This is a genomic window from Halobellus ordinarius (assembly GCF_031823395.1).
Classification (GTDB): domain Archaea; phylum Halobacteriota; class Halobacteria; order Halobacteriales; family Haloferacaceae; genus Haloquadratum; species Haloquadratum ordinarius.
The window spans coordinates 114,993-171,771 of the sequence record NZ_JAVQKJ010000010.1; the positions used below are offsets into that span (position 1 = coordinate 114,993).

Genomic DNA, 56,779 nt, shown 5'->3' on the forward strand with positions numbered 1-56,779 from the left:
GGCTATGCCCCTCTGTGGGGTAACTAATGACGGGCGACACTGAGAGACCTTCTGGACCTAACCTTCCGGCACACGTTCGAGACGCGGTAGACGAATTATCGGTCGAGGAGCTGGAGGATTTGGCTGACTACGCACAAGCTCTCGCCGATTGGAAGCGGGAGCAACCACCTGCGTCTCCAGATACCGCTCCCGAGGATGCCGTCGACGATGATGTCGTCGAAGATCTCGAGGAGCAGGGTGTCTCGATGGATCCCGACGACTACGATGATGTCCCCGCTACAGGGGCCTACATCACGGTGAAGGAGCCGAAACAGGGATACAGGTATTATTATTGGCAATGGCGGGACGGTGACACTTGGAAGAACGAGTATATCGCGCCTGTCAATCCGAAGGGGGACTGATCCTGGTGGTTAGATGACGGTGACGTTTCCGAAGACACCATCGAACTCTTTGCGACCGAGGGTCGGCGATCCGCGGAGCCAAGTGTGGTGGGCGCCGCGCTGGACTTTGAGATAGGGGTGGCCGCCGTCGTTTCGGAGCATTTTGAGCTGCTTACACCATTTTCCCTTTTCGTTTGTACCGATCTCCGCGAGAAGTCCTTCTCCACCCTCCTGGTCGTCAGCCCAGTCGACGAGAACATCGAAGTTCGCGGGTGAGAATGGATCAATAGGGAGCGTATTCCGGACTTCCGTAATGATGTCGCGGAGTTCGTTGGGGTAGAAGATGACGGGAGTCGGATCGGGGTGGTCGTTGACGGTTGGATCGTATGTGGAGTCGAATTCGTAGCCGATTTCAGCGGTTTGATAGCCCGTTGCGGCCCGGCCGTACTCCGAGGGCCGATCGAGGCCTGTTGGCGTGACGATTGCGAGCGACGTGGTGCCGTCGTCGTCTCCCCAGTTCGCTTCTGCTAATGCGAAACGCATAGCCCACTCGTCGCATATCCGATATTAAAAAATACCGGTAGAATAGGTGTGAACAGCGGGATGGCTTGGGTGAGATCGGGACGGCCGTTAGTAGAGGCTAGTGAGACCGAGACTGGCGAAGAGGATAGCGTTATAGCTACCGTGAATGAGGATCGGGACGAAGAGTGAGTCGGTACGCTCGTAGGCGAAGCCCAGGATGAGTGATAGCGCAAAGAGTGAGAGGAGGACGTTTCGGATGCCGCTCAAAGAACCCTGCAGGGCGAAGAGATGTACACTCGCAAAAAAGAGGCTGGCGAGAAGTATTGCTCCGATGGCAGAGAAGTACCTGCGGAGATACCCTTGAATGAGGCCGCGAAACAGGATTTCTTCGCAGGGTCCAGTGATGAGAAGGGATACGACGATGAGCCCGCCGAACATCGAAAGGGAGGCGTGTTTGGTGGCCTCGATCACAGTCGCGTTCTGTGCGGTTGGAGCGTTGAAAAACGTGAAGAGGGATGTGAGTACGTATTCTGTGACAATCATCACGAGAATGCTGCCGAGTATCCAGCGGGCGTCGCGGCGGGTCGGACGACGGAAGCGGAGGCCCGCGGGGAGGAGGTCCGTTTTCCAGTAGAGGAGACCACCGACAAAGATCGCGTATCCGAGTTCACTAAACGCGGCGGAAGCGAGGAAGCGTGCCGTCTCTGACTGCTGGGCAACTGGGTAGGCCTGATCGAGAACGACGATGCCCACATAGCCGACGATGAGACTGGTAATGATCGCGCCGAAGATGAAGACAAGTACGAGGACGACAGAGCGGAGCGTTCGCCAGAGGTAGATGACGTCCTCCTCGAATGTACTATCTGTGGCCATCGCTGTTCGCGTCGTGTGTATCGGTTGCAGGCTCGCTGGTATTAACGGTCGGTGATTCAGGCAGTTGTGTGATCGTTGGGTGCGCTCTGTTGAGAGGAAATGTCAGGATACGTGTCGGTATAGGTTGGGCCAGTCTGATCGACAATTGCGGTGAATGCGTCTCGGTTGAGGTTCCAGTCGAGAGCGCGGTCGTAGTCCGGCGTGGGCGAGCTCGTTCCGCCGACGAGCTCCTGAAACTCGACGGTCATCTTCGCTTGACTTCCTGGTGCGTCGCGCCATCGAATGACTGTTCCCCCAGTGCGGTCGTTGGTGTCGACGGTGACGGTACCGAAGCGGTCGTCGGGATCGTCGTGATCGAGCTTTGGGTTGCAGAACGCGGCGACTTCAGAGGCTGAGTAAAAGCCGTCGTCGCGACCACGGTTCGTCTCGACGGGAAACTTGAAATCGTCCTGCTCGGTACAGCGGAAGACTCCTGAGAGTTCATACTCGTCGACGGTTTCACTCGTCGTGTATCCCGATCCGAGCACGGGAGAGTCCACTGTGCCCGTCGAAATGAGGAGGGCTGCGGTATCCGGTTCCGGGAAGGGTCGAACGTACCGATAGATGTGTTGGCAGTCGGTGTTCGTACACTGTCGGAGTTCGACAGTCTTGCCGGCCTGCTGTTCGATACGTATCGGTTCGCCACTGCGTTCTTCACACGCTGGACAGACGCGATGGTCGCTATCGGGCGTCCAGGCGTGGAGACAGTCGAGGCGGTCTTCCTCGAGGCGGTAGACCCGGTCGAACCGCGCAAGCAAGTCACTCGGCTGCGGGGCGCACTCGTCGTCTCCGGGGAGGTCGTGTATCCATGCGATGCCGGCTATCGACGACTGCTGGTTGATGGTGCCTCCGATGAGCCGCCCTTGTGTGCCGTCTTCGGCGACGACTGAGAGCGGTCTGTGGAAGATCCCGAAGTTTCGCTTGACAACCGCGTATTCGGTGCCATCGATCCAGAGAAGGTCGCCTTCGTCTGTCGCGTAGAGGTCTTCGGCTGTCTCTACGGAAGCCGTTACTCGTTCCGTATGAGGTTGTTCGAGGACGTGTCCCTTGTAGTCGAGCTCGGTGAGCTGCGCTTGAGGAGTTCTGGTCGAGTCGGTCATAAGAGGCGCTCGCTGTCTATCGGCGACGAAGAAATCTACTTCTGGTGGTGCGACACACTTCCGCGTATATGCCTTGAGCTACTTTTTGTCCAAGCTGAGGCGTGATCTCTTTGGTTGACGTGGGGCATTTCATAGGATTTCTATTCCGTAATTGGACAGACGAAAACTGGGAGTTCTGAGCTTTTAGAGCGAGAACATCTCTATGACTAGTCCATTGGCTTGCCAAGAGAGATGGAATTGGTGAATATGATAGACAGGGGTAATATTATCATACCGGGTATGCTACCAATCGACTATTGATGTCTGGATCTTCACGTCCTGTTCTCAGTCCGGGGGATATTGGCCTCTTTATTGGGTTTGAACAGTGCCCTCGCTACCTCCAACAAAGTCTCGGCAAAATCACCGGGAATGAGGACGAATTGGGCGTGTTCCTTAGTGAAATTGGCAACCGGTTCGAGGATGATATTACCGAAAATATCAAACAAGACTCAGTCGGCCTTTACGATGGTTCTGACTGGGACGTAAGCGATAAACCAGACATAGGAAAACAGGAAGTACGTACAGAATTAGACAGTCTTGTTGACAAGGCGACTGTCCAGAACCCTGTTGTTATTGAGCAACCACCTGCCCGCGGTTACATCGACGTATGGGGAATCAAGGGACGCGGGGATATGCTGGCTCTCTGGGAATCGCCCGATAGCGGTATAATCGCGCATATCTTCGAAATCAAGGCTTCTAGTGATGTACAGCCATATCACCAGATTCAGGCGGGTATCTACGCACTAATTTTTGAAGACATCCTACAGCCGCTCGTAGAGGAGTTAGAGGTTCGAATCAGCATAGTCCATCGGGAAAGCGATTCATTAGACTTCACTGACCCAGAATCAATTCAAACTATTGCCGAACCCGAAGTCGTCAGAGAAGACGTGCGAAGGCTTCTGCGTGAGGATGGCACGATAGACTCTGTTTACAAACAGGCCGAAGTTAACTTCTCTCTGACTGGTAAGTGCAACACCTGTCTGTATAATGAGGATTGTTTCAAATATGCGCTGGACAATCTGGACTTGGCGCTACTCGGTCTCACGGAGGGTGAACAGCGAATCCTCAACAAACATGATATCGAGGATATTGAGGACCTCGCGGGTCTGAAAGAGAAAATTGAAGACCCGAAACCCTACGTCTACGACGAACTTCCTTCACGCGACGAGAATACCGTCAAGCAGCTTTTGAGTGAACCTACAATTGGCGGGAAAGTCGACCGGATGGTTCAGAGGGCACAGGTTATGTTGGGTGGGATACAAACCAGACAAGCAGCACAGAACGACTCTCAGGCACGAACTGGGCCGTTATACGCCACGCCGATTCAGGGGTCAGGTGACAGTACCCTTCCATCAACCAGCGCGTCACCAAATGCCCGAGAGAAGATGGACTACGATCCCGACGAACTCATCAGAGTGTATCTCTATGTACGGGAGGACTTCATGCGCGACTCCTTGGCTATGCTTGCTGGGCGAGTTGTCAGAAACAATTCAGCCATTGGAGCACTTTCATTTAGTTCCGTAGTAGACCGATTACCAGATAACGACCAGCGAGAAGAGGTTCTAGAGGTTGAAGGCGACTTGCTCGAGGACTTCTTCTCCAAACTATTCCCGGCCATAGAACACGTGGCTGAAGGAGATACACGGTCAGCGTTGCATGTATATTTCTTCAGCCGGATGGAGCGGGATGCTCTGGTAGATGGCATTCTCCGTCAGATGCCTCGATATGACAAGGACTCGTTCGATGCGGTTCGGGACCTCCTAGGGTATCGAAAGGCGATCGACCAACCGATGGTCAGTATAGTACAGGACGAACTTCAGGATCGATTCGCTCTCCGGTATCCCGGAAGTGGTATTCTACCGATTCTTGACCAAGCGACTTCGCAGTATTGTGACTGCGGCTGTGACGGTCTATTCAAGAAGTCAAACTGGGAGGTGACACGGTCCGGTGGGGGATTGACCTTCAACTGCTATGATGCATTCAAGTACAACCTGTTCAATTTCAAACTGCCAGTAGAAGCCGACAGCAATGGTAGACTACACAGTAAATCGGATATCCAGAATCCAGACGATTTCTACCCGCTCAAAGCACGTTTCGACAATCAAATCCCTCTGGAGTATATCTGGGCCGCAAAAGGGAAGCTAAACCTAGACTGGGCAGATTCAGGGCGTGATAGGTGGGAAATTCAGAAGTACAGATACCACGATGCTGACAAGCAAGACGAGAGAATCACACCGGAAGATGTGGGTCTCTTGGGAGAAAAAATGTCCCACGCACTTCACCATCTGGAGTCGTGTACTGCGTCCCATCAGAATCCCTTCCTCGGCAAAGAACAAATCGACCTCCCAGAACTTCCTGAGTTTAATTTGGGAGACATCGACTTGGCTCGGTCTCTCAACGACTATCTCGACCTAGAGCACTACGCTGACCGTCAAGAAAAGTATCGAGAATACGCAAAAGCACCACGTGAGCGTGTACAGAAGGGCCATGCGGCAATCGTGGAAGTGGAAGAGACTGAAATAGATGGCGACGACCTTGTTGTAACAGGACGACTTGTGTACGAACCTGATGAATTCAGTGACCCCTCAAAAGTTGCGTATACTTGCCGTTTGAAGGGGGCTGAAAACGAATCTTCGGGGTCTCATCGTGTTGCAAATCCTGTCACGTGGGACGTCTCTCAACAAGTCCATAAGGATGATAAGAAGAAGCCAGCGGATATCGAGTCGGGGCTCCCCGTTGAAGTCCAGAGCGTGAATACGGGTGACCGCAGCATCACACTCCGCTGTAGTGAATTCAACACAGATGGCAATTTCATACCAAACACGAATCCAGACACGTTTGAGTACGTTCACAGGCACGACGTGTGGGTACAAAACGAAGCAGATGCGGGCTATAGCTATGGCGTCCGCTGTGTTCACCTCAAACCCGGAGATAGGTACATTTTGGATAGACAGACCGACGACTGGACCTCAACACACGCCCACGACGTGCTAGAAGAACTGCAATCAAATCGCCCCAGTCAAAATCCGAGATACCATTATTATCACCTCTTGGACGGCCTCATTCGGGGTGATGATGTATGAGCAATGACGGAGAGCCAAACCGTGGATACCTCGACTTTGTCGAGAGTAGTTCTTCACTTGATTATCCAAACGACCGCCAAGAAAGATTCATCACTCGCCAAGAGGATGACTTTGCTATCCTTCAGGGTCCCCCGGGAACAGGAAAATCCTTGGCGCTTGCCCATGGGCTCCTGCGTGCCTCATATGACCAGATGAACGATGGAGGAAGCATTCGCGCGTTAGTTGTAGCCCCCTCACATCGAGCAGTTAACGCGATATTGAAGAAGGTTGATGATTTCAAGTATACGCTTATGGCTGAAGAGGGGTGTGACGAGCTAGACTCGCTCCGCCTGATTCGCGCTTTATCGCGTGACCGTGGCTACTCTGTCCCCACTAAAACTGATGTTGAACGGGTCAACTACAATACGGAGAAGTCGAAGGTTGAGGACCTGAAAAGGGACTTAGAGGGGCAACAACAACTGAGCAACTGGGGGGCAGGGTCAGACAGCTTCGTCATTTTTGGAACTCCGAGCGGTGGAAATCGAATAATCAAGAAAGCATTTGACGAGACGATACGACCCACCTTCGACCTATTTGCGGTTGATGAAGCCAGTATGATGACCGTCACTGACTTCTTGATGTCAGGGTCATCTACCAAAGACGGAGCAAGGACTCTAGTCGTAGGCGATCACAGACAACTATCGCCCATCCAGAAGCACGATTGGGAACGAGAAGACCGCCGAACCATTCGAGAGTTGGTTCCGTATCTTTCGGTAATGGACCTATTTCGGCTGCTGAGTGGGGAGAACCAGTTTGGCGATGATGAGCAGTTCGACGAGGTTGAGGTGCCGACTTCGGTAGAGTATCCGATAGATCGGCTGGAGATCACCTACCGATGTGATGAGGAAGTAGCTCGCATTTTGCGAAAGCTGGTGTACGAACGTGATGAGGTGAGATATCGTTCCTTCACCGAGGATGATCCTCATCTTCGAGCCCACCGGGACCCTCTTGCGGTCAACAAGACGGGAAATGAGGCGATCGACACAGTACTCAATCCAGATTGTCCAATTTCGATTGTCGTCCATCAAGACAGCGAGAGTCAGCAATCTAACGCACTTGAGGCGGGTATTGTAAATAGCCTAATCACCCCGATTGACCGTTCAAAGGAAAATATCGGGATAATCACTCCTCACAACGCCCAACGGGGTCGTCTGATTGACTCGTTGGGAAGCAAAGTTAGCGAAGGTGTGGTTGATACAGTCGATAGATTTCAGGGGAGTGAACGCGACGTGATCATCTTATCGAGTACAGTAAGCGACCCTGACTACATCCGAAGAGAAGCGGAGTTCATTCTCAGTCCGAACCGACTCAATGTCGCGTTGAGCCGAATGAAAAAGAAGCTCATCGTTATCGTGAGCGAACGACTGATTGAGTTTATCCCATCGCACTCTGACGACTACGACAATGCGCGTCTTTGGAAGATGTTGTTCTCTGAAGTGAGTAATTCCAGCGACGGGGAAGCAACACTACGAGGGGACGTGACCGACTTACTCCAGATCCCGGTAAGCCCGATGCCCCTCGATACCGGGATGGAGATCTTCACGGTCCGCTGAACTGTCTTCAACTTGTTTCGAGGATATTCTGTGGCTCTCCATCCATTTTATAGACCATAAAGAAAGAGTGGTTCTTGCGTGCGTGAACTTGATTGTGCATTCCGGAAACAGAGGGTTTGTTGTGACGTTCTACGACGAACAAATCCTTCGTGTAGAACCTCAGCTCTCTCTCGTAAAAGTTTGTTATCTGGATGTGTGTCAAGTATTGAGTGTTTGAGCTCACCTCATCTCCAACTTTCACCACAAAAACACCGTCATCATTAAGTACTCGTTTGGCTTCCTTCCCCGCTTCAAAGTAGAGGTCTAAGACTGCTTGGTGATACTTCGACCCCCCGGTATGCACATCACCTGTAGAGTAATTCGATCGGAAATTGGAATGTGAGCCATTCCCTGCAAGGTGGTCTTTATTTCGCCGGAAGAATCCTTCTGCATAGGGAGGGTCTAGCACTACACAGTCGATTTCACCATCTTCGTAGGGGAGGTCACGGCAATCGACTCCCTCTTCACTATCTGGTGATTTTTCAGGGTCGATATCTGTCTTGTATACTTTGTACTTCTCGTCCGGCACGTCGGTCCAGAAGTTCCCGCGTCCATAAGTCACGTCAGCAATAGTTGCCCCGTCCTCAACGTGGAGGTCAACTATTTTTGGAAAGACCTTCCGATTATACGCAACATACGAGGAGAGTACGATATCCTCTGAGTCTGCGGATGACTCTTCCGCTGACTCATTTTCAAGATTGTTCGGCATTTACTTGTCGAAACATCGCGACGAGTTATAGTCGTTGGTGGTCTCCTTCGTTGGTCCCAGCGCAAACACGGAATCGGGACAGACGTTGGTAACCCCAACTAGGTGATGGTCACCCCCCCCTGGATAAGTGACTGGGACCTCTGTAACGCCTCAGAGTGTACCCTAAACGCGTCTCGAGCGGAAGTGGGGAGTACCAGCCCAACGGGGGTTTCATCGGCATCCGTAACGGTGAGGCACACTTAGCCGTCCGGATGGGGGTGTCGGCTTTCCCTCGTAGTATGTGCGAGCCTCGTCGCGGCCGGCGCAAGCGTCGAACCGCTGTGGAAGGTGGCCGCGGGCCCGTCGCTTGAGGGCGTCTTGATAGCGGCGCTGCTGGGCTGGGTCAAGCAGCGGGAGTACGGCCGTGATGTTCCCACATGGATGGACGAGTTCTGGATTCATACGTCTGCACGGTCCTGGGACGGGAGAAAGCCACCCAGGGGTTACTTGTCGTCGACGTTGTCGAGTTGTGTATCGTACCACCAAAGTTCGCCGTAGCGACCCTTCCGTTTCCGGTGGAATCCGGTGGATTCGACGAGCCTGATGCCAGCTTGATTATCCTTGTGAACGCGGCAGCGGAGGCACCAATACACGTCTTGGAGGCGGTCGAAGATTGCGGTCGCGACGCTCATCCGTCGCGCGTTCGGTGTGATGATGATTCGACTCAGGAACGACGTTCCGACGGTACCGACGACTGCCGTTCCGATGCGGTCGCCGTCGAGAAGGGCCTCCCACGCCTCTCCCTGTTCTTCGGCGGCGGTCAGATTCGGGACATCGTCGATCTCGTCGAAGAAGCACCACACGGCGTTTGGCGAGAGCCGTGAGTATCCGACGGTAATATCGGGATCGGTGTCGATGGATGCCATCGGTCAAGTGGTCAGATTTTGGTATGGGACGTGCGAGAGGTACGTCCGGCACTCGGGGCAGATAACCGAGAGGACGGGACCGTTCGCGTCGCCAGTCTCGACGAACTCGAACTCGCCGTGACTCGAGTTGTAAATGTCTTCGCTGACCGTCATAGCGCTCAGGGCTTCGGTCCCACAGACGGGACAGGGCTCTCCGAATCCCCAGTCCGGTTCATGAATTGATTGCCGGATTTTGAGTGCGTCGGACGGAAGCTGTCGGAGGAGTTTCTGGACGTATTCGGAACCGACAGTATCATCGTCCGGCGATTTGGTGGGGATGAGGAGTGACTCAAGAACGTCTGAGGGAGATTGATCTTCGGAGTCGATTCGCTCTTCTTTGATGTTGATGACGATGACTGTCATGGAAGGCTTGAGAAGGGAGCTGCTGGGTTTGACACCCCGCGGGGCTACTAGCGGATTAGGACGTGGTGGGTTAGTCCACGTCGATAGGCGTGTCGAGACGGGCGGCGGCGACGCGATAAGCGGCGACAATCTCGTCGACGGTGACGTCGTCGTCTGCCTCGCGCTCGATGGTGATCTCGATCTCGCGGCGGACGGTGTCTGCGTCGTGGCTGTATCGCCAGATACCTTGTTCGACACGGGGGTGGGTTAGAATGTTGTTCGGGACTCCGAGGTCGTCGACGGCACGGAGGACTTCGGCCGTTGCGTGAACCCGGTCCCCGTAGCCATCGATCCCTTCTCGGAGCGCCTCGATGGCGTCTTGGAAGGTGAGGTCACTGGCCTCTTCACTAGCGGCGATGTGTGCGGAGACGGCGTCGGACGTTTCGGTGGGAAGCTGGCGCTGGGGTTCTGAGGTCATATTCTCCTTTGGTTAGTGCGAGAGTGGGTTCTTTTGATCGAACGGAATACTCTTGACCTCGACGAGTTCGAGGTGGCTGTCCGCCCGTGCCTGCTTGGCCGCCTTCTCACGGTTCGTTGTGAGTGTCGGGCCGAACTGACCAAGCTTGAGGAGGACGTCTCGTTCCGTGTTGAGCACACCGTATTGCTTGATCTCGCCTCCTGCTGCGGGCTCGTCGGTGCGGTCGACGACGTCGATGTTGAGTGACTGCCACGGCTTCCCGGTGTACTCGACGTGGACGTCCTCGCCGTGTTGGCGGGCGATGTAGTCCCACGCTTGGATGAGTCCCTTCAGGGCATCGTGGCGTTCGCCTTGATCACGACCGAGTATGTCGACCGTGAGGGCTGTCGTCGCAAACGCCATATGGACTCCCTGTCGGTTTTTGAGTTGCTGTTCGACATCGAGCCTCTCGGGGAGATCCGAGAGATCGAATTCTGACGGTGGAAGGAACGATCGCATTTTGTGCACCTCACTTCTGATGGGGGCGAAAAACAACAGGTGGTGCGACTACTCGTGCCAGATTCGAGCATCGAGGAACGGGCCTTCGCGATAGATCTCTGCGTCGTCGAAGACGCGGTCGAGCTGGCGCTTGACCCGGCGGAGGCTCGGTGCGCGCTCCGGGGGACGGAATTGGAACGCGGAGTACCAGGTTGCTTGGTCTTCTTCGATACCTTTCGGGAGGAGGACGGTTGTGAGTGCATCCGACCAGAGATTCCGATCATCAAGGATGGCTTCGAGTGCATTGTGGGAGAGGGATTCACCGGAGGCATCCTCGGCGTAAACGAAGACAGTCTTTGGATATGAGCTACCGACCTTGTAGTCGCGGTTGTACTGATGATTGAGGCCACCGAGAGCGCGATATTCAGCCCCAGTCTCGGGGTCTACCGGACCGAATTCGCCGGGCTTGCCGACAGCCTCGAAGTTGCCCGAGGGCATATAGCGTTCGTGGAGTGGGGCGTGCGTTACGTGGGCGTACGCAAGCCGGCTGAGAGTGGCGAACGGTGCGGCCGAATCGGTGTCGTCGGATGGCGTGGTGGATGCGTTGGACATAGTATCAGATCAGGTTACGACGGAAGTCCGGGGGTGTTGGTGAGTCAGGACTACTCCGGCGACGGGATGAAAGGGATAATCACGCGCTCTCTTGGTTGATGGCGGTCACCTCGTCGTCCGGAACGAGCTCGTCGCGATCGCGGCGCTCATCGCAGTTCGTACAGTAGACGCCCTCATTTTCAACGTCACTTCCGACAACCTCACCGCGCTTCATACCGACCTCTTCGAAAGTACCGTCCTCGTACTTCTGGATGTCGCCGAACTGGACTTCTTCGATGATCCAAGAGAACGACCGGCCGCCGCACTCCGGGCAGGTCATCGGAACCGGCGTGTTCTTTTCAGACGTCATACGTCGACCTCCACGTTCTCTAGGGCCCGTTCGTACAGGGCATCAGTGATCTGCGTCTCGGTTTCAGAGATTGCCGACTCGAGTGAGCGTTCATCTAGATCGTCGATGTCTGGATCTGCGCGCTCGCCGTCGATGAGGTGTTGCGTTGCGACTGCCGTATGGGCTGCGAGAACGGCGATAGCGGCTTCAAAGGCTGGGCCACTGAGGATGCCTGTTTGCATCTCTCGATAGGCCGCGTCGTAGTCTTCGGGCGAGCCGGGAGACGGAACAATATCGTTGAGCGAGCTGGTCTTGGTGAGGTCGTACGCGATGGCGTCTTGGGAGTCGTAGCCATCGCGGAGGGCGATACCAAAGCCGGCACGTTCCAGCGTGTCGAAAAGTTCGATGAGTGCGGCTTGTGAGGTGTCGTCAGGGACGAGGAGTGAGGCAACGGAGTCCTCGTCTCGAGTGCTGTCTGTCATTTGTTATTGAAACCTCTTCGCGCCTGTAACGGAGAAGAAAAATTGGGCTCGAAATAGTAGTTACTTGGGGCGGTAAGCGGGGCCCGATTCGTGCCTCGTGACTTCGGTTACCGTGATGGCGTCGACGTCGACCTCGAGAACACCGGGATGGTCAGGGGTGGCAGAGAGATCGGAAAGTCCCTCATTGAGGCGTTCTTGAAGCCAGTCGGCGTAGATGTCGGCTGGAATTGATTCGTCGAGGTCCTCTGTTGCACCAAGGGGAATCTGTATGTCGATGGTTACTGTTCGATCGTGGTGAGTGGACGAATTCATAGCGTGTGGAGCTGTAAGTTATTTATCGCTGGTCACGAATCGCGTCGAGACTAAAGTCCTCGCCAGGGTTGCGGATGGCATCGAGCGTGTCGGTGACGAATTCGAGTGCCTCAATCTCTGACTGAAGCCGGGCGATTTCTTCCTCGCGGTCTTGGATGGCGTCGATGATAGCGGCTTCTGCCTGCTGATAGTCAGCGTCCTCACGGACGTCGTTGTCGTCGTCCTCTTGGATTGATGTGGTGAGTGCCGATGTCGGGAGTTTCCCGTCGGGGCGGGGGACCGTCTCTTCGTTGACTTCGATAGCGACGCGTCGGACGTGCTTACAGCCGCCCTCTGGATCGCGGTCTTGGTAATCCGGACAAGTACACGTTTCGTCGATGAGGTCGACAGTGTAGGTCTCCCCGGACTCGCCAGTGACTGAGTAGATGCCGCCCTGCTTGAGGAGCGCGACATCCATCGTTTCGTTACGAGCGCGTTCGTCACGTCGGTCAGAACTCTGGGGCAGCGTTGGGAACGAGTCGGATGCGTCTCCGGTCGCTGCGGTGGAGTGTGAACTCACGATCTGATTCCTCCACCCGCTGGCAGGGGAGTGAAAAACGCCCGCGTCACTGATCGCTAATCTATGCTTGTGCTGGCTGACGATGCTCTTGAGGGCGTTCTGTAAGTCGAAATCGCTATTCGGTTGTTTCGGAGCAAAATTCTGCAGACCGAGCTCACTTATGCGGTTAAAATAGCATCCTGGACAGGTTACAAAATTTGTTTTGAACGGGTTTTTATATACTGTGGGCGACCTGTATTCGATAATGAGTGACTCGTCGGACGACTATACGCTTGAGGACGCAAAAGACGAAGTCGGAATTCTTCGCCGTGTAACCGACGATGTCGTCGAAGCGATTCGTAATGCCGAGAACGAAGACGTACTGGAGTTCCTGATCGAGGACGAGAAACTCGACGTACTCCACGACGGGAAGCGTGGACTCGGACGGGTGCGACGTGCCGTGCTTGAGTCGGCACTCGCGTCGGATCGGCTCAAGCGTATCGTGAGTCTCCGCGGTGACGAAACGCCCGAAGAGATACTCGTCCCAAACGATGTGGAGCGCAACGCCAAGGTCGCACTCGAAACTGGGAAGCCCGTCGTCCTGTACGGACCGACCGGAACAGGGAAGACGACCTTCGCCAAGCAGCTCGCTCGTGAGACCGGCATCGGGTACGCGCTCAACACTGCGACACCCTCGTGGACGCCGTCGGACATCATCGGCGGGATCAGTCCGGATTACACCGGCGACTCGCTAAGCTACCGGACGAAACTCGGCTGCGTGTCCGAAGCCGTTCAGCGTGCCCGCCGATTCGACGTCGAGTACGGCGTCATCCTCGACGAGATCACGCGAGCCGACATCTCGAAGATCTTCGGCCCACTATACACCGCCATCGAGAACCCCCACCAGACTATCTTCGAGACCGACGAGGGGGAGACCATCGAACTGGACGAGCGGGTGAACATCATCTGTACGATGAACATGTCCGACCGGACGGTGAACGAACTCGACAACGCGATCACCCGCCGGTTCGCCATGATTGAGCTGGACGAGTACGAGGAGGATAAGCGCCGACAGCTGTTCAAAGACTGGATCACCACGCACGTCACCGACCACACGGACCTCGGAGAAAGCGAGATCCTCCGCCTGTTCGAGCGGGACTACCAAGGGATCAACCACGGCCACGAATCGACGTCGCAAGGGTCGATCATGCGCTTCGGCCCGATGCATTATCGCGACGTCGCCGTCTTCCTTGGCGTCGGCTGTCGAGAAGGCGGAGAGTACGAGTATGATCAGAAAGATGCGGTCGGACAGGCGTTCCGGACGTACATCGTTCCGCGACTCCTGAACGCCGCCGCATTTCCGCAGATCGAGCGAATCGCAGAACACTACCGCGCGATGAATGGTGAATTCGAGGAGTTCGATCTCGCCCCTGCTGCAGAGCTCGCCGAACGGGAACTCGAACAGGAACGTCGCCAGATGGGCTCCTACGAGTAATGAGCACCGTCGACGAAGTCTACGAATACGGGCAGGACACTTTCAACGTCCCCGAACGCGGGGAGATCCGGATAGAGGGCTGTCCGTCGTCCATCGGTGACCAGCTTCGTCGCGCATCTTTTACACAGCAGAGTCCCGGCGTCTTCACGAAAAGTCAAGCAGCACTCGACGGCGAGCAGGAGTACGAAGTCGTCACAGTCACCGTAGACGGCGACGAGAACGAGGTACTCCACGTCGAAGCGACGGACATCATCGGCGTTGTGAGCCTCACACCGTCGTCGAAGGTTCAGGTCGATCCGAAGATCGACTGGGAGCACATCTTCGATATGTTGCTGGCGGTCTACGACCAGAACCGCTCCATCGAATACCACGGGATCCCGCTGCAGGACTTCCTCTCCGATGACATCCATCTCGACGATGTCTTCGTCGTGCTGGCGATCAACTACCTCGATGGGTTAGAGACGATCCACCGACAGGGGTACATCCGCGACTTGGTTATCCGACGGCTCGACAGTCTGGACGGGAGGGGAGAGATCGACGTCGAACAGACGCTCATGAACCACGCGCGGGGGACGCTGGAGCCACATTGGATCCGCAACGAGACCGAATACGACAACGCCGCGAACTCGCTACTCCACTACGCGGGGAAGACGCTGCTTCGGCTCTTTCGACAGAACTCTCACGAGAACGACCACCCTGCATACGACCGTATCTTCTCAGAGGTTCACCGAGAGGTGGAGCGCCTGGAGAGTATGGGTGTTAGCAGCGGGTTAGACCGGATGGACGCGTATCGACGCCTCTCGCTTAGCGACCTCCCGAAGCAGCGCCGGTACTACCAAAAGGCGTTCGATGTCGCCAAGGCGGTGATGTCGTCGTCACTCGGCCAGCAACTCAGAGACGGCCCGCGGGAACTGGTCGTGGACTACGTTCTGAATATGGAGTCGCTGTTCGAGCAGTACTCACAGGTCGTCATCGAGCGGGAGCTCTCGTATATCAAGTCTTACGACCACCTCGGCGGCCTCGACGACGTGACGCCCGTCCGGTCACCCTCCGTGAATCCGTTCGAGGGTGAGGGCCAGATCTACCACGAACCGGACCACGCACTACAGGAGGGCGACCAGACACTAGCTGTACTGGACTCGAAGTATTACGCGGAAGGCCACGATCCGGTGAAAGAGTCGCCGTCCCGGTCGCGTCTGTTTAGCTACGCCTACCTCCTCCATGCTAACCGACTCGCATTCCTATGTCCGCTACTCGAACCGAAGCGTCGCCGAGTCGCCCAGACCGGAGCTGAACTGCAGATCGTCTCACCCGAGCAGTCGTTCACTCTAGACGGATACGGCGACGTCGTCCACAGCTACCTACACGACGTCCTCGTAGAGAAATCTGCTGAACTCGAAGCCTTCCGCGCCGTCGCAGAGAATCGCCTGTGTCTCGACGGCGTCGAAGAGACTGCCCTGAGCGAAGCGACATCGATGAGCGGTCCGTTCACATTCAAAGATACTCGAGATTTCTCGCTCCGCGTCCTCAAGGCCGCTGCCGACGAACACTCGTGGGAAGTTCGCAATCGGTACGACCTAGAGCAAGACGGTGACTGGACGCGAGAACAGATCGAGACGCGCTGTGAACAGCGCTACGAGCATACGACGACGTGTATACCGGTGTTCTGCCGCGAGCACGGGCAGGAGTGGATCGACCTCTATTTCCTCCAGAATGGTTCCGATGAAGTGGAGAAAGAGGGACCGCTGAAACTGCTCTGAACAGTAGTTTCGTCCGACAGTCTCTTTATACCTGGTTTCACACTAATCAGATAGTTGAATGAGTAACGAGATGACATCACATGACCCCCTTTCGAATGATGACGGGTTCTGGGGTCTACTGCTCGGGAAGAAATATGATAAAATCCCGGAGTCAGAACGGACGCTTGAAAATCTCGTATCGGATTTCTACGTTGGGCGAACGAAACGGATTGACTCCCGGTTTGAGTCAGTCGACGACTTACTCGCAGAATTAAAGGACCAATCACCAGATCGTGCACAACAGCTTCTACTCACCATCTGGGCAGAAGAAAAATGGGCGCAAAAGAGCAGCGGTGGCAACGGTTTCCAGGTGGAAACTAATTTCGAGGACGAACTTCGCCGACTCGAAGATGAGGGACTCTTCGTCGAAGAGTTGATTGACGGTTTTACACTGGTGTGGCCGAGCAAAGAGGTTCGTGTGACCACTCGGGAAGACGACCGTGTCCGAAGTCGCTTGTTCGAGCGTGCACACCCACTATTCGTTCGGAAAGATGGTGGTGGTGAGATAGAGGTACGTGGTGCAAAGAGTCGAATCAAGAAGTTCTCAAAGACATTTACAGATAGTGATGGAGTTGACAGAATAGAGCGATCACAAACGGCTCAGCACGTCATCGATGGACTTGCGTCAATCTTCAACGATGAGATTGAAGCGCTCACACTCACCGAGGTAGAGTTCCAACGAACCTATCTCCCCGATGGATCATCCCTCTCCCTCAGCAACCCTACGGGAGTTCGAAATGATCTCAACTCAGAAGCCGTCTTTCAGGAACTAGTCGATCTTCAGAGCTTATCCGAACTGTCCCATCTCGGCTTCAACCACAACAAGACGGGGAAGAAAGTCGAGTTGAAAGTAGAGCGTGAAGAAACAGGATTTTACTTTGAGATCCAGGATCGGTACCTTCCCGAGTCAGAAAAGGAGGCAATTCGATTACTGATCGAGGACAAATTGGGTATCTCATTCGATAGCGTCTATCCATATGACGTCCAGTTACGAGATTCATACATTTTCCACCAGATTCTCACGGGGGCAGTTGAGACGTATAACCGATATTTCGAGGATTTACCGGAAGAAGAACAGTCACTTCTGAACGAATTCATCGACGTAGCCGAGATTGACACATATGAGTGTTATCGCTGTCACGAGGTATATGAGGAAGAAAAGCCGGACGAATGCGACGAATGTGAAGGTGATAGTTTCAGGGACGACATCCGGCGGGAGGTCAGTGTTGACGATGAGGCGATCCATGAAGCAGCATTTGAGTCGCTAAAAGAGATCCGTGATACGCTTTCAGATAATGGCATCAACTTCTTGGACGTCTCAATCGATAGGTATGAGACGAAACACAACGACTACATCCGAGCCACATTCCAAGAAGTGGCGAGTGCAGGAAAAGAAGCCAACACACACCGATATGAGTACATCAACTATTGTCTCGGAAATGGCCGCCTTCCTCGACGAATTAATCAATACCTGCTAAACTCGGTTCTCGTCGTTTACGGGAAAGCGTATCTCAACGGGCGAGAGCACTTCGGGACGATTGACTTACACGATCTGTTGATGAGTGATTCTCCAGAGGATCTTCTTACCTCAGCGATTCGTGACAGCAAGTCCCAGTTCAGAAACCGAATTATTGGTCGGGCGGACGAAGCGTTCGAACGCCTTCAGGACCTACATCAGCGCGGTGCAGCAGGCGAATTCGACGATCTCTCACAGGAGGAGCGGAAGGAACTGAAGGAGGATTACGACTACAACGAGTTTGAACGGGACGTGTTCTATCTCCTGAAATTTATGTTCCTCTTCACCGAGCGGTGGGGGCGAGAAGGAGAGACGGAAACAGATGGCTGTCTCGTAATTCCTGAAGACGACGGTTACTTCATCGCAAGTTACGACCCGAAACTCACCTACACAAAGAAGGGATACGATCTCGATGCCGGTGAGAAGAACAAAGCTGCTTGGTACATGGTTACGGAAAATCTCGGTGGTGCTCTCTCAGTTTCGCTCTCAGATGACGAAAACCTGGACGCCCACCTCTTCGTCTCGAATAACTTTCGAGAAGGTCAATTCCCCTATGTCGCCTCTCGTGTACAGGAGTGGTTCGAGCAGAGTGAGGATGTGGAGAAGGAAGAGATTCCAGTTGCATTCCTCCCTCTCGAATCATTGTTGTCGCTGTACGATACCTTCGACCGACACTACGATCCGATAATCGAATACCCCTCAGTGAAAGCTGCATTCAGAAGGGCATTCATAGAGAAGATCAGGAGCGGAGAGGACGGATACTCTGTTGTGGACACCGACGCCTGCGACGCCGTCGAAGAGCGAGTACTGCAGGCCTTGAAAGGGACTACCCGGAGTAGAACTCTAAAAGACCATACTGAATAGGGTGCGGTCGATTCTGCGCCCCTTTTCGAAATAGTACAACACTACATACGAGGTTATGACCAGTACTGAGGATTAAAACGGCGCGACGAGCCACTCCCCACCTTCTTTCCGTTCGAGTTGTGGACCAAAGACCTGCTGAAGCGAGTAGAGTTCGTCATCGTACCGAAGGTCGTAGGCCTTCCCGCTTCGGTGAAACGACCCTTCGATGACGAACTGTATCGTGGGACTTTGATATTCCAGATCGTTCGCACGCTGATCCATCTCACGGGCGAGTTCGTTCGCCAGATCCTCGTCACTCAGGGCATCCGAGAGTCCGACGACACTCACTTTCTCGGGAACATCATCTTCCTTGAGCCGCTGGAGGAACTCCTTCACGGGGATCTGGTGTTCGAAGGTCTCGTAGGCACCTTCAATGACGAGATTGTACTGTCCGGGTATTTGTCCGGGGGCTGCCATTACCTATAGCACGTCGCCGAGGGGTCAAAAAGGGGTGCGGTACCTCAATCGTCCCGTCGGAGGTCTTGCAGGGAGTTAACGCGTCGAAGTGCATTATACCGATCGCGGTAGTTGGGCGTTAGGTCGGGAGATCAATGCCAAGCGCCTCGTCGGTGGGCGACCAGGTATGCTTGTTCTGCTCAGCGAGGCCAACGTTCTGGAGACGGCTCAGAATCGAACCGACCTCATTTCGTTCTGTACCGTTCGAATTCGGTTCATCGAATGGTGAGTCCGGAAGCTCGGTCGCGTCTCCGTGAATAACACGACGAACCGCGCCACCTGTGTTCTGGCGGAGTGCCTTGAGAACGAACTGTTCCTCCTTCGTAAGCCGGTCAATCGCGTCCGCCGGCTCTTCGACGTCTCCAAGACGTGTCTCGGGCGTCGCCCATTCGTCGAGGACAAAGTCGATTATCGTCTCCTCGCGGTCCTCGATGTTTTCCACGGACCACTCATCGTAGTCGTTCTGGATATCCCATTGCACCCAGAGCTTCGATTCCACGTATCCCTCGTTACACTTGGTCTCGAATGTAGCGTTCCCCCACTTCGAGTTCCACGGTCGGCTCGCAAGCGTGAGATTCCCGAGTCGATCAATGTATGCGTCGTACCGTGCTTCAGGACTGGGGTACTCGTCGGAATCCTCGAGAGGTAGTTCGTCGGGACTCTGTGGCCAAATGTGTTCGACCGTGTATTCGTTGCTCATTGCTTCCGTGAGCGATGGGCCACCGCGTTCACCCTTCTCGTCAGCTCGGTGTTCGTTGTAGAAGTAGAAGAGATAACGGAGGTCCTGCGAACTCGCTTTCGAGTACAGATCCGCGGCTGAAAGGGATCGTCGGAACTGCGAGTCGTCCTCGTATCGGTTCATTAGGGAGACGACTTTGCTCACCCAGATATCGGCTGGACTGTCTTCGCTGATGTTTCGCGTGCGGACGTAGAGGCTGGACTCACCCGTGTGACTTCGATGGTTACCAATCGAGTAGACGCGGAAGATGTACGTCTCAATTGCGTTCAGGAGCTCCCGCCTGCCATCGTCATCAAGATTCGGCCACGCTTTGAGGAGCAACGGGTAGAACTTCGTCGCGTGACGGAGGCGGTGTATTCGCTGAACGAGGGTCGAAATTTCGTCATCACCGGTACAGTCTAACACCTTCGATAACGCGTTGAATCCGCGTTCCAAACTGTTGGTGTAGTCCTTGATATATTCCAAGCACGCTCGTGGATCTTCCTGTCGAAGCTTGCGGATGTGCTCTTTCAGCTCGCTAAGGAAGGCGGGATCACTGTATTCGTCGGAGTTCGACCAGTCAAAATACGAAATGAAGTGGTAGCGCTGGACTGCGTCATCGCTAATATCGGTGACATACGGTGATTCCAGCATCGTCTGGTGGTCGTTGTACATCTCCCCGAACGATTGTCGGATTCGGCGGATGATCGCTTGGGCCTCGCTCTCAGTATCCGCAGCGAGGTATGCCATCCGCATCAGGAACGACTTCGTCTTGTCGAACGTAGAGAGCGACCGACCTCGGTCGTTGACGCTATCGAAGATGAGCGTCGCCTTCTCGGGATTGGCTGCGTCAACAACGTACACCATCAGTTCAAGTTCGAGGATGGTCTCCCAGAGTAGCTTGAGTTCCGTAGCGACGTCCACGGGATCGACATCGGGGGATGCGGTGAGGTCGTCGAGTTGGTCGTCGAAGTATTCCTTCGCCTCGATCATCTTCCGCTGAGACGGGCGGTCCGGTTCGTGAACGTCGTGGCCCGTGAGTAGCCATTCGAGGTACTTGTTGTCCTCCTCGTCGAGAAGCTGAAGCTGATAGATGTTGTCCTCAACGAGAAGTGTCTCGCGCATCTCTTCGACGTCGGCGAGTATCTCGGCCTCGTGATCCGTTTCCGGTGCGATTTCCTCCAGACACTCCGTCATCGAGCGAACCAGCAGCGCAAGCGAGGTGAGACGTTGTTGGCCGTCGATAAGGAGGTTAATGGGCTTTTCTCTCGAAGAGCCGTAGCCACCGGTACTCCCACCGCTTTCCGTTTCGTCCGTCTTCTGGATGATGATCGTCCCGAAGTAGTGCTGTTTGTCCGGCGGAAGCGTGTAGAGATCAGTCCAGAGGTCATCCCACTCCGGTTCAGTCCACGAGTAGTAGCGCTGATACTCCGGAACGTGGAACACCCCTGCTGTCGTCAGTTCCTCTAACGACTTCTTTCCCGATTCCATATGGTCGTGTGTTCGGAGGAGGTAGAAAGTTCCCGGGGTGGTATTCGCTCCAACAGCGTACCTCGGTCACCCATCCAAAGCTCTATTTCACGGCGTGGCTAATCAACTATCGAGCGCAACGGTGCTGCGTAGAGCCTGTGTGACCATGTCCCAGAAGCCTTGGGGTGCAAGCCAATAGGCGTCGAAGACGGACGTGGGCGCAGGAAACGCACCGATTTGTCGATTCTACGGTACGGAGAGCTGTTACCGGGGTCAGTAGCTCGTGATATCTCGGTCTCCGAGCACCCGCGTGTACGTGTCGTCGCCGGTCACGTCGGCGAGACGACCGGCGAGTTCGCGCAGGTCGTCATCGACGTCCCACTTTTCGACGTAGTTCTGGACTGCCTGGCCCTTCTCGTAGCGGTACCGCAGGAACTGGAGCTTGTCGAGGTCCGAGAGATGGTCGCCACCGTCGCCGTTGACGCGCTCCTCAATGTACGCCCTTCGTTTCTCGTTATCCCAAGTTCCGAGTTCAAAGCCGTCATCTTGGTTGTACAGGCAGGTATCCTTGAGATCATCCGGGGTGGCGTTCGTCCCGCGACAGAGCTTATTGACGTCGTCGAACGAGGGGTTCGATGTGTCGAGCAGGTCGATGAACACGTCCTCAACACCGATGTCGCTGGCCTCCTGAATGATGCCGTAGATCTCCTGGACGACCTCTTTCGCAGTCATGATCTCGCCGTCGCGCTGCACCTTTCCGTGGTGCTTGGAGTACTCGCGGAAACACGCACCCATCTCCATTACGCCGATATCGCCACGGGAGAGGTCGCGGTTCTCTTCAAGTTGCTTCCGGGTGCGGCGGGCTGTACGGTAGATGTCGCGGCGGAGGGAGTTCCATGACGCCGATTCGGTTTCATCGATAGGCCGAGCAACGACAACGATATCGAAGGAGACCGCTTCACCCCCGATGAACTTGTTAATGTCTGCGGTGATTGGATACGTCGCTGTCACCTCAAACCCGACATTACAGAGCGATTCGAGGAGTTCACCCCACGATTCTGAGTCGCTGTGGTGGTAAGTGAACGTGAGCGACCCATCGTCCTTGAGTGCCCGTTTGATTACCGAGAATGCTTGACCAAGTTCTGACTCAAAGTCTTCCGCAGTCTTGTCTAAGTAAGGATTCGTGACTATGGACTCTGCGCGCGGTGTTTTGTCTTGGTCGAATCCTGGGTATTTGTCTTCAAGCAGGATTTTCTGCCAGACATAGAAGTAGTCAGAGACCTCGGAGTAGATGATATTGTCGTAGTATGGTGGGTCGGTGATGACCGCATCAAACTCGTCTTCAAAATCAAGACGACGCATGTCGCCCTGGTGGAGAGTTACATTCTCGCCAATCGGCTTAGAGAATTCTGCAGTCTCGACTGTTTCACCGTCCTGAACATAACGCTCAGTAGGTTCCCTCGCATATTCGATACCGGATTTCACTAGATCGATGATAGATTCAAAAGTCCCTCTTCCGAACTCAGCACCCCAAACATTACCTTCACAAGGTGTTTGTGGGGGATCAAAGGAATTATTTTTGAATATGTTGATAACCTTATTATAGCCCTGGTCATATCCGACCATCATCGTGTTTGTTCGGAGCATCCCAGTAAATGCGAGCAGAAGGTATTCCTGGACATTTTGGTCGCCAACATTACTGATCGATGACAACAATTTAGAGTGGCAAACCAGCTGGCGCTCGTTAAACATATCTGTCCAGTCTTCGTATTTATGTTGGAATACGTCGTTACCACTTACAGACGAAGCTGCGGTTATTGCGCCTTCTGGGATTTTCTCGTCAGGAACGTAATCATGTAGTTCTTTGTTCTCTCTCCACTCGCGCTGGGCTTCTTCAAACAGTTCTATGTCGCCTTTCTCAGCCTGCTTATACCCCTTATGTGAACTCTTCTTTTCTCCCGCTTCGTCACAATGACCACAATAATACTCCACAGCATATAGGCGGGTGTCGTACCCACCTTGTTCCTGAATCGCATCTGTAATCGCGTACTTCTGCCCGCAGTCGGGGCAGTTGTACTTCCCTCCCCGCGAGACGTTTCCTTCCTTCGGGACAAATCCATGTCCGCAGTCGTCACACACACTCTCTGACTGCCAATCGTCTACTAGCGTCACCGCTCCACAATCCGGACAATGAACATTGTACTTGTCGTCGTTCTCGTAACGGCCTGCAGCAACACGGTAATCTCTGAACAGCGGAACCGTATGGCCACACGAGACGCAGTCCAATTCCTTCACCCAGAAGTTGTACATCACGTCGGCGTCGTGGTCTCCGTTCGGACAGGGCGTCTTGTAGTACTGCGTGATCTCGTCGGCGACGTCCTCTTTTACCTGCTCGAAGGCTTCTTCGAGGTCTTCGACGTCGGTCTGACCGGCTTCGAGTTCTTTCTTCGTGACGAACCACGCGACCGGGTTTAGGTCGTTGCCGACGACCTCAGCGCCGAACCGTGACGCCTCGACGAGCGATGTGCCGCCACCCATGAACGGGTCGAGAATCTTCTTGTCCTCGACCCGGACGTCCTTCGGGTAGAGCTCCCAGAGGCTCTCCGGGTCAGTCATGTCCACGCGTTCGAGCAGCGACGCGACATCGAGGTCGGACTCGCCGTCGTCGTCGTCGCCATACGACGCCAGTGTGCTACCCTCGTGGCCGGGCTCGAACACCGAGACCTTCTCGGGGTCGTCCAGCAGCGTGTAGAGAGAGATCGCGCGGAAAACACAACCCAGGCGTCGCGCCCACCATTTGTGCATCGTGTAGATGGGGCGGTAGTACATCTTTGCCCGGCCCTCCTTCTCGGCAATCTCGTTCACGCGCTCGATGGGGAACCCGCGCTCGATTGGGAGTTCCGTGCGCTCCTGCCGACCCTGTGAAGATCCAGATTGCTCAGACATTATTCAGTATACCACAGAGGAGAGGGACGAGTCATATAAGTGTACAGTCTGAGCCTGATTTCTGATTAGTTCCAAGGAGGTGAGTTTTATGTGAAAGTAGTGACGGTTACGCATATGGAAATTGAACAGGAGTTTGATGATGGAGAAACATACCATATTGAAGTAAATCACGGAGATAGTGGTCCATTTACGCACATTGCACATTATCCCATCAAGAGCGGGCCCAGAACATACAAATCACTCAATGTGTTTTCTATTGATGGCAAAGACGATTCAGATCCTGAACGATATATAATATCATTTTGGAAAGCTCGTCCGGGGAGGCCACGGTATCTTGAAAAGGAGGAAGAGACCCGGTTTGATTGCGAAAAAGAGGAGGTGATTAGACTTCTTGGCTTTTTGGATAATCTTTATGATCTTGAAGGTCTCGAATCGGGAGAACACGTCATCATCCGCAAAGACTCGCCCTCTGCGGAAGCGGCGGCATCTGCAGTACAAGCAATCAAAAATTGTGAGTCTGGTGTAGAAAATGTACTGATGAATCTTATTGGTAGTATCAATGAGATGAACGTAGAGCCTTCCGATCTTGATCTCTCAGACGATACCGTCGAAAAAGAAGCTGTGAAAGCTGAATACGCTATCAAACACGCTAGAACAAAAAGTAAACTCGGGCAATATCGTGAATTAATAGAGGGGCAAGAGTCGGAGCAAAAGTATCAGGAATTCTTTGAGGAAAACCCTTGGTTATTTGGCCACGAGTATACCCAGAGACTGGATATAAGAGAGCTAACTAAAGGTGATGAGGTCGATTTCTGTATGGAGTCCGTTGACGGATATTACGATATAATTGAGATCAAGACACCTGAGAAGAGAGTTCTTGTGGAAGACTCGTCTCATGATACATACAAGGCTAGTTCAGAACTTTCTGGAGCAATAGCACAGGTCGAAGATTATATTCACTCAATCGAATCAAATGAGGCTCAGATCCATCATGAAGATGGAATACACGTATTAAAGCCGAGAGGTATGATTGTTATTGGAGATTGCTTAACTGAAGAAAAACGCGAATCGCTGCGGGTTCTTAACAGCCATCTTAACAGAATAACGGTCTACACGTTCTCTGACGTTGCAGAGTTAGGAGCCAGAATGGTCAACAGATATGAAGGCGATACAGACCTACCAACGAAATCAATTGATACGGATTCTGAGTGAGCGCATACGAACTAATTCCTTTTACGCGAGGGTGCGCATCTACTTCTGGAAGCTGATCTCGATCTTCAGGCTCGACGCCTCTTCCGGCATCCGCTCGAAGAGGTCCTGCACCTTCGTGTAGTCCTGTTCGGACCGCAACGTCAAGCTGACCTGCGTCCGCTCGACGTCGGCGGTCCCCTGAAGAGCACCGGGAACACCCTCCCTGTCGGGCAGCATGAAGGTGACGTCGCCGTACTCAACGCTCCCCGTCTGGTGGTTGTTCCGCCACTTGCTCCGCATCGCAGCGACGTCGTCGCCGTTGTACTCGAAGCGCCACGTATCAGCCTCCGTGTCAGCCTTCCGGAACGGATAGCCGGGCACCCAGTCGGTGGCCTTGTCCGACCCGGTTGTGTTGACCACGTACTCCGGTTCCTCGTCCTTCCCGATGTTCTCCAGCAGGAACGTCCGCACCATGTACTCGGTGACGCTGTCATCGAAGCGGTCGGTGACCTTGTTGACGGTGAACTGGTCACCCGGTTCCAAGTCCTCGATGTACGCCAGAATCTGGTCACCGATTCGGTCGGATACCGTCGGGACAATCTTGACTGTCGTCGGCTCCCGGTCGCCGAGCGATCCGAGATACCGACCGCCGGCCTCCAGCACGTAGTCGTCGACGAGGAACTCGTTGACCGCCTCACGAGCAACCGATTCGGTCTCGTCCGGCGGCAGGAACACCGCTTCGTCCGACCGAACCTCTCCGATAATTGTGTCGAGATTCGCATACCCGTCGTCGTTGATATGCTCCTCGATACGGTCCACGAGGGACGACGCACCGACGACCTCTGCACCGCCGACGTCACGGAGCGTCGCGTCGGATTGTGGCTTGTCGAGGATCTCGTTCCCTTTTACGATAACGTACTGGTCCTCACGGGCGAGCCGGCCGATAGCCCGCATCACAACGTCGTGACTGTCGCCGTCGATCCAGATCTCGCCGTCCTCAACGAGTTCCAGTTCGAAGTCTCCGATGTCGAGCGCAGTCGTCCCGCTCCCGAAGCGCTGGCGGAGCTCCTGCTCGGCGTCATCGACGCCCCACACGTCCACATCATCCTGCTGAACGAGCACAGTGTCCAGCGAGCTTCCGGAAAGGTCGTCACGGAACCCACCAGTATCACGGGCGAGTACCGGCTTGCCGTCGAGCGCTTCGACAGTTGCGTTCAACACGTCGTTGGCACTGCCAGGAATCGGGAGCTCCGGGTCACGGAGGAACTGCTCGTAGATGTCCTCAACCGAGATTTCTCCACGTCGCTCTAGAAGGTCCTCGGCGATGTCCCAGACGTGCGACTGGAGGTCGAACGGGTCAGCTGCCGCAGAGTCCGCAATGTTCGAGGCGTCGAGTTCCGCCTCGTCAAGGACGAAGACATCGAGGTCCATCGGCTCCACCTTCGCCCACTCGTCGTCGTCCATCAGATTGTCCCCGTCGATCACATCGCCGTACAGGAGTTGAAGCTCTTCACGGAGCTCGTTCTCCTCCTGCTCCATCATACCGCGAATCGATGTACGGATTTCGTCGTCGAGAGACTCATCGGCGAGTACCTGTCGCGCGCCCTCGATATACCGTGCCTTGTCGATGTACCGTGTTCCGGACTCGATGGCCTTGTCCCCCGAGGGCTGGACGAACACGAGTGTGTTGCGCCACTCGCGTCCGCGACCGTCGTTCGTGATGACCTTCTTCACCTCGTCCTGGGTCCACTGGCCGTCCTTCACGACGACCTTCACCTCACGGTCGTCCGGAATGTCCCGCATATCGTTCGTCCGGAACCCGACTGGGTGCGCGTTCGAACCAAAGATATCCGTGATGAAGTCCGCGATCTCGGCCTTCGCCGACGTCTCCGACACATCCACAGCTGCGTTCCGGATGAGTGCGTTGGGGTTCTGCCGGTCACGGATGGCGTACTTCCCGTTCAGCTTGTGGAGATGCCATGCAACGCCGTGCAATCGTTCGAGGTTGAGGACGACGTCGGAAACGAGGTCACCTGTCTGGTAGGCACCCATCACGATCTCCGACACCTCCGCACCCTCGCCTTCGCTCGGCTTCAACGAGTAGAGGAGAATCGTGTTCAGGATGCGACGACCGTGGGGCACTTCATCCGTGTCAACACGACTTTTGATGTCACCGGTAGCGGCGTTCAGTCGTTCGTAGTTGATCTTCGCCAGTTCGTCCTCGAACTCGATGGCGTCGATGTCTCCGTGTGTGATCAGGTCCGTCTGATCCTGCATCTGCAAGAGGACCTTCGAGAAGAGGTAGATCATCCCGCGCGTGTTCTGGTTGCCCTCATCGGCGTAGTAACGTGTCTCAAGGGCGTCCAGAAGCACAGGGTGGAACGGATAGAGATCGTGCATCTCCGACAGCAAGTCGTCGGGGAGATCGACGTGCCCGTCTGCTTGGTCATACGCGTCGAAGTACCCGTTGACGATCTCGCGGGCCGCACTCTCGTTTACGGAGTCGATCAGGCGGTGGCGCAGGACCTCGCGCTTGTCCACCTGGTTGTTCATGTTGACCTCGACCGCCTGTTCCCGATTCAGAATGTCGTGAACCTCAGATCCTTCGCGGAGCACAGAGACGATGGTGTAGAGTTCGAGTTCCGAGAGCGCGGTCGATTCGAGCAGTGACTGGAGGAATGCCTTGTTTGCGCTCTTTCGATCACCCTGAAGCGTATCAAACCAGTCCTCCAATTCGTCCACGAAGAATGCGACAGTGGTGTCGCCGACGGCCTCCTGAATCGTCTGCATATCGGGATAGCCACCCGACTCGAACGTCCCAGGATCGTAATCAAGCGCCTCGAAGAACGGTTCCCAGAGGTACTCGTACTGTTCGTTCTGCATCGCAACCGTGATCGGCGTCGCCGATTCCGGAAGCGCAGCGTCGAACCCCTCAACCGAATCACTTGCCCACGCACCCGCGGCGTCGGGATCGTCGAAACAGTGGTACAGTGCCACCATCTGGTGAGACTTCCCACTGCCGTACGGGCCATAGAGGATGTGCGTGCCTCGCGGGTCGTCCCCAGTCAAGGAATCACGAAGAATCGAGAGGGCCTCTCGAAGGCCCTGAGTCATCAGCGTCCGTTCGAAAAAGAGTGCTGCGTCAGACTCGAACTCGTCGTCGTCGTCAACATTGTAGAGTTTTACCTGCCCATCGATCTGTCCTTCTTCCCGAAGCTCGCGGCTGAGGGTCACCGTGTCTTCGAGCGTATTTGGTAAGGATCCCGTCTGTGCCATCTTGATACTTAAACAAACCTCAGTGGCACCCAATAAACACTATGGTCCCGCGAATTCAGCGGCTTTGTGAGTCGTCTTCAGCCATATCGGGAGGAATCGGAGTGTGGGTGCAATTCGGCCGACTAGGGATTGTTACGGGCGTGTCGTAGTTCTCGTTATCATACCGTTCTTTCAATCGGTCAAGTAGCGGGTCAATTTCCCACGTGTCGCCAGCTAGTTTCCTGGTACACTCTGACCCTCTGTTTTCGTGTGGCGAATGTGGAATATAACATTCTGAGTACCCGAGTTCCTTCAGTTGTAGAAATGCCCCGTGGTTGTAGAAGCGAACAGCTTGCATTCGAATCAAGGCCTCATTCCAATCGCTGCTAAACGTATTATTATCGTGTGAATGCGGCGATTCGCGCCGTGGAAGCTCCTGTAGAACACGTTCGTATGCCTCTTGATATTCAATTTCGCAGTCAAAGAAGTCGATGAGAATATCTCGTGCATTTTGTTCTCGGTCGCCACCTTCTACCCTCTTTCCATAGATTGGGCGACCAGGAATGATGTCGGCGATCTGCGTTTGAAGGGCATCGTTACTTCGGATTGCTTCGGGGATTTCTAAGTAGTGACTGGCCCACTGGGTCATCTTTGATTACCTACCCTAATGTTATTTCACATCCACTTAGTGATTCGGTGGGAGTTCAGCTGCATATTTTCACTTCCTAAATGGAGACACAGCTGCCTGGTTGCTGATTTGTAGTCACAAAACGTATTTCACGCACACCTGCTTCTACGAACATATGAGCGGGTACGACCTCGTCGATATCGAGGTCACACACGAATCTGCTGACGATCTTCTGGATTCGCTGTCTGAGGGCGGTACTGATGGGAGTCATCTGCAGAGTATCCAGGCAGTCCGTCTGCAAGCAGGCCAGCCGGATTCAGAACTCCGATCACTGAAAGAGTTAGACGAGAACGCCGTCAAACTTCTCGAACACCAAGTGGATGCAGCCTACCGGGCTCTCTTCGAGATGGACGGAAAAGCACTCCTGGCTGACGAAGTCGGCCTCGGGAAGACCATCGAGGTCGGGATGATTCTCAAAGAGATGCATTTCCGTGAAACAGACGAATCCGTCCTTATCCTCACTCCTGCACAGTTGGCCAAACAGTGGCAGGCTGAACTCCGAGAGAAATTCGGTCTTGACTTCGTCTGCAACTACGACGACGAATTCGAAGATTTCGACGTCCACGATTACATCATTGCAAGCATCGATACTGCGAAGAGCGAGCGACATCGTCAGACGGTTCTTGACCGCAACTGGGACGTTCTGGTACTCGACGAGGCCCACTATGTCAAAAACGAAGAGACGGACCGTTACGACCTCATTGACCAGCTTTCCTACAACTACGCGTTCTTCCTGACGGCGACGCCGATTCAGAACGAACTGACTGACCTGTATAACGTCGTCTCGCTACTCCGCCCTGGGCTGTTCGGCACACGCGACGTCTTCCACCACTACTTCGTGAACAGTAATCAGGAGACACTGGTGAATCGAGACGAGCTACAGGACCGGTTGAACAAAGTGATGATCCGGAACCGACGGGAAGACACAGATATCGATTTCACAGATCGGACTATCGACACACGGACGTTCGATCCCACTCCGAAGGAACGCGAACTCTACCAGGCAGTCTCCGACTACGTCAAAGGGGCGTACAGTCAAGACCAGGGTCAAAAGCTCGTATTGATGCTCCTTCAGAAGGAGGTCGTCAGCAGCCCGGTCGCGCTCAAGAAGACCATCGAGAAGCGACTCTACGACCAGTCGGAGCTAACGCACGCAGACGAACTGGAGTCGATCTTAGATCTGATCGATGAGATCGATACGGTGACCAAACAGGAGCGCCTCTTGGATATCGTCGAAGAAGCCCGCGACAATGTTGAGATGGGGAGAGTCATCGTCTTCACCCAGTTCCGAGCAACCCAACAGCAGATCCTCACCAGACTCGCCTCGGAGGGATACACAGTACACGCGTTCCACGGCGGGCATTCAAGCAGTGAGAAGGAGCAAATTGTCGAGGAGTTCGAAGAAGAGGGAGGTATCCTCGTCTCAACCGACGCTATGAGTGAAGGCCGTAACCTACAGTTTTGCAATATATTAGTCAATTTAGACTTGCCGTGGAATCCGATGCGCGTTGAACAACGTATCGGACGCGTACACCGGATCGGCCAGAAGCGAGACGTATTCATCTTCAATATGGCATTGAAAGATACGGTCGAAGAGTATGTACTGGAACGGTTATACCACAAGATCGATCTCTTCCAGCAGAGCGTCGGAGAACTGAGCTCAATACTGAGCCGCTTGGAAGAGTCGGGGACAAGCTTCGAAGACGAGATCTTTGAACGGTTGGTGGCCGCTGATTCCGAAGTCGATCTTGAGAACGACTTCGATGCGATGGCAGTTGACCTCCAGGAACAGCGCGAACTTGCCGACAAACTTGAGGAGTTCAATAGCGGCGTGTTCGAAGGATTCGACCTGGGGGAAAGCGATGACTGACGCTTCGATTTCTGTCACGCAATCTGTGATAGAGCAGTTCACAGAACGGTATCTCCAATCTATCGGCTGTTCCATCGAGCGAAGTGACGATCACTGGCTGGTGTCGGTACCCGATGACATAGACACCGAGATCACCCACGGGAGACACACACTCATCCGGGGGGAGGGTACTCCAGACGATGATGATGATGATAGAACGAAACGGCTGCATCCGGAGAGTGCGTTCTTTCAACAGCTACTCCGTGAGGCGGGTGAACGATCGCCGTCTGGCAAACTGTCGATAGAGAGTGAATCTGACATCGAGAGTCCGGAATGGATCCAAAACAGCTCTGTCGAGGTACAGAGCGCACAGTTCACTCCGTATTACGACCGCACAGCCATCGTGGTTCTCTTTCGTGTCGGTATCGAGACCGTCAGTGAATACCAGCAAGAGCTTCTCCGCGCCGTCGCTGTAGACACGCGATCAGAGGAGAGCCTTCCAAAACTGGCGGAGACATTCCTCGAGACCACCACAGTAGAGAGCGAGACGGCCACTAGTGGCGCTGTACAGCTGACCAAGACAGATGTGCGGCCTCTCCTCGAAACAGCCCGGGAACTGTTGCTGGAAAGCGTACAGGGGCAGCTCGACGACATTCATCGAGAAGCCTCGCGTGCGGCAGATTCAGAAGTTGAAGAGTACCGTCAGATGCAACAACAGCGTATCCAGGAGCTACAGGAAGAACACTCGAACCTGTCGTCGAAAATCAACGAACTGAGTGAGAAGATCAACACAGGAGACGAGGATTCACGCGTCCAGGCGTTGCGAGAACGGAAAGAACTCAAATCGGAGTACGAGGAACTCGACGATACGCTCAACGAATTACAGGAGCGCCGTGACAGTGGATTTCCCAATCGACAACGAGAAATCCGAGAGCGGCACTCACTCGACGTGCAGGTCACACCGCTTACTCTGACGGAAGTTGAGTACGAGCGAGGCGAAATCGATTTCGAACTTATCGACGGTAGCATCCATCAAACCGTTACTCTCGGATACGGGAGTGGGATCGGTGTAGCCGATACTGTTCGATGTTCGTCGTGTGAACGGGAACTCACCGAACGCAACCCGCTTCAAACGATTTCAGATGGACTCAAATGCCAGAGTTGTACCAAAGAGCGGTGATACGGCGACCCCTCGATAGTTCAATAGAGCAAAGCCGCGGAGCGAATAGAGCTAGTACACTGATTCGTCAAGGAAGCCGCCGAACGAGCTGGATATCCGGAACTGAAGGCAACGCCAGGGCTACCGAAGTGAGAATTTGCTGAAAAGATTCGAAACCTCGACGAAGTGGCGCTGTTAGTCTTGGAGTGTGGCGACTGTTCGGCCCGTTTCCTCGGCTTCTTCGCTGCGCGACATATTGTACGTCGCGAGCGCTTCTTCAACCGCCTCATCAAGACTCATTGGTCAACCTAATTTTGACTCTTCTACCGTATAAACGCATGCATGGCACCAGACAAGTAACAAGCAGCCTCAGTTCATCTCGGTCGGTGTTAAGTGCGCGGATGTTCTTCCCTGCTCTGAAGAATCCGTTGCCGCCGAACAACTTGCCCCGAACGAATTTCGGTTATGTTCAAGGAGATGTCTGGATTTGCGGTATGACTACTCGACAACGCTGGCTTCCGAACGTTGTTCTTGACTAATCAGCGCGACTAGGTCCGTTTTCGATAGTGGATCAATATCAACACGGACCCCTTGTGCAGTATAGAAGATCCCTGCGGTCACCTCTCGACCAGAGAACCATTCATTCAGCACGTGATAGTACACGCTGAGTTGCTTCCGATACTCATCCTCGGCGTGCCGCCCAAGGTCGGTTTTGAAATCGATGATCTCGACGGCATCGGGACGAAGGTGAACGAGGTCGACGATTCCTGAGATGGTGACCTGCTCGCCGTCGACGGTGAGTGGCAGATACGCATCCTCCTCGACTCGGAATTCTCCATCGAGGGAGTCCAGGAACGACTTGATGTGACGCTCGTCGTCGTTCGAGGGTTCGACGTCCCCCTCAAGTACGTACCGCTCAGCGAATTCGTGGGTCTGCGTTCCGAACGCGGTCCCTCTTCCGTCGTCGACGTCCTCGAACACATCGTCGCGCATAAGCGTGTGCGGCGAGTGTCCGACCGGGCCGTCCGGCGTTGGCACGGAAATCTGCAAGTGTGCCTGCGTCGTCTCGTCGATATCGTCTTCCTGAACGTTGGGTTCCAGCTCCTCGAGGTCAACCGGGAGCTCTTCAATGAACGTGTTCGGGCTCTCGCCTGCAGCGAACACGAGATGGCTCTCAGCCCGCGTCATCGCGACGTAGAGCAAGCGTCGCTCTTCGTCGTATCCACGCGGCAGACACTTCCGGAGGACGTCAGTCCGCCAGTTGTCGTGAATATGTGGATACCCGTGATCATCGGCGTAGAGCTTTCGCTGGCGTAGTCCAATCGGATCGTCGAACGTGATCGCGTTACTGTTCCCGCCTGACGGTGGGAAGCAATGGGAGTTCATGTTCGCAAGCACGACAATGGGGTGCTCGAGTCCCTTGGCCGCGTGGATGGTCTGGACCGTCACCGAATTCATACCGGCGCTCGCGTGGACCTCGTGGGTGCTTCCGTCCTCGATGCCGCGTTCGATGAATCGGATGAGGTCACCTCGTGTCAATGTCGTCGCGCTGTGGACGGACTGAATCGTCGTCAGCAACACGTCGGCGTAGGCCCCGTCGTAGTCGTACTGGGAGAATACACGCTGGGCAACCCCACCGACCGTCTCCAGGGCCGCAAGCTCCGACTTGAACGCCTGCATGTTGGTGGGGTACTCCTCGCTATCGAGGACGTGTTTGACCTCGTCGAGCGTGTAGCCAGTTTCCTCAAGCACGACTGCCCATCCTCGCTCCGCGTCGGATTCGAGAATTCGCAGCCACGCCAAGAGAAGCTTCGCCGGGTCAGACCGGAACAACTCGATGCCTCCTTCGTATGCCATCGGCAACCCATACGTCTCGGCGACAGAGAGGAGTTCTCGGCCGAAGTCACGAGTTCGGGTGAGGACGGCGATGTCACCGTACTCTGGCAGACGAAGTTCCCCATCCTCCTCGATCTGATACGCGTCGTTCCCGACGATCTCCTGAATCTTGGTCAGAACGGCTTCGTGTTCGTCTTCGTGTTGAATCGCCTCTATCTGAGAGTTCTCGTGCGATGCGTTCGATGAGAGTGACACAATTCTATCTCGCACGGCCGTCTCGTCGACGTCATCCGTGCTCGCCGCGGGAGTCACCAGGCTGTGCTCGGAGAAGTCGAGAATGTCCTGCGTCGACCGGTAGTTCTCGACGAGCTCTATGTCGATGATCGGGCGAGTCGCCCACGAGACTCTCTCGTGATCCTCGTTGAGTTCGTCAACGAACCGATCCAACCGGGATTCGAACTCAGTGATGTTCTCGACGGCAGCATACTGGAACGAGTAGATGCTCTGTTTCCAGTCACCAACGACACAGACGTTGTTCGTGTTCGCGAGCAGGAGAGCGAGTTTGAACTGGATCTCGCTAGAGTCCTGGAACTCGTCGATCATCACGTACTCGAACGCGACATCGTTGCGGAGTCGGTGGTCGTCACAGAGCAGGACGAACGCGAACAGCTGGAGGAAGCTGAAGTTGAGATAGTTCCGACTGAGTGCGAACTCAAGGTACTCGTGGTAGACGTCGTGAACGAAGTTCTTGAGCTCCTCCCGCTGTTCGTCAAACACCAGCTGTGCGACGCTATCAGGAACCTGCTTCTCACCCCATCCGCCACGGATCTCGTCCTCCTCGGGCGCGTCTGGGAGATAACACTTGTCGTCCCCGTAGCCTCCGAGTTTCGAGCGAAGCTTCGACTGCTTGTTCCCGTCGTTACGGGGCTGGTTCAGCTCGTCGAAGATCTCGCGGAACGCCTCGAAATCACCGTCCAAATACCGTTCGCCGTTGCGATACCAGCCATCAGCCGTTGGGAAGACACCTTTCGCCGCAAGCTGATTGATTAACCCGAGGAGTTCGACGGGTTCCTCGACGGCGCGGAAGAAGTCGTCGTACTCGGAGTGGTCGTCGCTGAACCGACGGATGAACTCGCGGAACTGCGCCTTCTCGACGTTTTCGTCTTCGAGGACACGTGTGGACCCAGTGATGCGATCGTCGAGGCCGAGGAGCGTCGGTGCCTCGAAGCCGTGCTCCATGAGGATATCGTGACAGAGGCTGTGGAACGTCTGTATCGGTGCCTCCGAGAGTTCACGCATCCCGTAGTCACAGTGGGCGACGATTCGGTCCTTCATCTCCGTCGCCGCGTTGTTGGTGAACGTCACGAGGAGGACGTCCTCAGGTTCGACATCGTCTTGGTCGATGATTTCGGCGTAGCGACGGGTGACGGTGAACGTCTTTCCAGTCCCTGCGCCGGCGTCGACAACATGGATTCCCTGTTTGCTATCGATGAGGTCTTGCTGTTGGTCGTTTGGTACAGTCATCGTGACTCACCTTCCAGGATGCAATCGCGGTTGTCCACGTACCGATAGTTTGGATCGCCACCGAGTCCCTGAACCGGGAAGCGCTCATCACCGGCACGACGGTCGTTCAACTGCGAAAGGCGATCTTGGACGAACTGCTCGAAGGCGTCCACGTCGCCGGTGAAATAGTTCTGGTTGCGAATACGGAGCAAGTGTCTCAGGGCCTGCTTGCAGCCATTTTTTACGTACTTGTAGTCCCCAACATCAGCAATCAGTCGCTCTGTGAGCGCCTCGCCGAACTCGGATTCGATGAGTTCGTCATTATCACTGATGTCCGGGAACTCGTACGCATCCAACACCGCTTGGTAGACCTCAAATGTCGACTTCGAGAAGGTCTTGTTACAGTCGTTCGCGGCGTCTTCCTGCAGTTCGGTGAAGACAGCTGGACTCGCGATATATTCCTCGTAGGTGACTGGGTAGTAGGTCACCGTCGTGAGGCAGTCCTCGAGAGAACCACCCCCAGTCACCACATCGTCAAGCGTTTCGAGGAAGTGGAAGAACGTGAATCGCAGTTCCTCATCCGGGTGCTCAGTCCGCTGGTGAGCGAGATACAGCAACGCCTGAAAGTTCGGTTTGTCGCTCGGTGGACCAAGCGCCGAATGCTTTACAATCGAATATGCTGACTTCTTTGAGCCACTCTTGTAGTCGAGGAGTCGGGTCGGGCTGTGAACGAGGTCGATCTTGCCCTTCAACCCGAGATCAATGTTCTCGAACCAGCGTTCGGTGTGCGACGCATCGATGGGGCGGTCGTAATACTCGGCGAAGAAGTTCTCTCCCCGACCACCGTCAGGCGTCACCAGGCCGTCACCGTGAGGCGGATTTGCATCGAGGAATTCGACGATGGTCTGGAGACCAACGTGGTACTTGGTGAGTCGGACTTCCCGGTCGACGCCCCGGAGGAACGGGTCGACTTCGTCGAGAATCACTGCGGCTACATCGTCGAGTGTATCAGACGTGATGGCGTCCGGATGCGAGACATAGAACTCCGCGAAGTCGTGGAACAGGTTCCCTTCCCTGAAGTGGTCCTTGTCCGGGTTGTCGACGAGTCGACTGAAGAAGTAGTCGCGGGGTGAGTTTACGTAGGTGTTCAGGCTCGATTGGCTGAGTGCGGTGACTTCTTCGGGGGAGACATCGAGTGGTTCTTTTTCGAATCCGTCCTGTGTCGTTCGAGACGCCCGTGAGTGCCGCAGTGAGTCCAAGTCACTGAATCGGTCAAACTCCTCGTCGAACAGTTCCTCGAAGTATAGGCACGGGGTGACGGGCGTTCCGCCGGCGGTGTCCTGCACGAGGTAGTACTGGTCGACGCCGTTCTGCAGGAGGAGTTGGAACTGACGGATGTTCCGCTCGAACTCCTGATCTCGGTCGACCCACGGGCGACGAGGCGACGAATGTGTCCAACCTTCGTCGAGGCCGAGATAGAACACGACGGCACGGTCGACGTGAGCGGCTGATTTTGCATCCGCCAAGAGGACACCGTCGTTCTCCCGATCCACAGGCACTTCGTACGACTGTAGATAGAACTCGAGACGGTCAACTGCCGGTTCGGTGACGGCGTCGTCAAGGAGGCCGAGCGTCGCGAGTTCCTCTCTGAAGGCGTCGATTGTGGCGTCCGTGACTGCTTCGTATTTGTCGATGGCCTCCTCGAATGTGCGGGAACGAATCTCATCACGGAACTCAAGGATCCAGTCTACTTCCGGGCGGTCAAGGTCGTAGAGACGCTTCTCGTCGTGCTCAATGTCGATGGGCATCCCGAGCTGGGTGAGGAGTGGTCGAACGTCGCCTACTCGCGTATCCCGGCCAGCGTGGGCACTTCGAAGGAGCTGTAGAAATGCACGGTGACGAGTATCGTCATTGAACCCCGGACCACCGTAGTATGGAATCTCTGCAGCTTCCAGCGCCGACTCAATGAGCGAGGAATATTGGCTAGCTGCATCGAGGACGACAGCCACGTCGTCGGCGTTCTCCGGTGTAACCGTATCGAGGACCGCGTCGACGATTGCGGCCGGTGAGTCGAGAATGCGGAACGATGGATGGTCGAATGACTCCTCGGTGAACGGGTCGATCGTCTCGTAGTCTGGGGGAAGGATCGAGCGTTCGAGTTCGGTAAGCTGCTTGAAGCCGACGACAGCGACCGACGCGTCGGCTTCGATACTGTACTCAGTGAGACGGTTAGACGTCGTGTCCATCTCTGCGATACAGTCGACAGCAGTGTGCGTTGCCGTCGTCGCGAACTGCTCGTAGTCCAGAACAGCGTCAGCCGTTCCCTGGTACTCCCAGCACTGGAGGATGTTCCCGACCGCATAGGACGCCTCCTTCCAGTTGAGATCAGTCGTCTCGATGATTTCGAGGAACGCGAGTCGATCCTCGGCCTGTTCTCGGCGTCGGGCAGCCAGGCGCCGTGGTGTGATCGCGAATGGCCCGAAGTGAGGTTGGTCAAGACGCCTGTTCAGGGCACTCGCCATCGGCGCATCCGGCACGAGCACAAGGTCGAAATCCTTGCATTCCTCGTAGAGAGAATCGATAGATTTCGCTCGTGTAATTGACACGGACTAGCAAACTCAGGTGGCTTTCAAAAATGTGTCGTCGGAACAGTCTAATCAGAAGTTCGGGATGATTCCGATAGATAACGGAAGTAGGGGGTAAACGAACGAAAGAGAGATGATGATGAGAGTGACTATTGCCGCTCCTCTGCTAAAATAGTCGTAACCACTGTGGCCAAACGGTCCATCAGTGGGAGCAAAAGAAAGGATTACAAGCACTACACCAGAGACCGCTAACGCAAGTGACTGCGGTTGTCCGAACGAAAATGCAAACCCAGACCAGATTGCCAATCCGCACCAGACGATGAGTAAAGCGTAGAAAACCCTTCGAAGTTGGGTTTGTGCCCGCTGACGTTGCGTTTCAGCTAACCCCACGTATGCTGATTTCCGGTCTTCCAGATCACCAAACCGGAATAGATCCTTGTTGAACCGGCGGATGTGCTTCTCATAGAAATCATAGTCGTTCTTCACCTCAGTGATTGTGTCGTCCAGATCCTCAATTCTCCCTTGAATGAGGGGGAGGTAGAACCCAACAATCACAATAAGAACAAAAATCGAAAACGGTGGCACCAGATCTCGGTCGCTCCATCGAAGTACTAAGAAGATGTTCGCGACGATTGCACCAAGGAGCGTGAACGTCAACCGTTGGATATCTTGAGAGGTTTCATTGGCTGCCGACGAAAGCCTCTCAGTCAATCCAGCCATCAATGTCTGCGTGTCTTCAAGTACATCACTTAGAGCCTCGAAATTTTCTTCGACAGCAGATACTTGGAGGTCCTGATAACTCGATTTAATGTCTTCAATGACCTCTGGGAGCATCTCGATGCCACGCTCCGTACCTCGACAATGTTCAGTTATCGCCAGCTGCCAGAGATCTCGAAATGCGTCTTTTTTCTCTTCAGCTTCAAACGATTGATGAAGGTCTCTAATCGCACAGATTCCACTCTTGCCCCACTCTGCACATTGCTCAGACAAATCAATCCGGGGGTTGAATTCAGGTTCACTAGAGAATTGGAACTGCATCGTCTGACCGTCACGGTCAACAGCTGCGGAGAGAACTCCTAAGAGAGAATATGCATAGAGAGAAGAAACTTGTTCGCTATCGCAGGTTTCCCAAAGACCCTCAACTATCGAAGGGTGGATTGGTGAAAGGTCTCCACGCCAGTGAGTGAACTTTCGGGAAGCAGACATAGAGTCAAAGTACTGGTCGGCAGCCTCCTCAAGCTCCTCCTTTGGGAGTTCTTCAACGCTACTCGCGGTCCACATTGTAACGGGAAAGACCTCATCAGGAGCATCCTGAAGAAAGAGAAATACAGGGAAGGATTCGTATTCGAATAGCTCAGCAGCAACCTCATGTGGGCTGTGACTTCCGATCCATCTGAACAAATCCGATGGCGACCACCAAAGGAGAGGATTCAAGTTTAATCCGGAGGAGAACTCCTCGCTGAGGAGGTCCGAAGCAATTCGTCCCTTCTGAAGGCCAAGTTCGATGGTGACGGTAGTGTTCGCATCGTCGAGTTCTGATGCAAATTCATAAAGCAAGCCAGCAGCGTTCCGGATCTCATCTGGATAGTACCGGTCAAACCCTCGGCGATAAAAATCTACGTCGACGGCAGGATCCAGATCGCGGTCTGCGAGCGCCTCTAGACCTTCGTCGTTTACGCTGAGTTCTCTCCCAGACAATTCGAACAACCGCTGATCATCAGCTATCAAGCGAAATCCGCTAAAATACGCAGGAAACGAATCCCAAGCCTCGAATAGATTTTTGAATGTGCCCTCGGACAGAGAGCTGGCCTCAGTATTTATCGAGAGATTAGAGATGGCTTCATCATTGACTGATCCGGTACTCGAAACTGCGACTATCCTTTGAATGAACTCACGAGGCGTCATTTGAATAGGCTAGAACAGGTCTCGGATGTCAGGAACATTAGACAGGTCGTCTACTAAGGAGCGCTTCCCATTCCCACTTCCGACTGTGAGCTCTGGCTGTAGGTCAGACAGTAGCATATAGAACTGATCACCGTCTCGTGCGAGTTGGACATTATCACTTTCACGCAACTCACTTATTGATACACGGATCGATTTCCCTGCAATTCGAACACTAACGTCTCCCTGATCAACGTCTACCTCCGTTCCATCGGCATCATCCAACGTAATTGGGCCCCCATCAGTGAAGTCCTGATACGTGGAATAAGCAGCCGAGGTTTCATTTTCGCTGGCACGTTGCTTGATTGCAGACTCAACTAGTTCGTCCGGATGCGGAGCTGCTTTGAGATTCAGGAACCCGTACCAATACTTGGCGTAGTGTTGTGCCCCTCCCTCCTGATACAGCTGTGCACTATCTTCGTCAATTAGCTCCTCGTATTTGTCGTACTTAGGATAGACGACGCTTTTGTCCGTCTCTTCTTGGATAACGCGCTCGTTTTCGGTGAATACTGCTTCTGTGTCTTCGTGGTCGAGGTCAATTTCGTGAGCGCCTTCTAAGTAGGGAGTCTTTAGAATCGCAGCGAAGGTGTCGTCGTACTCGCTAAATTGAGTATAAATGAGAAGATCCGATACAGAGCGTGCTTCATTAAGGTAGAGCTGGGAAAGAGACTCTCCAACACTTTCGATGTCACTCCCATCTCGAACTCTTTCGAGTAATTCTACAGTCGTACGGTCCTCACCCTCAAGGTTTACCGATGCACTACGAGCAGCATCCGTGAAGATGTGGTTGCGAGCATTCTTCGTGTCGTCACTATTGTAACGTCGCCCAAGTGTGTCCCGCAGCATACTTGCGACAATCCGCTCGGCTTCTGCACCAGCGTCAGTAACTAGATCGTCTTCATCAAGCGTGCCAACAAGATCCGGGGTCGGTTTTTCGATTTCCTCACCCATTTCGCAACTGAATACGGCAACAGACTCGACATCCACCATTTTTGTAATTCAATAATAGCCGTGGTCAAATGTCTATCGGAGAAGATGACATATTGTGACCACAATCTCACACAGCCTCGGAGGATGGAATTGAGGCGTGCCTTCTGTTACGATTCATCTGTTCTGAATCGAAATCGAGACTGATCTCTCTTGGCGGCTTTGCGCTGGTTACGCTTCCGGAATCTCTTGGATGTCGAGTTCTCCGTCTGGCAAAACGTACGCCCCGAGGTGAGTATCAGTTCCGTCCGTTCGGCCGCTCGACGCCCTCGGCGGCCTTGATTTCGTCTGTTTTCTCGACTTCAGCGAACAGTTCTCGGTATGCGTCGGGCTCGAAGAGGTTGTTCCGGTCGAACAGCTCGCGGGCGGCGTCGGTGAGCTGAAAGAACCGGTACGGCTGACCCCGTTCGAGCCCTTCACGATCTCGTTCGATGGCCTCGATCAGTCCCACTTCCTCCAGCCGGATGAGGTGGTCGGTGAGCGTCGACGCTGCGATACTCGGGTTGTAGTATTCGAGTTCCTTCTTCGAGGGCGCGCCTTTCGGGTGACCGACAATCGTCCCGATGATATTCGCGCGGGTCGTGTCGTCGAGGACACTCAACGCTGCGATCGGATCGAGGCCGGCCGCGTTCTCGGCTGGCGTGAGCGGGGTGGCGTCAGGCCGGGACATTGTGTATCAGTGTTTGCCCCCCGGCCGCATAACCATTTCGGCGAAACTCGAAGTGGTAGTCAGAGTGCTTGCGTATTCCACTTCCGGTCGTATTTCCGTACCGTTAGGTGGCGGTAGTGACTGGTGCCCAGTATGGCCAACGACGACGCTACCCGTGCCGTCATCGACAAATTGGGTGACCAGCCGGGCGAGACGCTCACACCCAAGCGGGTCGAGGCGATCCAGACCGCGATGCACGAGGACCTCGGACGGTTCATCGACAACACATCCTATTTTGTTCTCGGTTCCTACGATGAGGAGGAGCGACCCAGATTGGAAGCCGTTCGCGACCAACTCGCGAGTGATGCCGCTGCCTCGAACTCAGATGATGGCGTCGACGCGTTCCTGATGGATGATATTCTGGATGTCTCGGAGTTCTTCACGTCGAAATTCAAGCTGTTGGTCAGCTACGCGGATCATATCGTGGGGGTATACGAACACTCCCAGGGCGGGCACGCGTGGGAAGCGGGCTACATCGATCAGCCGACCTATCGGGATCGGACGCGAGCGTTTTATCGAACCTACGAGACTGAGGAGGAACAGTACGCGGCCTACGACGGGATGTTCGCACACTACCTCCTTTCGATGGATCGTGTTGATCGTGCATACACATGGACGACGCCCGAGGAACTTCGCGATGGTGTGGCGGACGCCTATGCGCCCGACTGACGACGTGAGGAACGACTATTTGCGTCGGACGCTGAATCTTCTCGTGATGGTCGAGATCCCTGACACACTTCGCTCGGTATTTACTGCGACTATTGAGTCCGACGATGAGAGCTACACATTCGAGATTCCAGAGAATGAGGTGCGTCACGATGCCATTCAGCCCGGTGAGACGTATCGAATCGCCGTTCTCGAAGCCGAGGCTACAACAGCCCGATCCGAGTCCCATCTTTCAGATTCGCCGTCAGGATCTTCCTCAGCTGTCGGTGAACACGGTTCTCCTGAGCCACCCGTTGAGGAGGGTAAAATTCGAGACGTGTCGGTTGAGACGGTTGGCGACCAGGGGGATGGCATCGCGAAGGTGGACCGCGGGTACGTCGTGATTGTTCCGGAGGCTCAGCCCGGTGAGGTACCGACTGTCGAGATCGAACAGGTGCAACAGAACGTTGCGTTTGCCAGTATCGTTGAGCCGGATCCTCGAACGCTGTGATTCTGTTGTTTCACGTTTAGAATGGATTGGCTAGGTCGGTGTCAATGAGCCGAGTCGCGTGGTCACGGGTTGCCTGTTCGACCGCTTCTTGGTCTGTGAGCAAGAAACAATTGTAGTTACTGACGCTGCGCTGGATCACGGACTGTTTAAAGATGTTGTCGGGATGGGTCGTGTATTTTTGCACCACGACGACGAATTCTTCGATCGTATCGACGATGACTAGCCCGTATCCTTGATCACTGAGGAACGATCGGAGCTGGGTAAATTCGTCCGGAGGGACCTCGAAGCGATAATGCTGGTTGTTGTAGTAGTGCTTGAGGCGATCGAACACCTCCTCGTTGTCAAAATAATGCTTGAACAGATACCTCTCATCGACCTCAAAGACGTTGACCCGTTCCTCGCCGCCTCGGTAGAATGCCGCCATTCCGCATGGTAATAGATACCATGAATAATTGAGTGTTCTCCCCTCATCAAGCAGTATCCCTCAAAACAATTCATCACACTTCCAGAGGATCGATTAGGTATTTCTCATCGACGAGAACGATTTATTTGCTGGTGAAGCCTGCGAATAGGAGCTGGAGTCACCGGAGTTAGCAGTCTTCGCCTAGTCAGGGTAGAGCAGTATTTTCACCCGGATTCTTATTTCATTTGAAAACACAGTTCTTGATATGAGTGTATCGGATGTCGTAGACTCTCTTTGTCAGGAGTGGCGTAAGGAAGCTGGTGAACTGGAGGATAGACCTGAGGAAATTAAAGAACAGCAAGACAGCTTCTACAAAGGGAGTTGGGATGCTGCCCGTGAACGCGCAGAACCAGATATAAAACGGAAAGCCATAGAGGACTGTATTGAGGATCTCGAAGAGAGTAGCTCGATAGATGAGTTCTTAGAATCGTTAGCGGATTGGCGGAAGGAGGCAAACGAACTGGATAAGAGAATCTTGGACTCGAACGAATGGTTTAGAAAATCCACACGACGACGGCAGTTAGAGGCTTGTATAGACGAATTCGAGGAGGCGTTCCCCGAGGATAATTTTGATGAGTGCTACCGATGCGGATCTCTACAAGTGCCGGTTAGTGATAAAAGACGTAGTGAGGGGTACCGGTGGGAGTGTGAAGAGTGCGGATATTAGCGTACTATGTGCGAACCTTGATGATCTGTATCCGGCGATTCTGGGCATATTCCTGTGTGACAGGGGAGAATCCAGACGCATTATCTAGAACGAAGCGGTCTACGGGTGCAAGCCGCTCAAAATACTGTTGGACTCTGGTGTGAACGGAACCGACTGCCTCTCATCTATGGTGATTCCGTTATCTAACGTTCGCATCGCAAGGCCAGCTTCACCTGTCGTCACCGATTCTCTGTAGGCTCATATTCCACTTTGTTCCGTAGGAGGTTCTATATGAGACTCGCATTGGAATCGTTCCTCAACCTAGTTACCACTCGGAATTACGCTGCCCTGTTGACTCCAAGCTCCAGAAGAGGGAATTTATCCTTCACGTACTAATTCTCGAGCGTCTAGATCGCCATTGAGGTACTGTTCCCCTTCTCGGGTTATGTCGTAGACACCGTTACCGAGGTGGACAAGAAGCCCGTAGGCTACTAGCGTTTTGCAGCGAGCGTTGATGTGTTGGCGAGAAAAGCGAACGCGACCGCTATCTGCCATTTCCTTGGGAGTGTCGGGGCCCTCTTCAGCGAGATGTTCCAGAATCCGATCATCAGCGCGAGACATCCAGTCAGCATCAAAGCGCATAATCGCTTGTGGTTGCGCCGACGCTATCTCGAACGCGCTACGTCAAGTAGCAAAGCTAACCGCTTCTGTAGTTGACTACAAACCTTTAAACGGCTGCCATCCGACATTCTGAGCGTACAGATGAGTTCTTCACCAGTGGACAGCCCGGCCGAGCCGAATGATCTCCTTGTCGATATTATTGAGACGCTGGAGGCGCGTGGGCTCGATGCCGACGCCTTCCATCTCCAGGATTACGTCGACGTTGACGCCCTTGACCAGCTCGTGAACGCGCCATATGGAGACGTAGAAGTACGGTTTACGGTCGACGGAATCCGGTTGGCTGTCACACCGGACAGCGTCGACGTTCTGACCGACGAATCGGAAGAATAGGAGCCACAGTAGTCGGTTGCCTGCTAAGTGGTGTATCCGGCTACGATCCGCGCACACCTATGTTGATCGACGAATGCACCGAAAACCCGGTGACCACGTCTGTTAAGTGGTCACCAAGTCGTATTATATAAGAATGAACCTGGTGTATCGCGTGGCTAGCCAGTGGTCGGTCACTGTCCTTGGGTTTGTCCTTCTGTTACTTACTCTGGGTCGCGCGATAACTGATACCAACAACCTTGTCGTGGATTTTATCGAAGTATCACTTCCGTTTATTGTCGGAGTTAGCCTCATCATTGGCGGAACTTGGCTGGCACGAACACATCCAACCGACCGTATCATTCAGCTGGCTATGTGGATTCTTGGTGGCGCACTCGTCGGCGTGGCCGTCACCGTCTGGGTACTATTCATCATCTCACTCGAACAAATACCCGCCGGCGAGCCGACTGTTCTCGTTCTTAATGACGTCGGTCTCTTTATGGCTGCAGGAATCCTGCTCGGCTACTATGCGACCGGTTTCGAAGCACGTGAACACGAGCTCGAACTGTCCGAACAACGGTTTCGCGCCCTGACCGAGAACTCGTCATTCGCCGTTATTACGATCGACGAGTCGAGCACGATTCGGTACGCGAACGACGCCGTCGAAGAGCTGTTTGAATATTCACCAGCGTCGCTTACCGGGAAGCCACTCACGATGCTGATGCCCGATCGGTTGCAGGCACCACATCGCGACGCGATGACGCAGTATTTGTCAGCGGGCGAGCGCTCGCTCGACTGGGCGGGGGACGAAGTGGTCGGCCAGCGAGCGAACGGAGAGGAGTTTCCCGTGGAGGTTAGCTTCGGCGAGTATGCTGTTGCCGACGAACATCTGTTTACAGGTGTCATTCAGGATGTCTCCGACCGGAAGGCGGCCGAACACCGACTCCATCAACACACGACGAAAGTGACCCAGCTCCACGAGATCGCCACTGACATCACCGTGGCTGATTCGAGAGCGGCTGTCCACCAACGGGCTGCTGACGGCGCCGTGGAGTTGTTCGGTGCAGATGTCGCGCGAGTTGCCGTAGTTGAGGGTGACCAGCTAGTTCCAACCGTCAGTTCCGATTCTGACGATGTCGATGCTAGTGATCCGGTTCCGCTCTCGTTCGGGTACGCCGGACAGAGCTATCAAACCGGCACCGTGATTCGAATCGACGATCTCGCCGACACGCGATCAGCAGCCACGTCGACGATCCGCGATGGCGGGGCTGAGTCTGATCCCCAGTCACGTGAGGATCCCCGAGCGTTGTTGAGTATCCCGCTCGAAGGCTACGGTGTCTTGCAAGTGCTCGCGTCGGAGCCGGGTTCGTTCACCGAACGCGACGAGGACGTCGCGGAAATGCTGGAAACTCACGTCATGATAGCCCTCGAACGGCTGTCCGCAGAGGCAACGATTCGACGGGAGCGCGACCGCCTCGAAGAGTTCGCCAGTCTCCTCTCTCACGACCTGCGGAATCCGTTGAACGTCGCCCAGGGACGGCTCGAACTCATCGAGAACGATAGTGACCATCTCGATGCCATCGAACGGGCGTTGAATCGCATAGAACGAATCATCGAAGATATGCTGGCACTCGCCCGTGAGGGCGATGCTGTCGGCGAGACGGAGACAATTTCGCTCGACGAACTTGCCACGCAGGCCTGGGAAAACGTCGCAACCGACGCTGCAACACTCGAAGTTGAGACGGATCTACACCTGAATGCAGATCGCAGTCGTCTCGTCCAAGTGTTCGAAAACCTCTATCGAAATGCGATCGAGCACGGCGGCGACGGAGTGACGGTTCGAATGGGAGCTCTCACTGATGGCGATGGCTTCTATATCGAGGACACAGGACCGGGAATTCCGACAGCCGAGCGGGAGAACGTGTTCGAAAGCGGGTACACGACGCATCAAGAGGGCACGGGCTTCGGCCTCGCAATCGTCAGGCGGGTCGTCGAAGCTCACGGCTGGACGGTTGCAGTTACTGACGGGAGTGACGGTGGTGCACGGTTCAAAATTTCGGGGATACAATCCGTCACGACTCCATACTGAGATACGCCGGCCAGGGCAGGCGGGGTTCAACTATTCAAACAACGGGGCCTGACTGTCGGAAAGTCATTCCATATGCAGCGGGGATTCAACGAAAGTCGTTCACGATACTGGGCACCCTCATCCCAAATATGATACCTGTGTGTCCCGAAGCCTAACTAACGATGTCTTCTGAGGAACCTTCCCGCCCATCGGAGGAAGATGCGTATCGACGGGAAGTGTACCAGATTCGAGAAGACCAAGAACTCACTCTGTCTGAGAAATTCAATCGACTCCTTACCCTAGGCTGCGAGTACCTTGGCGTCGAAAACGGGCATATCAAACGGATTGATAAAGAGCGGGGCATCCATGATGTTATCGCGAGCGCCGGAGGAGAGGGCGAACTCCTTGAGGTCGGTGCGCAACATACACACGCGACGACGTTCTGTCGCCGGACAATCGAACAGGACTCTCCACTCGCGATCTCCCATGCCAGTGAACAAGGATGGACGGACGATCCTGCGTACGAGAGGCACGGGCTTGAGTGCTATCTTGGTGCGACGATCTCGGTAGAAGGGACGACCTATGGAACGGTTTGTTTCGTTTCGGAAACGCCATATGATCGTGATTTCTCCTCTTCTGAACGAGCGCTCGTTGAGCTCATCGCTGGCGTCGTTGGCACGGAGATCGAGGCCAAGCGATACGAGTACAAACTCACGGATCATGAGCGACTCAATGCCGTTCTGAACCGGGTTCTCAGGCACAACCTTCGGAACTCGATGAATACTGTCAGCGGGTACGCTGAACTCCTCACCAAACGACTTACTGGTGACGACCAGGAGCTAGCGAAACGTATTGTGACCTGTGCAGACAACCTTATTGAGCTCGGTGAAACGGCTCGGAAGCTCGAAAAAGTCACCCGAGATGCCAGCCCCCCTGAAAAGCAGGAGGTCGGGCCGTTGATCTCTGACGTGGCGGCTGAACTCCGTAATCGTCATCCAGAGGCAGCGGTTGCTGTCGAGCTACCTGATTCCCCGGCTGTATTTGCGAACGAGTATTTGAAGCCCGCACTGTACGAACTCGGAGAGAACGCTATCACTCATGCTGACAAGGATCCGGAGCTTGAGTTGAGCCTGCATTCTGAAACAGCGCAAGACGATTGGGTCGTAATTCGGGTCGACGATAACGGATCTGGACTTCCGGAGCTGGAGCGAAACATTCTCCGAGGTCAGATGGAGACCCAGCTCGAACACAGCCAAGGACTGGGTCTGTGGTTCGTCTATTGGACCGTTATCCGGTCCGGGGGAAAGCTTACGGTCGCTGTTGATGACGGAACAACTATCAGTATCTGGCTTCATTCGGAAGATCTCCCCGAGGATGATTTACAATGGTATCTCGATCTCCCTCTGGAGAATGATCTGATCTGACCTGGTTGTCGAGGTGTATGGGGTGATTACAGTAACTGTAGGGATGTTTTCTGGGTTACTGTCATCACCATCGCGTATTCAGGATCAGCATCATTCAAGCGTGACTCGGTCGCTAATTACGCTACGCACGATCGAGTTCGACGTTATTAATTTCGAATCGTGCTCCACCAGCAGTCCCCTCTGAGATAGCGATGTCCCACTCGTGCCCATCGACGATCTGTTGGACGATCGAGAGACCGAATCCCGTGCCGTTCTCCGACTCGGTGTATCCTGCCTGAACGACGTCACTGCGTTTCTCGGGTGGGATCCCCGGTCCGTCGTCCTCGACATAGAATCCCGCTGCATCCGGAAGACAGCCGATCCTGATTGTCACCGTCTCTCCACCATGTTCGACTGCATTCCGGAACAGATTTTCAAGGAGTTCGCAGAGACGGCCTTCGTCGGCCGTGATCACAAAGGAGTCCTCGAGATCCACGTCGAGTGTGGCGTTTGTTGTCTCGACGTGACTCCATGCTCGGTCAACTGCATCTTCGAGCAGGAGCTCATCGGGATCGAGGACGGCCTGACCTGCTGGAGACGGCCTGTATGGCGTTCAAGCATAGCCCCATCCAGAATACAGAGATCGAACTCAACACCCTCGAGAGCTCTGTCGTCCAGAGTCACGACCTCGTACGTATCCGACAACCAAGTGGCTAGATGATCGCGATTGGTGTCGTTTTGTAATAAGAGGAGAACACGAGTGGAACCGGGCCGCTCCCCGGATGTTATATTGCTGAGGGGGTTCCGGGGTTGGTAATCACTCATTTTAACTCTGCTCAGAAGTCGCATCGAACTTCGTCGGGGAAGGGGTTAAGAGTGGCGGCCAATACATCGCTCTGTGTCTTGATTGGGGTGAGTCCACTCAGCAGCAGTCGGGGTCGTCGGGCGACCACTCGCACGCGTTGCCAGTCGTCAAGTTGTTTTCGTCAACGTAGGTCGAGAGACACGCGTAGTTGCAGAAGTAGGTCGGCGACCCGCAGTCGTCGGTACAGTCGCGCACACAGATCGGGTCGTGGTCGAAGATACGCGACCTGCAGTAGGCGCACGTCTCATCAACGTTGGGGAGTTCGACAGTCGTAGACATACCTGTGCTACGGGCACGAGTCACAAACGTATTTCGTCAGCTGACCATCGATATACTTCGCCTCCGGGCTGTCAGCGGTGTGTGAGTGACAAGGAACGACTAGAACTCGATCGCACCGATCATCGGCTCGCCGACGCACTTCGGGCAGACATCGGTGTCGTATTTCTCCATACAGTGTCGGTGGCAGGAGATCCCGCAGTGCTCGCAGACGAACACCTCGTCGTCGCGAGCGCATTCCGAGTCACAGATGGAGTACTGAACCATGGATACTCGAACGTTAACTTGCAAGCCGCATCAACGCTATGCTCGGCGCCTGATAGGTGGCTGATCTTCATCACGGCTACCGACCAAGTCTACTCCTGTTTGGAGACAAAATGAATGCCAAATCGTTGGCTATCCATTGCTCTCTTCGGGATACAACCCGATCTTTGGGTACTTTGACGGAGTTAACTTTTGATTCTTAACAACAATTCGATTGAATGAGTAGAACGTCTTTCTATGTATGGAAACGACCACGGCGCCCACGGAGACGGTCGGTGGTAGCAAGACGCTCGTTCGAGGCAACGCTCTCGAGAAAACCTACGGGTCACGACTCCCGTTGGGACGGTCGACGCCCGTTCTCACCGGTGCGGATATCGAGGTCCATGCTGGCGAGATCGTCGGTATCGTCGGCGAGAATGGGTCGGGCAAGTCCACGCTGATGAAGATTCTCGTCGGGGTTCTCAACCACGACGCGGGCACGGTCGAACGGCATGGAACCGTCGGATGGTGTCCGCAGGAACCCCTGCTCTACGATCGGTTGACCGTCTCTGAAACGTTCCGGCTGTTCGGCGCTGGCTACGACATGACGCGCGAGGAGATCGACGCGGCGAAACAAAGACTGGCGGACGAACTCGACTTCGAGCAGTACCTTGACTACCGGGTCGACCAGCTCAGCGGCGGGAACCGACAGAAGGTCAACCTCAGTGTCGCGCTCATGCACGACCCGGATGTCCTCATGCTCGACGAACCCTACACGGGGTTCGACTGGGAGACGTACCTGCGATTCTGGGACATGGCCCAGGACCTCGCGAACGACGGCACTGCCGTCGTCATGATCTCCCACCTAATTGAGGAGCGGAGTCGCCTCGATCGCGTCTTCGAGGTGCGAGACGGACTGGTTCACGACGTGACCGACGAAGAGACCGAGAGCGAACTCAGGAGCGACCCGGAGGGGGGAACATGAATAGGTTCGTCGTCGGCGTTCGGGCGAACCTCCAGACGTTTGTCCGGACGCCCCTGAACGTGGTCCTCGCGCTGGTGCTCCCGCTCGTGGTCATCGAGGGGTGGGGCCAGGCGATGGCCGGACTGCCGTCAATGCCGACCGTCGAGGGGATTCCGCTCGACCTGGGACGCCTCCTCGGCGCGATCTTCGGCGTCGCCATCATCGCCGGGCTGATGGGACTGGTCCAGATGATCAGTGCCCGGGAGGCTGACCGACGGCTCGTTCAGACCGGGTACGCGCCACGAACGCTGCTCGCGACGCGGCTGGCGACTCTCGCGGGTGTCACGATCGTCGTCGCGGGGGTGAACTTCGGCGTCCTCTGGCTGACGATCGACGTCGAAGCACCCCTGTTTGTGTTCGCGTTCCTCGCGCTCGCGGGCGTCGTCTATGCTTTCCTCGGTGCGCTCGTCGGCGCAGTGCTTCCGCGACTGTTCGAGGGGTCGCTCGTCGTCGTCTTCCTCGCGATGATGGACGCGTTCCTCAGTGGCGACAGCCCGCTCGCCGCGGACGTCCCCGACTTCGTCCAGTACTTCCCGTTGTATCATCCGAAGGAACTCCTCCAGTCGGCCGCCTTCGACGGTACGTTCGCTGCGGGTGACCTCGTCTTCGTCGGCGGGTACCTTCTCGTGTTGCTCGTCCTCGTGACTGCCGTATTCGGTGCGACGATGCGCACGGCCGGGGGGTGGTCAGCGTGAACCGAACGGCCACGGCGTTCGGTATCGGGCTCCGGGAACACGCCCGCAACTACGTCCTCGTAGCGCTCCTGGTCGTCCTCCCAGTGTCGTTCATCACGCTCGCCTTCGCGGTCACCCAGGACGTCCAGATGCCGGTCCGGACGGTCGTCGACGGCGAGACGACGACCGTGATGCGGGGGATGCCCGAGGTCCACGGCGTGATCATGACACCGATCACGAGTTCGTTCATCGTCGGGTTGGCCGGTCTATTCCTAATGCGCGAGGCGAAAGATACGGACGGGCGCCTCGCTGTCGTCGGCTACCGAGCACGGCAGGTCATCGCCGCACGGTTCGGCGTCCTCGCAGTCATCACGCTTGTCGTGGTCGGTGCCTCCGTCGGGGTGATGTTCATCGACTTCCAGCCCGAACAGCTGTGGTGGTTCGTCGCCGCAATGCTCGTCCTTTCAGTTACCTACGGACTTATTGGGATGCTCGTCGGCGCCGTCTTCAACCGCCTCGCGGGCCTGTGGCTTATGTTGATCCTCCCGATGATTGACATCGGGCTCTTCCAGGACCCGCTGTTCGTCCAGTCTGAACCCGAGTGGTGGATGAAACTCTTCCCGGGTTACCATCCCGTCCGCGTGATGGTCGATACCGGACTCACGACGGACCTGGACACGGCTGCGTCGCTCGGCTGGGGGGCCGGCTATCTCCTCGTCGTCGGACTCCTCGCCGTGTGGGTGTACTACCGCGGAACTCGAACGACGTGACGTTGAGCTCGAACGAAGGTGGTATCCGCGGCCGGACGGATCGATCGAGGGATCCCGACGGGATTCGCTGACTTACCGAACATCGACGAGGCGTTTCACCTGTCTTCCAACCGCTCACGACGCATCTGGAACTCTTCTTCGTCGATCTCGCCTCGTGCGTAACGGCGTTGGAGGGTTTCCATCGCGGAATCATCGCTCTCGGGAGATGCGTCACCTCGTCCTAGTGCCCAATAGAGGAGTCCGCCAGCTAAGCCGAGCATTCCGAGTGCCCCGCCGACGAACGGGACGCCGCCCCACCCGCCTCTCGAGCCACCCATCATGCCCCCTCCGCCGGGCCCCATCATGCCGCCACCGGTGCTCCCGCTTCCGTCGACGTCCGAGCCGATGGCCACGGCGCCGTTCTGGACGATCGTCTCGCTATCGGGGACCTCGCCGTCGGGGATTGAGCTCTCTTCGGCCGGGCCGCCGGGGCTGCCGACGACGATCCGACCGACCATCCCGACCGACTTGTGCGGGATGCAGTAGTAGTCGTACGTGCCTGGCTCTTCGAACGTGTACTCGAAGGATCCCGACGAGATGGTCCCACTGTCGAATGCGCTGGCGTCGGATGGAATCCGGTCCTCGTAGGCAGTCGCCGAGTGGGCTCCGGCCGCTAGCTCGAAGCGAACGGTCGTGCCGGGTTCGACGTGGAGACCGATCGGGTCGAAGTAGTTGTTGCCCATCTTCACGACGGGCGTCTCCTGTGCGCTCGCTGGCTGAGAGATCCCTACACCGGCGACTGCGCCGGCACCGAGTACTCCCAGGAACTGACGTCGGTTATAGTTCGTCATGTGGTTTGAATCGGTCTGCTGGTCGTTATTTTCGCACGACATCGACGAGGCGCTGGACGAATCCAGACGATTGCTGGGTCGCGCGCTCGATGGCTGACTCGAGGTCGTTCCGGTCGACGATGCCGATGAACTCGGCGGTCTGCTCTCCGTTCGCGTAGACGTGTGTCGTCGGCGTCTTTCGGACGCCGTATTCTTCGGCCGTTTCCAGATCTTTCCGGATGTCGACCTCCCGGAACTGCACGTCCGGATACTTATCCTCGAGGCCGTCGTTTTTCTCCCGCTGTGTTGTGCATGCCCCGCACGTCTCTTGGGTGAAGAGGATTACTTCGGTCACATTGTATACTACGGTATTGTAACTTAACCACATTACTATTCAGAATCGTAAGCTGAGAGTCCCCCATTTCTTCGATTCGAAGTCCTGCTCACACAGTGGTGATAGGGAATAGCTTGACGAACGAAATCGAGTACACAGGCTCCGGATATACGCACCTGGGTGTGTACTCGTTGAGTTTACTCTGACCGTTCGAGTTTCTCGCGGCGGGATTCGAACTCTTCGTCGGTGAGGTCGCCGCGAGCGTACGCCGTGCGGAGTTCCTCAATCGCGGGGTTTCGAGACGTCTGGCTTTCATTCGCACGTCGGACGACGAGGTAGCCACCGCCAAGGAGGATGAGGAGGAAGATGAGTGGGACGAGCATCCCGACGAACGGCCACCACCCGCTGGTGGTCCCGCCGTAGCCCATCATCCCTCCGTAGCCCATCATGCCTCCGAACCCCATCCCCATGGTGAGCAACGGGAGGACGATGATCGCCCCGAGGATCAGGAGCACGATAGTCGTGGTGTCGAGTTGATTCGACGAAGACATCGTCACTCCTCCTCTGGCACCGTTCCCAACTTGTCTGAGACCGTTGCGATGACACGCTCGAATCGTTCGTGGACGTCGACCGCGATCTCGTCGAGGTCTGGATTCTCCGTGATGCCGACCAGTTGCTGGGGGTCGACGGCGCTCACGACGACGTCACCGGCATCCGTCTCGTAGACGATGACGTTACACGGGAGCAGGGCCCCCAATTCCGGCTCTTCGGCGAGCCCCTCGTGGGCGAGTGGAGGGTTACACGCCCCGAGAATCCGGTATTGGTCTACGTCGACATCGAGCTTTTCCTTCAGGGTCGTTTTGACGTCGATGTCACAGAGGATGCCGAAGCCTTCGTCCTGTAGTGCGGTCGTGACTGCGGTTACGACATCGTCGAACTGTGCATCGATCGTTGTGGTGATGGTATACGTCATTGGTCTATCGGGTGTTTTTGGCTTCCAAGCTTGCGATGAGCTTCGTTGCTTCCACTTCGGTCAATCCAGCGCCGCCAGACGCTTCTGAGGCGGTGAATGCGCGGAGTCGTCGGCGTTCGGCAGCCTGTCTGCGTTGTTTTCGTGAGTCGATTCGGATATTGTGTTGTGAGTGCTTCATTGTGGTGGTTGATTTTGTCGTGACGCACATTTCGTCTCGGTCTGTGACTGGAGTCGACGCACGCTGAGTTCTGCTCAAATCGCTTGAGTCGTCCCCGACGGAGTCGGAGAGTCCTTGTCGTCAGGTTAGCTCAGTTGCTTTTTCAACATTTTGTGTGTTCGTTCTTTCTCTCCACAATACTATGGACGATTGCACGAGGCATAACCGGCCAGGTCCGTTTGCTGACCCAGCAAATCGCCCCGTCATTCTAGTCCACTCTCTCGTGGTCGCTGTAGCACCCCTGAAGGTGCCAGCCGGCAATACGAATGTATGTGGACGACGTGGAAGGGTACATGGACGGAGGGTGTTGATACTCACTGGGTGAGCGAGGATCGTCGGTTCTCGAACTCCTCGTCCGAGAGTTCACCCCGCGCGTAGCGCTCGCGGAGTTCAGCGAGTGCAGTATCCGTCTTCGAGGTCTGTTCTTCGCGGTTAGTCCCGTACACGAAGAGCAGGATGAGTCCGATCAGGAGCAGTGGCCAGAGGAACATCCCGCCCCCGAGCATCCCGAAGCCGCCAAGTCCGCCCATTCCGCCCCAGCCGCCGCCCATCATACCGCCGCCGTAGCTTCCACTACCGTGGGCAGCAGCCGTTCCAGTCGCCGCGACCAACAGCGGGACAGCGAGTATCGTGAGTCGACGAGCAGTGGGTCCGATGGGAGTGGTGAGTTGCGTCATTATCTTGAGTTGGTGAATCGTGGTGTTCAGTTGAAGCGATCGAAACGGTTGGGGCCGTCAGCAGTGGCCCTGCCCGTACATCCCGCCGTTGTAGTCATCGTCAGCCCCGTCGTGGTATTCCTCGTCAGCCATGTCCTGGGCCATCTCGTCGACGGTCACACCCATGTGCGACTCCATCCACTCGACGCTACCAGGGCCCATGTGTTCGGTCATCTGCCCTTCCATCCAGGCTGCCCAGTCATCAGCAGTAGCGTTGTCAGTGGGCGCGTCGTCAGCAGCCGTGTCGGTGCCGTGTGCGCTGACTACGGGGGCGGCGAACGCGAGTCCGATGATCGCGAGCGCCACGAGCAGCCAGCCGCCGAGTTTGAAGTTGGTCATTGTCTTTCTCCTCGGTTACTCGTAGGACCGCTCGGGAGTTATCGACGTGGGTGTGAATCCACGCAGGAGAACGTTCGAGAACGTGTATAGGCCGCTCTAACCGTTTTTCACAGATGAGTTCGTTCATATCCACCGAATTCGAGGAGCTTCCCGCTTTTCCCACATTTGTTGAACCGCTTCGGAGATTGACCTCGATGCATTCGGCCTGTTCCGTCTGGTAGAAGGAGTGGCCCCCGTTATTCTTGGGAACTCTCATGTTGGTTCCGAAATGCAGATTCACATTCTTCGCAACAAAACTGTTGGAGGGAACCACCAACACGCGAGGCTAATCCGTCTTCGCGAACCGTGCTCCCACAGTTTGCGCATGTGAGTGTAGACTCCGTTTCGTTTGAATACGTTGAGTGGGTGATGCTCGACAGCAATTGCACATCGTATCGCCGGACATCATTCAGTGGAATATTTTGTTGCACCCAGCTTCCGATTGTGGGGCGTGGTGGAGTCGCCACGGCGATAATCTCACCTTCAGCAGTTGTGAATACGTGTTCCACGTATGGGGCTTCGATAACTGAGTCCCGAAGTGAGCCCGCACTATCGAGAACGGGTTGGAAACGCACCATGATACGCACCCGGTTATCGTACTGCATTCGGTCGATGTCGACTGTGAATTGACGAATAACGCCGTCTTGTTCCAACCGACGGATACGCGCCGAAACAGACGGGGCTGAGAGATTTACTGCTTCAGCGATTTCACTGTACGAGCGACGTGCGTTCTCCGCGAGGAGTCGGAGGATCTCACGATCCGTGTCGTCAATCGCATTTTGTGTCATTGAAAGATGAACCGGGGGTGGGGAAAGGGGGGTGGGTTGAGGGGGAAGCTACGACGCCAGATGCGGGGCTTTCTCGGTGGTTGTGACGTTTAGA

General features: G+C 55.1%; 54 protein-coding genes (1 of these 54 running past the window's edge). 18 read left to right on the forward strand and 36 right to left on the reverse strand.

Going from position 1 to position 56,779, the window contains the following annotated elements; genetic code table 11:
* Positions 1-26 precede the first annotated feature (26 nt).
* Positions 27-401 carry a hypothetical protein gene (locus RJT48_RS15790; RefSeq protein WP_311173303.1) on the forward strand — a complete coding sequence of 125 codons (375 nt, stop codon included), beginning with the start codon at positions 27-29 and terminating at the stop codon, positions 399-401.
* Positions 402-410: 9 nt separating this feature from the next.
* Here RJT48_RS15790 and RJT48_RS15795 read toward each other — a convergent pair whose 3' ends face one another.
* From RJT48_RS15795 to RJT48_RS15805, 3 genes are all read right to left on the reverse strand, one after another.
* A complete protein-coding gene (locus tag RJT48_RS15795) occupies positions 411-923 on the reverse strand; it encodes a hypothetical protein (RefSeq protein WP_311173304.1) in 513 nt (170 codons plus the stop codon).
* Positions 924-1,010: 87 nt separating this feature from the next.
* Positions 1,011-1,775 (reverse strand): CPBP family intramembrane glutamic endopeptidase, encoded by a 765-nt coding sequence (locus tag RJT48_RS15800; RefSeq protein ID WP_311173305.1) that lies wholly within the window; start codon positions 1,773-1,775, stop codon positions 1,011-1,013.
* 56 nt (positions 1,776-1,831) lie between these two features.
* Positions 1,832-2,914 (reverse strand): hypothetical protein, encoded by a 1,083-nt coding sequence (locus RJT48_RS15805; RefSeq protein WP_311173306.1) that lies wholly within the window; start codon positions 2,912-2,914, stop codon positions 1,832-1,834.
* Between the two features lie 299 nt (positions 2,915-3,213).
* On the opposite strand from RJT48_RS15805, the gene RJT48_RS15810 reads away from it, so the two are divergent.
* Both RJT48_RS15810 and RJT48_RS15815 read left to right on the forward strand, forming a co-directional pair.
* On the forward strand, positions 3,214-6,036 hold the full coding sequence (locus RJT48_RS15810) for a hypothetical protein (protein WP_311173307.1): 2,823 nt from the start codon (positions 3,214-3,216) through the stop codon (positions 6,034-6,036).
* Positions 6,033-7,628, forward strand: a complete 1,596-nt coding sequence (locus tag RJT48_RS15815) for an AAA domain-containing protein (protein ID WP_311173308.1) — start codon at positions 6,033-6,035, stop codon at positions 7,626-7,628. Before RJT48_RS15810 ends, RJT48_RS15815 begins: the two co-directional genes overlap by 4 nt.
* Before the next feature lie 7 nt (positions 7,629-7,635).
* Here RJT48_RS15815 and RJT48_RS15820 read toward each other — a convergent pair whose 3' ends face one another.
* The 10 genes from RJT48_RS15820 to RJT48_RS15865 form a co-directional block, all read right to left on the reverse strand.
* Positions 7,636-8,376 carry a DNA methyltransferase gene (locus tag RJT48_RS15820; RefSeq protein WP_311173309.1) on the reverse strand — a complete coding sequence of 247 codons (741 nt, stop codon included), beginning with the start codon at positions 8,374-8,376 and terminating at the stop codon, positions 7,636-7,638.
* A gap of 482 nt (positions 8,377-8,858) precedes the next feature.
* Positions 8,859-9,281, reverse strand: a complete 423-nt coding sequence (locus RJT48_RS15825) for a GNAT family N-acetyltransferase (RefSeq protein WP_311173310.1) — start codon at positions 9,279-9,281, stop codon at positions 8,859-8,861.
* Between the two features lie 3 nt (positions 9,282-9,284).
* On the reverse strand, positions 9,285-9,683 hold the full coding sequence (locus RJT48_RS15830; RefSeq protein ID WP_311173311.1) for a hypothetical protein: 399 nt from the start codon (positions 9,681-9,683) through the stop codon (positions 9,285-9,287).
* 70 nt (positions 9,684-9,753) lie between these two features.
* Positions 9,754-10,140, reverse strand: a complete 387-nt coding sequence (locus tag RJT48_RS15835) for a hypothetical protein (RefSeq protein WP_123622915.1) — start codon at positions 10,138-10,140, stop codon at positions 9,754-9,756.
* 12 nt (positions 10,141-10,152) lie between these two features.
* Positions 10,153-10,638, reverse strand: a complete 486-nt coding sequence (locus tag RJT48_RS15840) for a hypothetical protein (protein WP_123622913.1) — start codon at positions 10,636-10,638, stop codon at positions 10,153-10,155.
* A gap of 48 nt (positions 10,639-10,686) precedes the next feature.
* Positions 10,687-11,229, reverse strand: coding sequence for a hypothetical protein (locus tag RJT48_RS15845; protein WP_311173312.1), 543 nt, complete (start codon positions 11,227-11,229; stop codon positions 10,687-10,689).
* 79 nt (positions 11,230-11,308) lie between these two features.
* A complete protein-coding gene (locus tag RJT48_RS15850) occupies positions 11,309-11,578 on the reverse strand; it encodes a hypothetical protein (protein WP_311173313.1) in 270 nt (89 codons plus the stop codon).
* Positions 11,575-12,039 carry a hypothetical protein gene (locus tag RJT48_RS15855; RefSeq protein ID WP_123622907.1) on the reverse strand — a complete coding sequence of 155 codons (465 nt, stop codon included), beginning with the start codon at positions 12,037-12,039 and terminating at the stop codon, positions 11,575-11,577. Before RJT48_RS15855 ends, RJT48_RS15850 begins: the two co-directional genes overlap by 4 nt.
* 60 nt (positions 12,040-12,099) lie before the next feature.
* Positions 12,100-12,351: a hypothetical protein gene (locus tag RJT48_RS15860; RefSeq protein WP_311173314.1), complete on the reverse strand. Its 252-nt coding sequence runs from the start codon at positions 12,349-12,351 to the stop codon at positions 12,100-12,102.
* Between the two features lie 22 nt (positions 12,352-12,373).
* Positions 12,374-12,910: an SWIM zinc finger family protein gene (locus RJT48_RS15865; protein WP_311173315.1), complete on the reverse strand. Its 537-nt coding sequence runs from the start codon at positions 12,908-12,910 to the stop codon at positions 12,374-12,376.
* A gap of 244 nt (positions 12,911-13,154) precedes the next feature.
* On the opposite strand from RJT48_RS15865, the gene RJT48_RS15870 reads away from it, so the two are divergent.
* The 3 genes from RJT48_RS15870 to RJT48_RS15880 are packed head-to-tail and all read left to right on the forward strand — an operon-like array spanning position 13,155 to position 18,563.
* On the forward strand, positions 13,155-14,384 hold the full coding sequence (locus tag RJT48_RS15870; RefSeq protein WP_311173317.1) for an AAA family ATPase: 1,230 nt from the start codon (positions 13,155-13,157) through the stop codon (positions 14,382-14,384).
* Complete coding sequence (locus RJT48_RS15875) at positions 14,384-16,144, forward strand: 5-methylcytosine restriction system specificity protein McrC (protein WP_311173318.1); 1,761 nt, start codon at positions 14,384-14,386, stop codon at positions 16,142-16,144. Before RJT48_RS15870 ends, RJT48_RS15875 begins: the two co-directional genes overlap by 1 nt.
* 58 nt (positions 16,145-16,202) lie before the next feature.
* On the forward strand, positions 16,203-18,563 hold the full coding sequence (locus RJT48_RS15880) for a type 2 periplasmic-binding domain-containing protein (RefSeq protein WP_311173319.1): 2,361 nt from the start codon (positions 16,203-16,205) through the stop codon (positions 18,561-18,563).
* 72 nt (positions 18,564-18,635) lie between these two features.
* On the opposite strand, the gene RJT48_RS15885 is transcribed toward RJT48_RS15880, so the two are convergent.
* From RJT48_RS15885 to RJT48_RS15895, 3 genes are all read right to left on the reverse strand, one after another.
* Positions 18,636-19,019 (reverse strand): DUF8076 family protein, encoded by a 384-nt coding sequence (locus RJT48_RS15885; protein ID WP_311173320.1) that lies wholly within the window; start codon positions 19,017-19,019, stop codon positions 18,636-18,638.
* Between the two features lie 118 nt (positions 19,020-19,137).
* Positions 19,138-21,267 carry a DUF262 domain-containing protein gene (locus RJT48_RS15890; protein WP_311173321.1) on the reverse strand — a complete coding sequence of 710 codons (2,130 nt, stop codon included), beginning with the start codon at positions 21,265-21,267 and terminating at the stop codon, positions 19,138-19,140.
* 252 nt (positions 21,268-21,519) lie between these two features.
* On the reverse strand, positions 21,520-24,192 hold the full coding sequence (locus RJT48_RS15895) for a DUF1156 domain-containing protein (RefSeq protein ID WP_311173322.1): 2,673 nt from the start codon (positions 24,190-24,192) through the stop codon (positions 21,520-21,522).
* A gap of 114 nt (positions 24,193-24,306) precedes the next feature.
* Between RJT48_RS15895 and RJT48_RS15900 the strand changes: the two genes are divergently transcribed.
* On the forward strand, positions 24,307-25,404 hold the full coding sequence (locus RJT48_RS15900) for a Shedu immune nuclease family protein (protein ID WP_311173323.1): 1,098 nt from the start codon (positions 24,307-24,309) through the stop codon (positions 25,402-25,404).
* A gap of 39 nt (positions 25,405-25,443) precedes the next feature.
* On the opposite strand, the gene RJT48_RS15905 is transcribed toward RJT48_RS15900, so the two are convergent.
* Together RJT48_RS15905 and RJT48_RS15910 are read right to left on the reverse strand one after the other, a co-directional pair.
* A complete protein-coding gene (locus tag RJT48_RS15905; protein ID WP_311173324.1) occupies positions 25,444-28,659 on the reverse strand; it encodes a DUF499 domain-containing protein in 3,216 nt (1,071 codons plus the stop codon).
* Between the two features lie 55 nt (positions 28,660-28,714).
* A complete protein-coding gene (locus tag RJT48_RS15910; protein WP_311173325.1) occupies positions 28,715-29,287 on the reverse strand; it encodes a hypothetical protein in 573 nt (190 codons plus the stop codon).
* A gap of 154 nt (positions 29,288-29,441) precedes the next feature.
* On the opposite strand from RJT48_RS15910, the gene RJT48_RS15915 reads away from it, so the two are divergent.
* Both RJT48_RS15915 and RJT48_RS15920 read left to right on the forward strand, forming a co-directional pair.
* Positions 29,442-31,196: a DEAD/DEAH box helicase gene (locus RJT48_RS15915; protein ID WP_311173326.1), complete on the forward strand. Its 1,755-nt coding sequence runs from the start codon at positions 29,442-29,444 to the stop codon at positions 31,194-31,196.
* Complete coding sequence (locus RJT48_RS15920; RefSeq protein WP_311173328.1) at positions 31,189-32,355, forward strand: AAA family ATPase; 1,167 nt, start codon at positions 31,189-31,191, stop codon at positions 32,353-32,355. Before RJT48_RS15915 ends, RJT48_RS15920 begins: the two co-directional genes overlap by 8 nt.
* Before the next feature lie 477 nt (positions 32,356-32,832).
* On the opposite strand, the gene RJT48_RS15925 is transcribed toward RJT48_RS15920, so the two are convergent.
* The 5 genes from RJT48_RS15925 to RJT48_RS15945 form a co-directional block, all read right to left on the reverse strand.
* A complete protein-coding gene (locus RJT48_RS15925; RefSeq protein WP_311173329.1) occupies positions 32,833-35,694 on the reverse strand; it encodes a UvrD-helicase domain-containing protein in 2,862 nt (953 codons plus the stop codon).
* Positions 35,691-38,279, reverse strand: a complete 2,589-nt coding sequence (locus RJT48_RS15930) for a PD-(D/E)XK nuclease family protein (protein WP_311173330.1) — start codon at positions 38,277-38,279, stop codon at positions 35,691-35,693. Before RJT48_RS15930 ends, RJT48_RS15925 begins: the two co-directional genes overlap by 4 nt.
* Positions 38,280-38,330: 51 nt before the next feature.
* Positions 38,331-40,163: a hypothetical protein gene (locus RJT48_RS15935; RefSeq protein ID WP_311173331.1), complete on the reverse strand. Its 1,833-nt coding sequence runs from the start codon at positions 40,161-40,163 to the stop codon at positions 38,331-38,333.
* A 9-nt stretch (positions 40,164-40,172) separates the two neighbouring features.
* On the reverse strand, positions 40,173-41,189 hold the full coding sequence (locus tag RJT48_RS15940; RefSeq protein WP_311173332.1) for a hypothetical protein: 1,017 nt from the start codon (positions 41,187-41,189) through the stop codon (positions 40,173-40,175).
* A gap of 235 nt (positions 41,190-41,424) precedes the next feature.
* Positions 41,425-41,856 carry a helix-turn-helix domain-containing protein gene (locus RJT48_RS15945; protein WP_311173333.1) on the reverse strand — a complete coding sequence of 144 codons (432 nt, stop codon included), beginning with the start codon at positions 41,854-41,856 and terminating at the stop codon, positions 41,425-41,427.
* A gap of 132 nt (positions 41,857-41,988) precedes the next feature.
* Between RJT48_RS15945 and RJT48_RS15950 the strand changes: the two genes are divergently transcribed.
* Positions 41,989-42,564, forward strand: a complete 576-nt coding sequence (locus RJT48_RS15950; protein ID WP_311173335.1) for a DUF8170 family protein — start codon at positions 41,989-41,991, stop codon at positions 42,562-42,564.
* Between the two features lie 46 nt (positions 42,565-42,610).
* On the forward strand, positions 42,611-43,051 hold the full coding sequence (locus tag RJT48_RS15955) for a TRAM domain-containing protein (RefSeq protein WP_311173336.1): 441 nt from the start codon (positions 42,611-42,613) through the stop codon (positions 43,049-43,051).
* A gap of 16 nt (positions 43,052-43,067) precedes the next feature.
* On the opposite strand, the gene RJT48_RS15960 is transcribed toward RJT48_RS15955, so the two are convergent.
* Entirely contained in the window at positions 43,068-43,475 is a 408-nt protein-coding gene (locus RJT48_RS15960) for a hypothetical protein (protein ID WP_123622873.1), read from the reverse strand.
* Positions 43,476-43,719: 244 nt separating this feature from the next.
* Here RJT48_RS15960 and RJT48_RS15965 point away from each other — a divergent pair, with 244 nt between their 5' ends.
* Positions 43,720-44,181 (forward strand): hypothetical protein, encoded by a 462-nt coding sequence (locus tag RJT48_RS15965; protein WP_123622871.1) that lies wholly within the window; start codon positions 43,720-43,722, stop codon positions 44,179-44,181.
* Positions 44,182-44,538: 357 nt separating this feature from the next.
* Here the strand turns inward: RJT48_RS15965 and RJT48_RS20650 are convergent, their stop codons facing one another.
* Positions 44,539-44,802 carry a helix-turn-helix domain-containing protein gene (locus tag RJT48_RS20650; RefSeq protein WP_345784757.1) on the reverse strand — a complete coding sequence of 88 codons (264 nt, stop codon included), beginning with the start codon at positions 44,800-44,802 and terminating at the stop codon, positions 44,539-44,541.
* A 120-nt stretch (positions 44,803-44,922) separates the two neighbouring features.
* Here RJT48_RS20650 and RJT48_RS15970 point away from each other — a divergent pair, with 120 nt between their 5' ends.
* From RJT48_RS15970 to RJT48_RS15980, 3 genes are all read left to right on the forward strand, one after another.
* Positions 44,923-45,171 (forward strand): HalOD1 output domain-containing protein, encoded by a 249-nt coding sequence (locus tag RJT48_RS15970; protein WP_123622867.1) that lies wholly within the window; start codon positions 44,923-44,925, stop codon positions 45,169-45,171.
* Positions 45,172-45,520: 349 nt separating this feature from the next.
* Positions 45,521-47,236: a sensor histidine kinase gene (locus RJT48_RS15975; protein ID WP_311173337.1), complete on the forward strand. Its 1,716-nt coding sequence runs from the start codon at positions 45,521-45,523 to the stop codon at positions 47,234-47,236.
* A gap of 161 nt (positions 47,237-47,397) precedes the next feature.
* Positions 47,398-48,639: a sensor histidine kinase gene (locus RJT48_RS15980; RefSeq protein ID WP_311173338.1), complete on the forward strand. Its 1,242-nt coding sequence runs from the start codon at positions 47,398-47,400 to the stop codon at positions 48,637-48,639.
* A gap of 121 nt (positions 48,640-48,760) precedes the next feature.
* Here the strand turns inward: RJT48_RS15980 and RJT48_RS15985 are convergent, their stop codons facing one another.
* From RJT48_RS15985 to RJT48_RS15995, 3 genes are all read right to left on the reverse strand, one after another.
* Positions 48,761-49,114 (reverse strand): sensor histidine kinase, encoded by a 354-nt coding sequence (locus RJT48_RS15985; protein ID WP_311173339.1) that lies wholly within the window; start codon positions 49,112-49,114, stop codon positions 48,761-48,763.
* 426 nt (positions 49,115-49,540) lie between these two features.
* On the reverse strand, positions 49,541-49,762 hold the full coding sequence (locus RJT48_RS15990; protein ID WP_058365172.1) for a hypothetical protein: 222 nt from the start codon (positions 49,760-49,762) through the stop codon (positions 49,541-49,543).
* Positions 49,763-49,861: 99 nt separating this feature from the next.
* Positions 49,862-50,026, reverse strand: a complete 165-nt coding sequence (locus RJT48_RS15995) for a hypothetical protein (protein WP_311173340.1) — start codon at positions 50,024-50,026, stop codon at positions 49,862-49,864.
* A 238-nt stretch (positions 50,027-50,264) separates the two neighbouring features.
* On the opposite strand from RJT48_RS15995, the gene RJT48_RS16000 reads away from it, so the two are divergent.
* Genes RJT48_RS16000 through RJT48_RS16010 form a run of 3 tightly spaced genes read left to right on the forward strand, consistent with a single transcriptional unit; the run spans position 50,265 to position 52,470 of the window.
* A complete protein-coding gene (locus tag RJT48_RS16000) occupies positions 50,265-50,987 on the forward strand; it encodes an ABC transporter ATP-binding protein (RefSeq protein ID WP_311173341.1) in 723 nt (240 codons plus the stop codon).
* Positions 50,984-51,721 (forward strand): ABC transporter permease, encoded by a 738-nt coding sequence (locus tag RJT48_RS16005; protein ID WP_311173342.1) that lies wholly within the window; start codon positions 50,984-50,986, stop codon positions 51,719-51,721. Before RJT48_RS16000 ends, RJT48_RS16005 begins: the two co-directional genes overlap by 4 nt.
* Positions 51,718-52,470 (forward strand): ABC transporter permease, encoded by a 753-nt coding sequence (locus tag RJT48_RS16010; RefSeq protein ID WP_311173343.1) that lies wholly within the window; start codon positions 51,718-51,720, stop codon positions 52,468-52,470. The genes RJT48_RS16005 and RJT48_RS16010 overlap by 4 nt, the downstream gene beginning before the upstream one ends.
* A gap of 95 nt (positions 52,471-52,565) precedes the next feature.
* Here the strand turns inward: RJT48_RS16010 and RJT48_RS16015 are convergent, their stop codons facing one another.
* From RJT48_RS16015 to RJT48_RS16050, 8 genes are all read right to left on the reverse strand, one after another.
* Positions 52,566-53,300 carry a plastocyanin/azurin family copper-binding protein gene (locus RJT48_RS16015; RefSeq protein ID WP_311173344.1) on the reverse strand — a complete coding sequence of 245 codons (735 nt, stop codon included), beginning with the start codon at positions 53,298-53,300 and terminating at the stop codon, positions 52,566-52,568.
* Positions 53,301-53,325: 25 nt separating this feature from the next.
* On the reverse strand, positions 53,326-53,634 hold the full coding sequence (locus tag RJT48_RS16020; RefSeq protein WP_311173345.1) for a thioredoxin family protein: 309 nt from the start codon (positions 53,632-53,634) through the stop codon (positions 53,326-53,328).
* Between the two features lie 176 nt (positions 53,635-53,810).
* The gene (locus RJT48_RS16025) at positions 53,811-54,164 is read right to left on the reverse strand and encodes an SHOCT domain-containing protein (RefSeq protein WP_311173346.1); all 354 of its coding nucleotides are present in this window, start codon (positions 54,162-54,164) and stop codon (positions 53,811-53,813) included.
* A gap of 2 nt (positions 54,165-54,166) precedes the next feature.
* Positions 54,167-54,586, reverse strand: coding sequence for a DUF302 domain-containing protein (locus RJT48_RS16030; protein WP_311173347.1), 420 nt, complete (start codon positions 54,584-54,586; stop codon positions 54,167-54,169).
* Between the two features lie 531 nt (positions 54,587-55,117).
* Entirely contained in the window at positions 55,118-55,480 is a 363-nt protein-coding gene (locus RJT48_RS16035) for an SHOCT domain-containing protein (protein ID WP_311173348.1), read from the reverse strand.
* Between the two features lie 57 nt (positions 55,481-55,537).
* A complete protein-coding gene (locus RJT48_RS16040) occupies positions 55,538-55,858 on the reverse strand; it encodes a hypothetical protein (protein ID WP_311173349.1) in 321 nt (106 codons plus the stop codon).
* 236 nt (positions 55,859-56,094) lie between these two features.
* The gene (locus tag RJT48_RS16045; RefSeq protein ID WP_311173350.1) at positions 56,095-56,685 is read right to left on the reverse strand and encodes a winged helix-turn-helix transcriptional regulator; all 591 of its coding nucleotides are present in this window, start codon (positions 56,683-56,685) and stop codon (positions 56,095-56,097) included.
* Between the two features lie 89 nt (positions 56,686-56,774).
* On the reverse strand, positions 56,775-56,779 hold the final stretch of the coding sequence (locus RJT48_RS16050) for a YHS domain-containing protein (protein ID WP_123115048.1). It continues 136 nt past the right edge of the window; 5 of the gene's 141 nt are visible here — the last part of the coding sequence; its start codon lies off the right edge, out of view; it ends in the stop codon at positions 56,775-56,777.

What these genes read in the sequence shown, in the direction of transcription:
- RJT48_RS15790 (WP_311173303.1), top strand. Translation starts at nt 27, where the DNA reads ATGACGGGCGACACTGAGAGACCTTCTGGACCTAACCTTCCGGCACAC.
- RJT48_RS15795 (WP_311173304.1), bottom strand. Translation starts at nt 923, where the DNA reads ATGCGTTTCGCATTAGCAGAAGCGAACTGGGGAGACGACGACGGCACC.
- RJT48_RS15800 (WP_311173305.1), bottom strand. Translation starts at nt 1,775, where the DNA reads ATGGCCACAGATAGTACATTCGAGGAGGACGTCATCTACCTCTGGCGA.
- RJT48_RS15805 (WP_311173306.1), bottom strand. Translation starts at nt 2,914, where the DNA reads ATGACCGACTCGACCAGAACTCCTCAAGCGCAGCTCACCGAGCTCGAC.
- RJT48_RS15810 (WP_311173307.1), top strand. Translation starts at nt 3,214, where the DNA reads ATGTCTGGATCTTCACGTCCTGTTCTCAGTCCGGGGGATATTGGCCTC.
- RJT48_RS15815 (WP_311173308.1), top strand. Translation starts at nt 6,033, where the DNA reads ATGAGCAATGACGGAGAGCCAAACCGTGGATACCTCGACTTTGTCGAG.
- RJT48_RS15820 (WP_311173309.1), bottom strand. Translation starts at nt 8,376, where the DNA reads ATGCCGAACAATCTTGAAAATGAGTCAGCGGAAGAGTCATCCGCAGAC.
- RJT48_RS15825 (WP_311173310.1), bottom strand. Translation starts at nt 9,281, where the DNA reads ATGGCATCCATCGACACCGATCCCGATATTACCGTCGGATACTCACGG.
- RJT48_RS15830 (WP_311173311.1), bottom strand. Translation starts at nt 9,683, where the DNA reads ATGACAGTCATCGTCATCAACATCAAAGAAGAGCGAATCGACTCCGAA.
- RJT48_RS15835 (WP_123622915.1), bottom strand. Translation starts at nt 10,140, where the DNA reads ATGACCTCAGAACCCCAGCGCCAGCTTCCCACCGAAACGTCCGACGCC.
- RJT48_RS15840 (WP_123622913.1), bottom strand. Translation starts at nt 10,638, where the DNA reads ATGCGATCGTTCCTTCCACCGTCAGAATTCGATCTCTCGGATCTCCCC.
- RJT48_RS15845 (WP_311173312.1), bottom strand. Translation starts at nt 11,229, where the DNA reads ATGTCCAACGCATCCACCACGCCATCCGACGACACCGATTCGGCCGCA.
- RJT48_RS15850 (WP_311173313.1), bottom strand. Translation starts at nt 11,578, where the DNA reads ATGACGTCTGAAAAGAACACGCCGGTTCCGATGACCTGCCCGGAGTGC.
- RJT48_RS15855 (WP_123622907.1), bottom strand. Translation starts at nt 12,039, where the DNA reads ATGACAGACAGCACTCGAGACGAGGACTCCGTTGCCTCACTCCTCGTC.
- RJT48_RS15860 (WP_311173314.1), bottom strand. Translation starts at nt 12,351, where the DNA reads ATGAATTCGTCCACTCACCACGATCGAACAGTAACCATCGACATACAG.
- RJT48_RS15870 (WP_311173317.1), top strand. Translation starts at nt 13,155, where the DNA reads ATGAGTGACTCGTCGGACGACTATACGCTTGAGGACGCAAAAGACGAA.
- RJT48_RS15875 (WP_311173318.1), top strand. Translation starts at nt 14,384, where the DNA reads ATGAGCACCGTCGACGAAGTCTACGAATACGGGCAGGACACTTTCAAC.
- RJT48_RS15880 (WP_311173319.1), top strand. Translation starts at nt 16,203, where the DNA reads ATGAGTAACGAGATGACATCACATGACCCCCTTTCGAATGATGACGGG.
- RJT48_RS15885 (WP_311173320.1), bottom strand. Translation starts at nt 19,019, where the DNA reads ATGGCAGCCCCCGGACAAATACCCGGACAGTACAATCTCGTCATTGAA.
- RJT48_RS15890 (WP_311173321.1), bottom strand. Translation starts at nt 21,267, where the DNA reads ATGGAATCGGGAAAGAAGTCGTTAGAGGAACTGACGACAGCAGGGGTG.
- RJT48_RS15895 (WP_311173322.1), bottom strand. Translation starts at nt 24,192, where the DNA reads ATGTCTGAGCAATCTGGATCTTCACAGGGTCGGCAGGAGCGCACGGAA.
- RJT48_RS15900 (WP_311173323.1), top strand. Translation starts at nt 24,307, where the DNA reads ATGGAAATTGAACAGGAGTTTGATGATGGAGAAACATACCATATTGAA.
- RJT48_RS15905 (WP_311173324.1), bottom strand. Translation starts at nt 28,659, where the DNA reads ATGGCACAGACGGGATCCTTACCAAATACGCTCGAAGACACGGTGACC.
- RJT48_RS15910 (WP_311173325.1), bottom strand. Translation starts at nt 29,287, where the DNA reads ATGACCCAGTGGGCCAGTCACTACTTAGAAATCCCCGAAGCAATCCGA.
- RJT48_RS15915 (WP_311173326.1), top strand. Translation starts at nt 29,442, where the DNA reads ATGAGCGGGTACGACCTCGTCGATATCGAGGTCACACACGAATCTGCT.
- RJT48_RS15920 (WP_311173328.1), top strand. Translation starts at nt 31,189, where the DNA reads ATGACTGACGCTTCGATTTCTGTCACGCAATCTGTGATAGAGCAGTTC.
- RJT48_RS15925 (WP_311173329.1), bottom strand. Translation starts at nt 35,694, where the DNA reads ATGACTGTACCAAACGACCAACAGCAAGACCTCATCGATAGCAAACAG.
- RJT48_RS15935 (WP_311173331.1), bottom strand. Translation starts at nt 40,163, where the DNA reads ATGACGCCTCGTGAGTTCATTCAAAGGATAGTCGCAGTTTCGAGTACC.
- RJT48_RS15940 (WP_311173332.1), bottom strand. Translation starts at nt 41,189, where the DNA reads ATGGTGGATGTCGAGTCTGTTGCCGTATTCAGTTGCGAAATGGGTGAG.
- RJT48_RS15945 (WP_311173333.1), bottom strand. Translation starts at nt 41,856, where the DNA reads ATGTCCCGGCCTGACGCCACCCCGCTCACGCCAGCCGAGAACGCGGCC.
- RJT48_RS15950 (WP_311173335.1), top strand. Translation starts at nt 41,989, where the DNA reads ATGGCCAACGACGACGCTACCCGTGCCGTCATCGACAAATTGGGTGAC.
- RJT48_RS15955 (WP_311173336.1), top strand. Translation starts at nt 42,611, where the DNA reads ATGGTCGAGATCCCTGACACACTTCGCTCGGTATTTACTGCGACTATT.
- RJT48_RS15960 (WP_123622873.1), bottom strand. Translation starts at nt 43,475, where the DNA reads ATGGCGGCATTCTACCGAGGCGGCGAGGAACGGGTCAACGTCTTTGAG.
- RJT48_RS15965 (WP_123622871.1), top strand. Translation starts at nt 43,720, where the DNA reads ATGAGTGTATCGGATGTCGTAGACTCTCTTTGTCAGGAGTGGCGTAAG.
- RJT48_RS20650 (WP_345784757.1), bottom strand. Translation starts at nt 44,802, where the DNA reads ATGCGCTTTGATGCTGACTGGATGTCTCGCGCTGATGATCGGATTCTG.
- RJT48_RS15970 (WP_123622867.1), top strand. Translation starts at nt 44,923, where the DNA reads ATGAGTTCTTCACCAGTGGACAGCCCGGCCGAGCCGAATGATCTCCTT.
- RJT48_RS15975 (WP_311173337.1), top strand. Translation starts at nt 45,521, where the DNA reads ATGTGGATTCTTGGTGGCGCACTCGTCGGCGTGGCCGTCACCGTCTGG.
- RJT48_RS15980 (WP_311173338.1), top strand. Translation starts at nt 47,398, where the DNA reads ATGTCTTCTGAGGAACCTTCCCGCCCATCGGAGGAAGATGCGTATCGA.
- RJT48_RS15990 (WP_058365172.1), bottom strand. Translation starts at nt 49,762, where the DNA reads ATGTCTACGACTGTCGAACTCCCCAACGTTGATGAGACGTGCGCCTAC.
- RJT48_RS15995 (WP_311173340.1), bottom strand. Translation starts at nt 50,026, where the DNA reads ATGGTTCAGTACTCCATCTGTGACTCGGAATGCGCTCGCGACGACGAG.
- RJT48_RS16000 (WP_311173341.1), top strand. Translation starts at nt 50,265, where the DNA reads ATGGAAACGACCACGGCGCCCACGGAGACGGTCGGTGGTAGCAAGACG.
- RJT48_RS16005 (WP_311173342.1), top strand. Translation starts at nt 50,984, where the DNA reads ATGAATAGGTTCGTCGTCGGCGTTCGGGCGAACCTCCAGACGTTTGTC.
- RJT48_RS16015 (WP_311173344.1), bottom strand. Translation starts at nt 53,300, where the DNA reads ATGACGAACTATAACCGACGTCAGTTCCTGGGAGTACTCGGTGCCGGC.
- RJT48_RS16025 (WP_311173346.1), bottom strand. Translation starts at nt 54,164, where the DNA reads ATGTCTTCGTCGAATCAACTCGACACCACGACTATCGTGCTCCTGATC.
- RJT48_RS16030 (WP_311173347.1), bottom strand. Translation starts at nt 54,586, where the DNA reads ATGACGTATACCATCACCACAACGATCGATGCACAGTTCGACGATGTC.
- RJT48_RS16035 (WP_311173348.1), bottom strand. Translation starts at nt 55,480, where the DNA reads ATGACGCAACTCACCACTCCCATCGGACCCACTGCTCGTCGACTCACG.
- RJT48_RS16040 (WP_311173349.1), bottom strand. Translation starts at nt 55,858, where the DNA reads ATGACCAACTTCAAACTCGGCGGCTGGCTGCTCGTGGCGCTCGCGATC.
- RJT48_RS16045 (WP_311173350.1), bottom strand. Translation starts at nt 56,685, where the DNA reads ATGACACAAAATGCGATTGACGACACGGATCGTGAGATCCTCCGACTC.